Annotated in this window: 58 protein-coding genes (2 of these 58 cut by a window edge); 32 read left to right on the forward strand and 26 right to left on the reverse strand. The window is 64.3% G+C overall.

Features of this window, described 5'->3' with window-relative positions; translation table 11 throughout:
• The 4 genes from BN972_RS06120 to BN972_RS06135 all read left to right on the forward strand — a co-directional run.
• Positions 1-678, forward strand: partial view of an acyl-CoA dehydrogenase family protein gene (locus BN972_RS06120; protein WP_036354057.1) — the 3' portion only. 516 nt of this gene lie to the left of the window's left edge; 678 of the gene's 1,194 nt are visible here — the last part of the coding sequence; the start codon falls outside the window, past its left edge; it ends in the stop codon at positions 676-678.
• Complete coding sequence (locus tag BN972_RS06125; protein WP_235192376.1) at positions 635-1,747, forward strand: acyl-CoA dehydrogenase family protein; 1,113 nt, start codon at positions 635-637, stop codon at positions 1,745-1,747. The genes BN972_RS06120 and BN972_RS06125 overlap by 44 nt, the downstream gene beginning before the upstream one ends.
• An 8-nt stretch (positions 1,748-1,755) precedes the next feature.
• Positions 1,756-3,822, forward strand: coding sequence for a CoA transferase (locus BN972_RS06130; RefSeq protein WP_235192377.1), 2,067 nt, complete (start codon positions 1,756-1,758; stop codon positions 3,820-3,822).
• Positions 3,823-4,050: 228 nt separating this feature from the next.
• Positions 4,051-5,169, forward strand: a complete 1,119-nt coding sequence (locus BN972_RS06135; protein WP_036354062.1) for a thiolase family protein — start codon at positions 4,051-4,053, stop codon at positions 5,167-5,169.
• A 6-nt stretch (positions 5,170-5,175) separates the two neighbouring features.
• Here BN972_RS06135 and BN972_RS06140 read toward each other — a convergent pair whose 3' ends face one another.
• Positions 5,176-6,396 (reverse strand): CaiB/BaiF CoA transferase family protein, encoded by a 1,221-nt coding sequence (locus BN972_RS06140; protein ID WP_080696711.1) that lies wholly within the window; start codon positions 6,394-6,396, stop codon positions 5,176-5,178.
• 10 nt (positions 6,397-6,406) lie between these two features.
• Positions 6,407-7,612: a cytochrome P450 gene (locus tag BN972_RS06145; RefSeq protein WP_036354067.1), complete on the reverse strand. Its 1,206-nt coding sequence runs from the start codon at positions 7,610-7,612 to the stop codon at positions 6,407-6,409.
• Positions 7,613-7,802: 190 nt separating this feature from the next.
• Between BN972_RS06145 and BN972_RS06150 the strand changes: the two genes are divergently transcribed.
• The 6 genes from BN972_RS06150 to BN972_RS06175 are packed head-to-tail and all read left to right on the forward strand — an operon-like array spanning position 7,803 to position 14,148.
• On the forward strand, positions 7,803-9,026 hold the full coding sequence (locus BN972_RS06150) for a CaiB/BaiF CoA transferase family protein (protein WP_036354070.1): 1,224 nt from the start codon (positions 7,803-7,805) through the stop codon (positions 9,024-9,026).
• Positions 9,023-10,234 carry a CoA transferase gene (locus BN972_RS06155; RefSeq protein ID WP_036356714.1) on the forward strand — a complete coding sequence of 404 codons (1,212 nt, stop codon included), beginning with the start codon at positions 9,023-9,025 and terminating at the stop codon, positions 10,232-10,234. The genes BN972_RS06150 and BN972_RS06155 overlap by 4 nt, the downstream gene beginning before the upstream one ends.
• Positions 10,231-10,686, forward strand: coding sequence for a VOC family protein (locus BN972_RS06160; protein ID WP_036354073.1), 456 nt, complete (start codon positions 10,231-10,233; stop codon positions 10,684-10,686). Before BN972_RS06155 ends, BN972_RS06160 begins: the two co-directional genes overlap by 4 nt.
• A 43-nt stretch (positions 10,687-10,729) precedes the next feature.
• On the forward strand, positions 10,730-11,923 hold the full coding sequence (locus BN972_RS06165) for a cytochrome P450 (protein WP_036354076.1): 1,194 nt from the start codon (positions 10,730-10,732) through the stop codon (positions 11,921-11,923).
• 33 nt (positions 11,924-11,956) lie between these two features.
• Complete coding sequence (locus BN972_RS06170) at positions 11,957-13,006, forward strand: acyl-CoA dehydrogenase family protein (protein WP_036354078.1); 1,050 nt, start codon at positions 11,957-11,959, stop codon at positions 13,004-13,006.
• Positions 13,007-13,008: 2 nt separating this feature from the next.
• On the forward strand, positions 13,009-14,148 hold the full coding sequence (locus tag BN972_RS06175) for an acyl-CoA dehydrogenase family protein (RefSeq protein ID WP_036356717.1): 1,140 nt from the start codon (positions 13,009-13,011) through the stop codon (positions 14,146-14,148).
• A 13-nt stretch (positions 14,149-14,161) separates the two neighbouring features.
• Here the strand turns inward: BN972_RS06175 and BN972_RS06180 are convergent, their stop codons facing one another.
• Positions 14,162-14,380 carry a hypothetical protein gene (locus BN972_RS06180; RefSeq protein WP_036354082.1) on the reverse strand — a complete coding sequence of 73 codons (219 nt, stop codon included), beginning with the start codon at positions 14,378-14,380 and terminating at the stop codon, positions 14,162-14,164.
• A 101-nt stretch (positions 14,381-14,481) separates the two neighbouring features.
• Here BN972_RS06180 and BN972_RS06185 point away from each other — a divergent pair, with 101 nt between their 5' ends.
• Positions 14,482-15,789 carry an amidohydrolase family protein gene (locus BN972_RS06185; protein ID WP_036354086.1) on the forward strand — a complete coding sequence of 436 codons (1,308 nt, stop codon included), beginning with the start codon at positions 14,482-14,484 and terminating at the stop codon, positions 15,787-15,789.
• Here the strand turns inward: BN972_RS06185 and BN972_RS06190 are convergent.
• Positions 15,786-16,742: an SMP-30/gluconolactonase/LRE family protein gene (locus BN972_RS06190; RefSeq protein WP_235192379.1), complete on the reverse strand. Its 957-nt coding sequence runs from the start codon at positions 16,740-16,742 to the stop codon at positions 15,786-15,788. The genes BN972_RS06185 and BN972_RS06190 overlap by 4 nt on opposite strands.
• Positions 16,718-17,260 (reverse strand): nuclear transport factor 2 family protein, encoded by a 543-nt coding sequence (locus tag BN972_RS06195; RefSeq protein WP_235192419.1) that lies wholly within the window; start codon positions 17,258-17,260, stop codon positions 16,718-16,720. Before BN972_RS06195 ends, BN972_RS06190 begins: the two co-directional genes overlap by 25 nt.
• 106 nt (positions 17,261-17,366) lie before the next feature.
• Between BN972_RS06195 and BN972_RS06200 the strand changes: the two genes are divergently transcribed.
• On the forward strand, positions 17,367-18,224 hold the full coding sequence (locus tag BN972_RS06200) for a mycofactocin-coupled SDR family oxidoreductase (protein WP_036354087.1): 858 nt from the start codon (positions 17,367-17,369) through the stop codon (positions 18,222-18,224).
• A gap of 10 nt (positions 18,225-18,234) precedes the next feature.
• On the opposite strand, the gene BN972_RS06205 is transcribed toward BN972_RS06200, so the two are convergent.
• The gene (locus tag BN972_RS06205) at positions 18,235-19,038 is read right to left on the reverse strand and encodes an enoyl-CoA hydratase/isomerase family protein (protein ID WP_036354090.1); all 804 of its coding nucleotides are present in this window, start codon (positions 19,036-19,038) and stop codon (positions 18,235-18,237) included.
• A complete protein-coding gene (locus tag BN972_RS06210) occupies positions 19,035-20,231 on the reverse strand; it encodes a cytochrome P450 (RefSeq protein ID WP_036354093.1) in 1,197 nt (398 codons plus the stop codon). The genes BN972_RS06205 and BN972_RS06210 overlap by 4 nt, the downstream gene beginning before the upstream one ends.
• Positions 20,232-20,335: 104 nt before the next feature.
• Between BN972_RS06210 and BN972_RS06215 the strand changes: the two genes are divergently transcribed.
• Together BN972_RS06215 and BN972_RS06220 are read left to right on the forward strand one after the other, a co-directional pair.
• Positions 20,336-21,148 carry an enoyl-CoA hydratase-related protein gene (locus BN972_RS06215; protein ID WP_036354096.1) on the forward strand — a complete coding sequence of 271 codons (813 nt, stop codon included), beginning with the start codon at positions 20,336-20,338 and terminating at the stop codon, positions 21,146-21,148.
• 2 nt (positions 21,149-21,150) lie between these two features.
• The gene (locus tag BN972_RS06220; protein ID WP_036354099.1) at positions 21,151-22,353 is read left to right on the forward strand and encodes an acyl-CoA dehydrogenase family protein; all 1,203 of its coding nucleotides are present in this window, start codon (positions 21,151-21,153) and stop codon (positions 22,351-22,353) included.
• A gap of 6 nt (positions 22,354-22,359) precedes the next feature.
• Here the strand turns inward: BN972_RS06220 and BN972_RS06225 are convergent, their stop codons facing one another.
• A complete protein-coding gene (locus BN972_RS06225) occupies positions 22,360-23,124 on the reverse strand; it encodes an enoyl-CoA hydratase/isomerase family protein (RefSeq protein ID WP_036354101.1) in 765 nt (254 codons plus the stop codon).
• Positions 23,125-23,922 carry an enoyl-CoA hydratase/isomerase family protein gene (locus BN972_RS06230; RefSeq protein WP_051545296.1) on the reverse strand — a complete coding sequence of 266 codons (798 nt, stop codon included), beginning with the start codon at positions 23,920-23,922 and terminating at the stop codon, positions 23,125-23,127. It abuts the gene before it with no gap.
• 94 nt (positions 23,923-24,016) lie between these two features.
• Here BN972_RS06230 and BN972_RS06235 point away from each other — a divergent pair, with 94 nt between their 5' ends.
• Positions 24,017-24,658, forward strand: coding sequence for a TetR/AcrR family transcriptional regulator (locus tag BN972_RS06235; RefSeq protein WP_065154207.1), 642 nt, complete (start codon positions 24,017-24,019; stop codon positions 24,656-24,658).
• 1 nt (position 24,659) lies between these two features.
• Here BN972_RS06235 and BN972_RS06240 read toward each other — a convergent pair whose 3' ends face one another.
• The 8 genes from BN972_RS06240 to BN972_RS06275 all read right to left on the reverse strand — a co-directional run bounded on the left by BN972_RS06240 (position 24,660) and on the right by BN972_RS06275 (position 32,359).
• Positions 24,660-25,505: an enoyl-CoA hydratase/isomerase family protein gene (locus tag BN972_RS06240; protein ID WP_036354103.1), complete on the reverse strand. Its 846-nt coding sequence runs from the start codon at positions 25,503-25,505 to the stop codon at positions 24,660-24,662.
• Positions 25,502-25,735: a biotin/lipoyl-containing protein gene (locus tag BN972_RS06245; RefSeq protein ID WP_036354106.1), complete on the reverse strand. Its 234-nt coding sequence runs from the start codon at positions 25,733-25,735 to the stop codon at positions 25,502-25,504. The genes BN972_RS06240 and BN972_RS06245 overlap by 4 nt, the downstream gene beginning before the upstream one ends.
• Positions 25,732-27,750, reverse strand: coding sequence for an alpha-ketoacid dehydrogenase subunit alpha/beta (locus BN972_RS30935; protein ID WP_051545299.1), 2,019 nt, complete (start codon positions 27,748-27,750; stop codon positions 25,732-25,734). Before BN972_RS30935 ends, BN972_RS06245 begins: the two co-directional genes overlap by 4 nt.
• A gap of 137 nt (positions 27,751-27,887) precedes the next feature.
• Complete coding sequence (locus BN972_RS27595; RefSeq protein WP_235192380.1) at positions 27,888-28,217, reverse strand: nuclear transport factor 2 family protein; 330 nt, start codon at positions 28,215-28,217, stop codon at positions 27,888-27,890.
• The gene (locus BN972_RS06260; protein ID WP_036354108.1) at positions 28,214-28,621 is read right to left on the reverse strand and encodes a Zn-ribbon domain-containing OB-fold protein; all 408 of its coding nucleotides are present in this window, start codon (positions 28,619-28,621) and stop codon (positions 28,214-28,216) included. Before BN972_RS06260 ends, BN972_RS27595 begins: the two co-directional genes overlap by 4 nt.
• Complete coding sequence (locus BN972_RS06265; protein WP_036354110.1) at positions 28,618-29,790, reverse strand: acetyl-CoA acetyltransferase; 1,173 nt, start codon at positions 29,788-29,790, stop codon at positions 28,618-28,620. The genes BN972_RS06260 and BN972_RS06265 overlap by 4 nt, the downstream gene beginning before the upstream one ends.
• Entirely contained in the window at positions 29,787-31,289 is a 1,503-nt protein-coding gene (locus BN972_RS06270; protein ID WP_036354113.1) for a class I adenylate-forming enzyme family protein, read from the reverse strand. The genes BN972_RS06265 and BN972_RS06270 overlap by 4 nt, the downstream gene beginning before the upstream one ends.
• Positions 31,286-32,359, reverse strand: a complete 1,074-nt coding sequence (locus BN972_RS06275) for an LLM class flavin-dependent oxidoreductase (protein ID WP_036354116.1) — start codon at positions 32,357-32,359, stop codon at positions 31,286-31,288. Before BN972_RS06275 ends, BN972_RS06270 begins: the two co-directional genes overlap by 4 nt.
• Before the next feature lie 110 nt (positions 32,360-32,469).
• On the opposite strand from BN972_RS06275, the gene BN972_RS06280 reads away from it, so the two are divergent.
• From BN972_RS06280 to BN972_RS06310, 7 genes are all read left to right on the forward strand, one after another.
• Positions 32,470-33,297: a MaoC/PaaZ C-terminal domain-containing protein gene (locus tag BN972_RS06280; protein WP_051545083.1), complete on the forward strand. Its 828-nt coding sequence runs from the start codon at positions 32,470-32,472 to the stop codon at positions 33,295-33,297.
• Positions 33,298-33,299: 2 nt separating this feature from the next.
• Positions 33,300-33,932, forward strand: a complete 633-nt coding sequence (locus tag BN972_RS06285) for a TetR/AcrR family transcriptional regulator (RefSeq protein WP_036354119.1) — start codon at positions 33,300-33,302, stop codon at positions 33,930-33,932.
• The gene (locus BN972_RS06290) at positions 33,922-34,671 is read left to right on the forward strand and encodes an SDR family NAD(P)-dependent oxidoreductase (RefSeq protein ID WP_036354122.1); all 750 of its coding nucleotides are present in this window, start codon (positions 33,922-33,924) and stop codon (positions 34,669-34,671) included. The genes BN972_RS06285 and BN972_RS06290 overlap by 11 nt, the downstream gene beginning before the upstream one ends.
• Positions 34,672-34,724: 53 nt before the next feature.
• On the forward strand, positions 34,725-35,498 hold the full coding sequence (locus BN972_RS06295) for an enoyl-CoA hydratase-related protein (RefSeq protein WP_036354124.1): 774 nt from the start codon (positions 34,725-34,727) through the stop codon (positions 35,496-35,498).
• 106 nt (positions 35,499-35,604) lie between these two features.
• Positions 35,605-37,143 (forward strand): class I adenylate-forming enzyme family protein, encoded by a 1,539-nt coding sequence (locus BN972_RS06300; RefSeq protein ID WP_235192381.1) that lies wholly within the window; start codon positions 35,605-35,607, stop codon positions 37,141-37,143.
• The gene (locus BN972_RS06305; protein ID WP_036354130.1) at positions 37,140-37,790 is read left to right on the forward strand and encodes a nuclear transport factor 2 family protein; all 651 of its coding nucleotides are present in this window, start codon (positions 37,140-37,142) and stop codon (positions 37,788-37,790) included. Before BN972_RS06300 ends, BN972_RS06305 begins: the two co-directional genes overlap by 4 nt.
• A gap of 1 nt (position 37,791) precedes the next feature.
• Positions 37,792-38,919, forward strand: a complete 1,128-nt coding sequence (locus BN972_RS06310; protein WP_036354132.1) for an acyl-CoA dehydrogenase family protein — start codon at positions 37,792-37,794, stop codon at positions 38,917-38,919.
• A gap of 5 nt (positions 38,920-38,924) precedes the next feature.
• Here the strand turns inward: BN972_RS06310 and BN972_RS06315 are convergent, their stop codons facing one another.
• Entirely contained in the window at positions 38,925-39,734 is an 810-nt protein-coding gene (locus BN972_RS06315; RefSeq protein WP_051545086.1) for an SDR family NAD(P)-dependent oxidoreductase, read from the reverse strand.
• Between the two features lie 64 nt (positions 39,735-39,798).
• On the opposite strand from BN972_RS06315, the gene BN972_RS06320 reads away from it, so the two are divergent.
• The 3 genes from BN972_RS06320 to BN972_RS30190 are packed head-to-tail and all read left to right on the forward strand — an operon-like array spanning position 39,799 to position 41,922.
• On the forward strand, positions 39,799-40,611 hold the full coding sequence (locus BN972_RS06320; protein WP_235192382.1) for an SDR family oxidoreductase: 813 nt from the start codon (positions 39,799-39,801) through the stop codon (positions 40,609-40,611).
• A gap of 28 nt (positions 40,612-40,639) precedes the next feature.
• Entirely contained in the window at positions 40,640-41,476 is an 837-nt protein-coding gene (locus tag BN972_RS31125; RefSeq protein ID WP_390176182.1) for a DUF427 domain-containing protein, read from the forward strand.
• Positions 41,473-41,922: an acyl-CoA thioesterase gene (locus BN972_RS30190; RefSeq protein ID WP_390176183.1), complete on the forward strand. Its 450-nt coding sequence runs from the start codon at positions 41,473-41,475 to the stop codon at positions 41,920-41,922. The genes BN972_RS31125 and BN972_RS30190 overlap by 4 nt, the downstream gene beginning before the upstream one ends.
• A 149-nt stretch (positions 41,923-42,071) precedes the next feature.
• Here the strand turns inward: BN972_RS30190 and BN972_RS06330 are convergent, their stop codons facing one another.
• Together BN972_RS06330 and BN972_RS06335 are read right to left on the reverse strand one after the other, a co-directional pair.
• Entirely contained in the window at positions 42,072-42,683 is a 612-nt protein-coding gene (locus BN972_RS06330) for a TetR/AcrR family transcriptional regulator (RefSeq protein ID WP_036354135.1), read from the reverse strand.
• An 82-nt stretch (positions 42,684-42,765) separates the two neighbouring features.
• Positions 42,766-44,220, reverse strand: coding sequence for an aldehyde dehydrogenase family protein (locus BN972_RS06335; RefSeq protein ID WP_036354138.1), 1,455 nt, complete (start codon positions 44,218-44,220; stop codon positions 42,766-42,768).
• A gap of 140 nt (positions 44,221-44,360) precedes the next feature.
• Here BN972_RS06335 and BN972_RS06340 point away from each other — a divergent pair, with 140 nt between their 5' ends.
• The 4 genes from BN972_RS06340 (at position 44,361) to BN972_RS06355 (ending at position 47,661) form a co-directional block, all read left to right on the forward strand.
• On the forward strand, positions 44,361-45,140 hold the full coding sequence (locus BN972_RS06340; protein ID WP_036354140.1) for an SDR family NAD(P)-dependent oxidoreductase: 780 nt from the start codon (positions 44,361-44,363) through the stop codon (positions 45,138-45,140).
• A gap of 108 nt (positions 45,141-45,248) precedes the next feature.
• A complete protein-coding gene (locus tag BN972_RS06345) occupies positions 45,249-46,040 on the forward strand; it encodes an SDR family NAD(P)-dependent oxidoreductase (RefSeq protein WP_390176184.1) in 792 nt (263 codons plus the stop codon).
• A gap of 182 nt (positions 46,041-46,222) precedes the next feature.
• Positions 46,223-46,483, forward strand: a complete 261-nt coding sequence (locus BN972_RS30195) for a Zn-ribbon domain-containing OB-fold protein (RefSeq protein ID WP_235192384.1) — start codon at positions 46,223-46,225, stop codon at positions 46,481-46,483.
• Positions 46,483-47,661 (forward strand): thiolase family protein, encoded by a 1,179-nt coding sequence (locus BN972_RS06355; RefSeq protein ID WP_036354149.1) that lies wholly within the window; start codon positions 46,483-46,485, stop codon positions 47,659-47,661. The genes BN972_RS30195 and BN972_RS06355 overlap by 1 nt, the downstream gene beginning before the upstream one ends.
• Positions 47,662-47,706: 45 nt before the next feature.
• Here the strand turns inward: BN972_RS06355 and BN972_RS27600 are convergent, their stop codons facing one another.
• The 4 genes from BN972_RS27600 to BN972_RS06375 all read right to left on the reverse strand — a co-directional run bounded on the left by BN972_RS27600 (position 47,707) and on the right by BN972_RS06375 (position 51,014).
• Complete coding sequence (locus BN972_RS27600) at positions 47,707-48,186, reverse strand: hypothetical protein (RefSeq protein ID WP_142277023.1); 480 nt, start codon at positions 48,184-48,186, stop codon at positions 47,707-47,709.
• 122 nt (positions 48,187-48,308) lie between these two features.
• Entirely contained in the window at positions 48,309-49,310 is a 1,002-nt protein-coding gene (locus tag BN972_RS06365) for a glycoside hydrolase family 6 protein (protein ID WP_036354152.1), read from the reverse strand.
• 53 nt (positions 49,311-49,363) lie between these two features.
• The gene (locus tag BN972_RS06370) at positions 49,364-50,038 is read right to left on the reverse strand and encodes a TetR/AcrR family transcriptional regulator (protein ID WP_036354155.1); all 675 of its coding nucleotides are present in this window, start codon (positions 50,036-50,038) and stop codon (positions 49,364-49,366) included.
• A 55-nt stretch (positions 50,039-50,093) separates the two neighbouring features.
• Positions 50,094-51,014 carry a metal-dependent hydrolase gene (locus BN972_RS06375; RefSeq protein WP_036354157.1) on the reverse strand — a complete coding sequence of 307 codons (921 nt, stop codon included), beginning with the start codon at positions 51,012-51,014 and terminating at the stop codon, positions 50,094-50,096.
• Positions 51,015-51,139: 125 nt separating this feature from the next.
• On the opposite strand from BN972_RS06375, the gene BN972_RS06380 reads away from it, so the two are divergent.
• On the forward strand, positions 51,140-53,125 hold the full coding sequence (locus tag BN972_RS06380; protein ID WP_036354160.1) for a flavin-containing monooxygenase: 1,986 nt from the start codon (positions 51,140-51,142) through the stop codon (positions 53,123-53,125).
• Here BN972_RS06380 and BN972_RS06385 read toward each other — a convergent pair.
• Positions 53,112-53,303 (reverse strand): alpha/beta hydrolase, encoded by a 192-nt coding sequence (locus BN972_RS06385; RefSeq protein ID WP_036354164.1) that lies wholly within the window; start codon positions 53,301-53,303, stop codon positions 53,112-53,114. The genes BN972_RS06380 and BN972_RS06385 overlap by 14 nt on opposite strands.
• 255 nt (positions 53,304-53,558) lie before the next feature.
• On the opposite strand from BN972_RS06385, the gene BN972_RS06395 reads away from it, so the two are divergent.
• Positions 53,559-54,689 (forward strand): aromatic ring-hydroxylating oxygenase subunit alpha, encoded by a 1,131-nt coding sequence (locus BN972_RS06395; protein WP_051545089.1) that lies wholly within the window; start codon positions 53,559-53,561, stop codon positions 54,687-54,689.
• Positions 54,690-54,695: 6 nt separating this feature from the next.
• On the opposite strand, the gene BN972_RS06400 is transcribed toward BN972_RS06395, so the two are convergent.
• Positions 54,696-55,247 carry a TetR/AcrR family transcriptional regulator gene (locus BN972_RS06400; protein ID WP_036354170.1) on the reverse strand — a complete coding sequence of 184 codons (552 nt, stop codon included), beginning with the start codon at positions 55,245-55,247 and terminating at the stop codon, positions 54,696-54,698.
• 193 nt (positions 55,248-55,440) lie between these two features.
• On the opposite strand from BN972_RS06400, the gene BN972_RS06405 reads away from it, so the two are divergent.
• On the forward strand, positions 55,441-56,546 hold the 5' portion of the coding sequence (locus BN972_RS06405) for a cytochrome P450 (RefSeq protein WP_036354173.1). 109 nt of this gene lie beyond the right edge of the window; 1,106 of the gene's 1,215 nt are visible here — the first part of the coding sequence; its start codon is at positions 55,441-55,443; its stop codon lies off the right edge, out of view.

A 56,546-nucleotide genomic window follows, 5' to 3' on the forward strand; every position in this document is an offset into this window, starting at 1 on the left:
TGGATCTACATCCTGGCGCGTACCGATCCTGCCGCGGACAAGCATGCCGGAATCAGCTACATCCTGGTGCCCCTGGACGCACCGGGTATCGAGGTGCGCCCGATCCGGCAAATCACCGGTGTCTCCGAGTTCAACGAAGTCTTTTTCGATGCGGTACGGGTACCGCGCGGCAATGTGCTGGGGCCGCTGCACGGGGGCTGGAAGGTTGCTAAATCCACCCTGGGCTATGAGCGGGTCGGGCAGAGCCGAACCGACCGCATCGAGCGCCGCCTGGGGATTCTGGTGAAGATGGCAGACGAAGCAAACGCGTTGTCCGACAGCGGGTTGACCGACAGTTTCACCGCCGACCGGATCGTCGGTTTCGCCGCACGAGTCGAGGCGCTGCGGCAGATTGCCGCGCAGGCCACCGCCGCGGGTGTTCGCGGGGTGAGTCCTGGCCCGGAGGCATCGGTGGCGAAACTGCTCACCTCTGAGGTGGACCAGGAGATGGCCGGCTTCGGGCTCGAGTTGGCCGGGGCTATCGGGACGCTGGAGCGAGGGTCGCCGGGAGCGGCCAAGAAGGGCAACGTGGCGCAAAGTTATCTGCTGATGCGGGCCGCGACGTTCGGTGCTGGGACTTCGGAGATTCAGCGCAATGTCATTGCTGAGAAGCTGCTGGGGCTACCGCGTGACCCCTGACGCGCTGGCCTCACTGGATGAGATAGCCGATACCGCAGCAGAATTGGCACAACTTCGGCGATCGGCCGACGAAATCCTGCAGGACGCTTGGTCTGTGGAGCACGCCAGGGCCCTGCTGGATGGTCCGGAACCAGCCTTCGCGGCGCGACTGTGGGACACCGTTGCCGAACTAGGCTGGCCGGACGTCCTGGTCCGCAGCGACGTGGGCGGAGGCGGTGGCGGACTGCGTGAGCTGTGCGTGCTGGCCGAGGCAGCCGGCGCCGCGGCAGCGCCCATTCCGCTGGCGGTGGCTGCTGCCGCCGGGTGGTGTACCGACCGGTGCGCCGACGGTGTGAGCCTGTTATTGCCAGGACACGGCGAGTTGGGGGCCGATGGGGTCTCGGGGGTGTGGCCGGTAGTGGCATACGGTGCAGCGGCCACCGGTTTACTGGTCTGTGCCGGTAGGGGCGACGCAACCGTGCTCGGGATCGTCGACCCGACGGGTCCCGGTGTGCGGCGTACTGCTCTGATCCCGCTGGACCGCAATCCCGCGGCGCGAATTGAACTGCAAGACAGCGGTATCAAAGTGGTCGAGCGCGGCGAGCGAGCCGCCCGTCGTCATCATCGAGCGGTAGTGCGGGCGCAGGTCGCCCAGGTCGCGGAGTTGGTCGGCATCGCGTCGGCGGCTAACGAGGCAGCGACCGCATACGCCAAGTTGCGGGTCGCATTCGGGCGCCCGATCGGGACATTCCAGGCCATCAAACACCGGCTGGTCGACCAGCGTTGCGCGATCGAGGTCGGACGGGCACTGGTGAACCGCGCCGCCGACGCGGTCGAGCAGGACAGCTCCGAGGCCACGGCCCTGGTCGCGCTCGCCGCCTTCTGGTCCGTGGACTCATTGCGCTCGGTGCCCGAGGGTGCCATGCAGGTCTTCGGTGGTATCGCCTACACGTGGGAGCACCAAGCGCACGTCCACCTGCGCCGCGCAGCCTGCGTCGCCGCGGCGTTGGGATCGCGCGCGCAGCACCGCAAGGTGGTTGCCGAGTGGCTCAGTGCACGGCATCCGGCGAACGGGAGTCGAACAGAGTGACCAGCGATATGCGAACGGATTTCCTCCGCGGGATTCGCGTACTGCAACTCGGCAACGGGATCGCAGGATCGGCGGCGGTGGCGCTGTTGGCCGATCTCGGCGCCGACGTCACCAAGGCATCCAGCGGCCCGGCGCCGGTGCGACACGGACCGGTGATCATGGCGACTCCGGATGCCGTTGCCGCAGTGGACTTTACGCTCGACAGGGACAAGCGTGTCACTGCGGCAGACCATGCCACCACGCTGATCGACGAACATGACATCGTGGTCATCGATCACGACGCCGCCGTAGTTCCGCCGCAAGCCGAGAACGCCGTGGTCGTCATGGTCAGCCCATTCGGTTTGGACGGCCCCCGAGCCGCTCAGCCCGGCGGCGAACTCGTCGCGCAAGCCGCCGGCGGACTCCTGTCCACCATCGAGGGTTCGGACGGCGCACCGGTACCCGCGCCGGGATACGTCGCGCTGAAGGCGGCTGGCGCCGTGACCGCCCTGGCCGCCCTGCACGGGCTGGATCGACGAAACAGTGTTAATAACGCTGTATACGTTGATGTTTCGGTGCAAGAGGCGGTGGTGTCCACGGCTCTGCTTCCGGAGTGCGCTCACCTACTGTACGCATGTCCCGGTAGGGCAGGTAGCGGACGTTACCTCGCGCCATCGGGACTGTTCGGTTGCCGCGACGGGCTGGTGCGCATCACCGCCGTGGAAAACCATCAGTGGCGAGGCCTAGTGGCGGCGCTGGAAAATCCGGCGTGGGCGACTGGTCTGGACGAGCGATCCGCACGTATCGAGCATGCGGATCTGATCAACCGGCACGTCGCCGACTGGGCCGCGAGCCGTGACAAGGCGGGCTGCGCTGCGCTGCTGCAGGCCAACGGAGTTCCCTCGACGCCGGTCAATACGGCCGGGGAGATCCTGCGCTCGCCCCAGTTCGTGTTTCGGGGCGCGATTTCGGTCACGAAGCTGACCGACGTGGACGTCTCTGTTCTCGGCCCGCCATGGCTGACCCATCCGGGTGGGCCAGCCGCCACGCAGCGTACCGGTCGGCTCAACGACCTGCGCATCGCAGAACTCACTCATGTGCTGGCCGGGCCGATTATCGGGGCACTGCTCGGTGCGATGGGGGCTCGGGTGGTACGGCTGGAAGACCCCGATCGGTTGGACATCTACCGGCGCACCGGCCCCTTCGCCGCGGGTAAGCCCGGTGTGGAACGTGGCGCCTACTTCGCAGTGGCGAATCACTCCAAGGCCAGTCTGCTGATCGAGCCCACCCGTGCGGTTGAAGAAGTGGCTGGCGCGCTGGCCGACTGTGACGTCGTCATCGAGAACGTCGGCGCGTCCCGACTCGCCCGGCTGGGCGTGGAGCCGAATGCCGTCGCCGCATCCGGGCGGCTCGCGCTGCGGGTCTCGGGCTTCGGCTCGACCGGTCCCTTGGCCGGATACCGGGTGTACGCCAACAATGTCCAATCTTACGGAGGTTTGGCCGGGTTGAGCGTCGACGCGACCGGTGCGCCCGCCCGGCTCAGCACCGTTATTGCCGACCCGTTGTCGTCGGTGGTGGGCGCTGTGATCATCGGCGCCTGGGCACTCGGGCCCGGTCGGGACACCGGTGCGGTGATCGATCTGTCCATGGCCGAAGTGGTGGCCGCTACGGTGGCCGAATTCGTCGCCGCCGCTTCGGTCAGCGAACCGCTGGTCTCCGAGGGTGTTTCGCACCGCGGCGTCTATCTCGCCGCCGACCAACGTTGGGTAGCAGTCGAAGTCGAGCCAGGTGTGCTCTCGGCAGACATGCTGCGGCAGTTGGTCGAAGCCGCACCGGCGGACGAGGCCGCAGACCGATTGAACGCGCTGGGTGCGCGCGCCGCACCGGTGCAGCGTGCCGAGGATCTGGTCACCGACCCGCATCTGGCGGCCCGCGGATTCTTCCCCGAAGTAACTCACCCCGATTCCGAGATCGGGACCGCCCGTCTGGTCGGGTTACCTTGGCGGTTCGTCGGCCATGGCCCCGTGCCGCTCGCCCCGCCGCCGGCATTGGGCAGTGCCAACGATTTTCAGGAGAGGATGGCAAGTGCCCGCTGAATCAGGTGCTGATTCCCCGGCGACCGTTTGGGCCGCGACGTTCGTGCCCGCGAAGTCACCCATCGCCGGTTACGGACAGGACGGCTACAGCGTCGCCTGGGTTGACACCCCGAACGGGCGGCTTCAGGTCTTGGTGTGCGGGCCGCGCCCGGAGCCGGGGACGGTCGGTCGGTTGCGCCGACATACCTTTGGCGATACGGAAGTGGATCTCTTCGAAGCAGGTCCGGCATGACCCGGGCCTGGGTCGCCGGTACCGGCGTCACTGCGTTCGGCCGGCATGGCGATACTGCGCTGGCCGCCCTTGGGGTAGCCGCCGCGCAGCAAGCGCTTGCCGACGCGGGACTGGACTATGACGCCGTCGGTGAGGTCTTCGCATCGTCGTCGATGGCGCCGCCTCAAACGGCGCTGAAGGTAGCGCATCAATTGGGACGCACCGGGATTCCGGTCACCGCTATCGAGAGTGCCTCAGCGGGCGGCATGGTCGCCCTGCGGCACGCCGTATGGGCGGTGGTGTCCGGCCGCTGTCGGACCGCGCTGGCGATCGGTTACGAGAAGACCACCGCCCTCGAGCCTGGCGGAGTAGTGCCGGCGGCCGTCGGATTCTGGGACAGTTTCCCACCCCAGGTGCATTACGCAATCGAGGCCAGCCGCTGGCTGTACGAATCCCACAGCGCACCGGAGGCTATCGCCGCAGTCGCAGCGAAGGCCTACAACCAGGCGCGCTCGAATCCACGGGCGGCTCGGCGCAACGACGAAGAGGTCACGGTTGAACAGGTGCTGGCGTCGAGGATGGTTGCCCAGCCGCTGACCAAGATGATGTGCCACGCGTCGGTCGACGGTGGTGCGGCCATTGTGGTCACTGACGAGCCTCGGCCGCGGTCGGTGCGGGTCAACTCGATCGAGCAGACCAGTTGGCCGCGGGATTCGTCCTGGCCGGTGCTGGGGCCGTGCGTGGGGCCGCCCTCACAGATTGCGATGACCGCCCAACGGGCCTTCGCCGCCGCACAGACCAGTCCGGCGGACATCGGGATCGTCTCGCTGCACGACATGTGCGCCAGCGAAGAGATCACGGCGTTGATCGCACTGGGTCTGGCGGACGTCACGACTTCGGCGGAGCTGGCGACCTCCGGAGAACTGGGGACGAAGGGGCGGTTGCCGACGAACACCGACGGCGGATGTCTGGCGCGTGGCCACGCGTTCGGTGCGACCGGGCTGGCTCAGGTGGCTGAAGTCGTGACTCAGCTTCGAGGAGAAGCCGACGCGCGCCAGGTCGCCGAGCCGCGCGTGGGACTGGCGCAGGCCATGGGCGGAGGCGGGTCCTGCGTCGTCGCCGTGCTGGGACGGTGAGGCCGGTCAGCCGATCGCGCCGCTCGCCTTGAGGGCTGCGATCTGGTCCCAGTCGCGACCAAGTTCCAAGATCAGCGTCTCGGTATGCTCGGCGAATTCTGGTGCCGGACCGAGAGTCAGCGGATTTTCGTCGAAGAGCACCGGACTCGCCACAAGCTCGTAGGGTTCGCCGTCCGGCGTCACCGGCACGATCCCGCCGTTGGCCCGCACCTGCGGGTCGTTCGCCACCTCGGCGGTGTTGCGCACCGGCGCCCACTGACCGTCGAAGTCGGCAAGCACCCCGCACCAGTGGTCGAGCGGCCGCGACGCGATCACCTGGCGCAGTTCATCGGCGGCGGCGCCGGCGTTTTTGGCCAGTGACTCGTGGCTGGTGAACCGTTCGTCGCTGGCAAGGTGGGGTACCCCGACCCGGGAGCAGAAGTCGGCGAAGTATCGGAAACCCTGCAACATCGACAATCCCAGGAACCGGTCGTCGCTCGTGCGGTAGAAACCGGTGAGCGGATTGTGGGGTGCCACATTGGCGCCGGTCGGATTGGCGACCCAAGGTTGCCCGCTGACGAGCGCGGCATTGATCGCCACACCCATCGCCCATACCCCCACGCCGAGCAGCGAGATGTCCACCGTGCGGGCCTGTCCCGTGCGATCCCGCTCGAACAACGCGGCGGCGATGCCGCCGGCGATCGCCATTCCGCCGATTGAATCCCCGTATGCTGGACCAGGTTGTGCCACAACGCCATTCATATCGGAGGGGGTGGTGCTGGCGGCGCCACCGGCGCGGCTCCAGAACCCCGTCATGTCATAACCGCCCCTGCGGCTGTCCGCACCGAGGGGGCCATAGGCGCTGCCCCGTGCGTAGACGATATCGGGGTTCACCGCACGTATGTCGTCGATGTCGATCTTCAGCTTCTTACGGGCGTCGGGCAGGAAGTTGGTGAGGAACACGTCGCTTGTCCGCGCGATGTCCATCAGCAGCTGGTGACCTTCGGGTAGCGAGATATCAACGGCGATCGATCGTTTGCCCCGGTTAGCGTGCTCCATTACCGGGTTGCGCCCGTCCCCAATGGCGATGTTGCCCAACTGACGCAGCCCGCGCTGTGAGTCCCCGGTGCGTGGATGTTCGATCTTGAGCACGTCGGCGCCCCAGTCAGCCAGCACCGCCCCCGCCGCCGGAACGAACGTCCATTGCGCGACCTCCAACACCCGCACGCCCGACATGGGTCCGCTCATTGACCAGTCCTCAGCGGTATTCCAGCGTAACCGGCAGTCGGTCATGGGTATGCACCAGTGCCGAGGGACGTGGAATCCGCTCACCGGTGACATGAATGCCTTTGGCGCGTCGCACGATTTCCTCCACGAGCAGGCGGGCTTCGCGCCGGGCGAGGGCCGCGCCCATGCAAAAGTGTTCGCCCACACCAAATCCCAAGTGACCAGATGCGTCGTCGCGGGTGATGTCAAAATCGTCGGCGGTGGGGCCCCAGTGGTCGGGATCCCGGTTGGCCGAGGCGTAGGCCAGCAGTACCCCATCACCCTCTTTGACGGTGACCCCGCGCAGTTCGACGTCGTGCGCGGCCTGGCGCGCCATACTCATCACCGGTGTCCAATGGCGCAACACTTCCTCGACGGCATTGCCGGCCAGGCTCGGGTCCGTGAACAGCCTGTCGGCCTGGTCCGGATACGTGTCAAGGCAGTCCGCCACGCCGGCGATCAAGCTTTGCGTTGTCTCGCTGCCCGCCGCCAGCAGGGTGAGTGCATAGATCATCACTTGTGCGTCGTTGAACGGCTCGCCGTCGATCCGGACCGTGGACAGCATGGTGAGCAGATCGTCGCGGGGGTGGTCTTTGCGTTCCGCGACCAGGGCGAGCAGGTACGGACCGATCTGGTCGAAGATCAGCGCCATGTCCTCGTCGTTGGCCAGTCCGCTACCCACGTTGGCGATCGTGGTGGCCCAGCCGGCAACTTTGGACCAATCCGCCTCGGGTACGCCGAGCAGATAGGCGAACACGTAAACGGGAATCGGCTCGGCGATCCGTTCGATCCAGTCGAATTCGCCGTCGGGCAAGTCGTCCAGTGCGTCGTTGACGACCTGCCGGACCCGGGCCTCCATCTTGGCCACCGCGGACGGTGTGAAGCGGATCCCGATGGCTTTACGGTGCGTGCGGTGCTCGGGAGGATCCATGAACATGATCCCGCGACTCTGATATCCCTGGGGGTCCCGACCTTCACGGTGGGCGATCAAATCCATCATGATGCCGATGCGTTCGGACCTAAATTTCTCCGGGCGTGCCGAAATACCCTTGATGTCGTCGTATTTCGTGACGACCCAGAACTTGCCTTCCTCGTACCAGTGCACCGGGTCGTGGTCACGAAGGTGTGCGAACATGGCGTTCGGGTCGCCGAGGTAGAAGTCCGGCTCGTCGAACCGGGCGGTTACGGTGATCGCCATAGGGCTAAACAGTAGAACATTTATTGTCAATCTGCGAGTGCCGTCGACCCGAACGGCAGGCAACCCCGTCGCGTCCGGGACGCATCGGCAGATGCCCTGCAAGGTGAGCTCATTGGCTGGTCCACCACGCGGCGCCGACGACAACGCAGCTGTGTTGGCAGCAGAACAAAATATGTCATAGTGTTGCACTATGCCTGGTGCCCTCTCCCATCTGCGGGTGTGTGACCTGGGTGGTCAGCTCGCCGGGGCGGGTGCAACCAAGATTCTCGCGGCGTTCGGAGCGCAGGTGATACGCGTCGAAGACCCCGTCAGCCGCGGTATGTGGGATGCGTTGCGCGGCGTGGGGCCCTTCGTCGATGATCGCCGCGGGGTGAACCTCGGGGCCGGATTCAACAACCACAACGTGGGCAAACTGGGCGTGACCATCAATTTGCGACTGGATGCGGGCAAGCGGTTGCTGCGCGAACTCGTCGCGGTCGCAGACATCGTCTGCGAGAACTTTGCGGCCGGAGTGATGGCCAAGATGGGCTTCGGTTACGAGCAATTGCAGCAAGTCAAGCCCGACATCATCTACGTCTCCAATTGTGGGTTCGGCCATACGGGCCCCTACCGAAATTTCAAGACGTGGGGTCCAATCGTGCAAGCCCTCAGCGGTCTGACCTTTACGGCAGGACTACCGGACGACGAACCGGCGGGGTGGGGTTTCTCGTACATGGACCACGTCGCCGCCTACTACATGACCACCGCGATCCTGGCTGCGGTACATCAGCGGGAGCGCACGGGTGAGGGTCAGCACATCGATCTGGCGACCGTTCCGGCCGGCATCGCCATGTTGCCCACCGAGGTGCTCGACTGGACCGTCAATAACCGGCCCGGACGGCCGCACGGTAATCAGGCCGACTTCGGCGAGATGGCGCCACACGGCATTTATCCGTGCGCGGGCACGGACAGGTGGATTGCCATAGCTTGTCGCGACGACCGAGAGGTCGCGCTGCTGTCGAAGGTTTTGGACGAACCCGAACTGACGGCTGACCGGTTCGCGGCCCTGGAGCAACGGCTGCGGGCCGCCGACGAACTCGACGAGCTTGTCGGTGCCTGCACCCGGGGGCGCGAAGCGGTCGCGCTGGCAGGTGAACTCGTCGCCGCCGGTGTTCCGGCCAGCGTTGTGAAGTCGCCTCGGGAACGCATCGACGAGGATCCCGACGTCGCGGAGTGGGGGTTGTTCCCGACGGTGGCGCACCCAGAGATCGGCACCGTTCGCGTCGAGGGTCTTCCACTGCGCATGTCGGCGACACCATGGACCATCGACCGGGCCGCGCCATGTCTGGGCGAACACAACCGCGAGGTGCTCGGCGGACTCCTCGGGCGCAGCGACACGGAGTTGAGCGAACTGACGAAACAGGGTGTGATCTGAACGCGCTAGCCGGACTCCGCGTCGTCGAGATCAGCGACCAGTTCACCGCCGTGGGCGGCAGGATGCTGGCCGAACTCGGTGCTGACGTCGTGGTCGTCGAGCCGTTCGGCGGATCACCGCTTCGGCAGCGGCCGCCGTTCGCCCACGACGAGCCCGGCCCCGACACCAGCTTGCGGTGGTGGAGCGGCAACGTCGGGAAACGTTCGGTTGCAATCGACTTCGAGACCGCGGCGGGGGTTGCCGTGCTGGGGCACCTGATCGCAGGCGCCGACATCGTGATCTCGGGTGGCGGCTTCGTAGCGCACGGGGAGCTGACCTACCGCGATGTGGCCGCCGGGCAACCGTCTCTGATCTGGTTGACTGTCAGCCCATTCGGGCTCAACAGCACCCGCGGAGATCATCCCGTCACCGATCTCACCATGCTGGCCGGTGGCGGTCCGGTCTGGAATTGCGGATACGACGACCACTCACTGCCACCGATCCGGGGTGCGGGGGAGCAGTCGGTGAACATCGCCGGGTTGTACTGCGCCATCGGTGCGCTGGTGGCGCTGGCTCACCGGGACCAGACCGGCCAGGGTCAACTTGTGGACGTCAACGTCAACGCGGCCTGCAATGTCAGCTCAGAACAGACCACCTACCACTGGCTGGTCAACAACGAGACATGCGTTCGCCAGACCAGTCGGCATGCCTACTTCACCCCCAGTCAGAAGACGCAGGTGCGGTGCGCGGATGGCTCTTACGCCACCACCGGAGTGCTGCCCCGCAAACCACGCGAATACCAGGAGTTGTTGAACTGGCTCGACGATCTCGGATTGCGTGATGCGCTACCCGAATCGGTGTTCCTGGAAATGGCTGCCGCTCGCGCCGCCCCGGTGGATATCGCCCTGATCGGTGCCGACGATGAAACGACCGCGATCCTGACTGCGGCCCGTGAGGCATTCACGTTGATCGCCTCTCGCTTGCCTGCCAAGCAATATTTTCTTGACAGCCAGCGCCGTGGTTTCCCGGCGGGCGCGGTCCTGTCTCCGAAAGAGGCGTTCGAGGACGAACATGTCGCCGCGCGCGGCTTCAAGGTACCGGTGTACCACCCGGAATGTGGTGAAACGTTCGACTACCCGGGCACGCCGTATCTTTTCGGCGCCGGCTCCACCGCAATCCGACGACGCCCGCCGCTGCTCGGTGAGCACAACGGACTACTGGACGAATGACCGCCGGCCACCGTCTCACGCACGTCGGGTTGTGCGTTCGCGATCTGACGCGATCTGTTGAATTCTATTGTGGGGGATTGGGTTTCGCTGAGGTCGGCCGCATGCGCATCGATGGGGCCGACACGGCGCAGCTGCTCGGCGTGCCGGATCTGGTGCTCGACCTGGTCTACCTACAACGCGACGGGTTCCGGCTGGAACTGCTTAGCTACCCGTCGCCGGGGGTAACCGGCGACGGTCTGCCGCGGCAGATGAACGCCCTGGGATTCACGCATCTGTCGTTTCGGGTCGACGACGCCGGGGAATTGATCGCCCGACTCGAGCGGATAGGCGGGCGGGTTTGGCCCGAGCGCACGGTGAGGTTCGGCGGCGGCAACCGCGGCTTGATGGTCACCGATCCTGACGGCAATTGGCTGGAACTGATCGAACGGCAGACATCGCAGGTAATCAATTAGGCACTGAGCGTACATCTGTTTAGTCCGATGCTAGAATCCGAACGTGGCAGCCACCACCGAGCTCATGTATTCACCCTTCTCCAAGGCGGTCTTTGACGACCCGTACCCCGTCTACCGCCGCCTGCGGGACGAAGCGCCGGTGTATCGCGATCCGCAGGAGCGCTGGTGGGTGTTGTCAAGATTCGAGGATGTAGCGCCGGCCCTGCGGGACTGGGAAACGTTCTCCTCCAAGCTGGGTCCGGCACCGGAGAATCCGGACAACGACGGGCGCAAGTATTCGGTAATCTCGATGGACCCGCCACGTCATGACCGAATTCGCGGCGTGCTGAAGGGCTTTTTCACACCGCGGGCTGTGGCGACCATGGATTCGGCGCTACGGGCGGTGGTGAATACGCACCTGGACCGGTTACGTGCCGGGACGACGGTGGATGCGATGGAGGCTTTTGCCTTCTCGGTGCCGACCGATGTGATCGGTGACCTGCTCGGAGTGCCGCAGGCTGACCGAGAGCAGCTGCGCGTCTGGTGGGAAGCCTTCCTCACCCGTGAGGAAGGTGAGGTGTCGATGCCGGCCAAGGCAATCGAAGCCAACCGAATGATCAGTCAGTACATCGGCGGCCTCATCGAACGCCGCCGCACCGACCCGGGTGACGACCTGATCAGCGTTGTGCTGCAAGCCAGCTTCGACGATCCCGAGGCGGGTGGTAAGCGATGCCTGACCCCGCACGAGGTGTTGATGTTCTGCAACCTGTTGTCTGCTGCCGGATCGGAGACCACACAGAAGCTCATCTCGAACGGATTGGTAGCGCTGGCCGAACATCCGGACCAGTGGCGGCGAATAGTCAACGATCGCAGCGTCATACCGGTCGCCGTCAACGAGGCGTTGCGATATGACACGCCGAGTCACTGGGTAGCCCGCACGTTGACCCGGCCTATCGAACGACATGGCATCACCATGAGCGCCGGTGACTGGGTGCTGCTGCTGCTGGGCAGTGCCAATCGGGACGAGCGCCGCTACGTGGATCCCGACCGGTTCATCATCGGAAGGCCTCGTGGTACCGACGTGTATTTCGGGTGGGGCATCCACATCTGCCTGGGCCAGTGGTTGGCTCGGCGCGAGGCGCAACTGGTCTTCGAGTACATCGCCGACAGATTCCCGGACTATTCGATCGGGGCGTGCGAACGGGTGCTGACCGCCACCGTGCGCGGCTACACGAGTGTGGAGATGACGTTGCGTTGACGCATGATCTGAAGCTGACGTAGGGGTGGGGTCATGGACATCGCCTTGAGCGACGAGCAGAAGTTGTTGCAAGACACCGCCGCCCAGCTTGGTGAAAGCGTCGCGGTCAATAGCCCGGAAAGCGTTCCCAGCGCTGCGACGCTGGACAGGCAATGGCAGCGGCTGGTCGAACTCGGCGTCCCGACATTGCGTTCGCCCGAACTGTGCGGCCTAGACGCCAGCGGCGTAGAAACGGCCATCGTCATCGAGCAATTGGGGCGAACGCTCAGCGCTGTGCCCGTCGTGGGCCAAGCGGTGCTGGCCGCCGAACTGCTGCAGGCCGCCGGTTGCGCCAAAGACCTTGAGCGGTTGGCGGAAGGCAACCTCCGGGTGGCGCCGCTGTTGAACGCAAGCTTGAGCGGATTTGCGGCCGCCAACGAGCCCGGCGTGGCGTTCGACGCGGCGGGCGCCACGCATGCGCTGGCGGTGGCGTGCGCTGACGGTCAACGCAGATTGATCTGCGGCCCGACCGGCGGTATTGACGGCGACGGTGCGGCGCTCGATTTGACTCGCCAATTTCGTTATCTGTCAGCGGATTTTTACAACGCTGCGTCGATCGTCGGAGAGCCCATCGACGACCTGCGCTGGCAACGGGTCGAGTCGCTGGCCATCACCGCGATTGCGGCCGATCTGCTCGGGGTGATGCAGGGAGCGCTCGACGATGCGGTGCGTTACGCGTGCGAGCGGACGCAGTTCTCCGCGAAAATCGGCACCTTTCAGGCTATTCAGCACCTGCTGGCCGATGCCCTGGTTCGGGTAGAGGGTGCCCGCAGCTGCCTGTGGCACGCGGCGTGGGCGATCGACAACCTGCCAGTCGACGAGGCGAAATTAGCGGCGATGACCGCGAAGGCTTACGCGTCTGAAGCCGGGCGCGAAGTCGTCGAAACAAGCGTGCAAGTGTTCGGCGGGATAGCGATCACCTGGGAACATGTATCACATCTGCGGCTGCGCCGGATGCTGGTAGATCGTCGGCTATTCGGTGACGAGGCCATCCTCTACGAGGCCGTTGCGACCCTGCGGTTGGCTGACCGAAAGTTGGCGTGACGGTGGACTTCGACGACAGTCAACCCGAGGCACAGTTCCGCGCCGAACTGCGTCGCTGGCTCAGCATTCATGCGGCAGAAGCGGTGATTCCCGAGGACCCGGCGGCGCGAGCGGACGCCCAGAACGCCTGGCACCAAAAGCTGTACGAAGCCGGTTACATCGGCCTGTCGTTTCCTGTCGAATGCGGCGGGCACGGCAAAGAGCCGATCTATGAAGCCATCCTCAACGACGAACTCGGTCGTGCCGGGGCGCCACCGATCGAAGGGGTTGGTCACCTCAGCAACGCATTGCGTTTGTTCGGCACCGAGAAGCAGCGCGATGAATTGTTACCCGGATTGCTGTCCGGACAGGTGCGCTGGTGTCAGGGATTCTCCGAACCCGAGGCCGGGTCGGACCTCGCCGCGCTCAAAACGCGAGCTGAGCTGGTCGACACCGGCGCTCAGCGGGCGTTTCGGATCAACGGACGCAAGATCTGGACCAGCTTCGGGGCGGTTGCCGACTGGTGTTTCTTGTTGTGTCGCACTGAGATCGACGCGGCCAAGCACGCAGGAATCTCGGTGCTGCTGGTGCCCATGTCGACACCGGGAATCGAGGTGCGACCGATTGTCAACGCCGCGCGCAACCGCGAGTTCACCGAGATCACCTTCGATGACGTGGACGTGCCCGAGGGCAACTTGCTCGGTAAGCGCGGGCAGGGGTGGTCCATCGCCAACCAGTTGCTCGCCTATGAGCGCGGACCCAGCGACATCAACTGGATCAGTCGACTCGCCGCCCAACTTCGCCAGCTCGAAGACGACGTCCGCACCGGCTGGTTGGACGACTCACCGACGACGCGGGCGCGGCTGGGTCAGGCCTACGTCGAACTGCGCGCCCTGCAAATCAAAGTGCAGCGGTCACTGTCGGAGCGTCAACGCGGCAGGCTTCCCGGACCCGAGGGGTCGGTCGACAAGCTGCTTATGGCTCGTGCCGATCAGTTCTTCGGCCATACCATGATGGATCTGCGCGCCAGTGAACCCCTGCTCAGCGAGGGCCTGGAATGGGACATCTACGTGTGGTCGCGAGCCGCCGGCATCTACGGCGGAACGTCGCAGATCCAACGCAATATCGTGGCGCAACGGGTGCTGGGATTGCCCCGCGGCTAGGAAGCCGATTGGGTCAACCCGGTGCTCCTTCCGTCAGATGCCTGACCGCCTCGCGGAGCCCGCTGAGTCGGCGTTCCAGCAATTCCCGGTGGGCGCCGACCGGGCCGTCGGGCCGCTCCAGGCTGGCACTGACCTCCACGATTTCGGCAGTGAGCCGTTCAGCGGCTTCACTTTTGGTGAGCAGATCCTGATCGGCCCAGTCGTCGTGCGGGATTCGCTCACGGGGGTCCATCGGTCACTCCTCGGCCGTGACATCGGCTACTATAGTCAATAGATCACGAAATGTTTATTTGTACAATACCGTATCAGGCCCGCGAGAGTTGAGGACCGGCCATGCCCCTGCAGCCATCGATGAAGCTCCTGTCCGTGGACGACCACCTCATCGAGCCGCCTCATGTCTGGATTGACCGTCTGCCCAAGAAATACGTCGAGCACGGGCCCCGCATCGTGGATTTCCCCCGGGACGGCGCGCCGCCGATGCAACAGTGGGTCTACGAGGGCCGCCCCTATCCCAACATCGGCCTCAATGCGGTGGCGGGCAAGTCCCCCGAGGAGTTCGGGGTGGACCCGATCCGTTATGCGGACATGATCCCCGGCTGCTATGACCCCAAAGCGCGACTCGCTGACATGGACATCGACGGCGTGCACGCGATGCTGTGTTTTCCGTCGTTTCCGCGCTTCTGCGGAACGGTATTCCTCGAAGGAGAAGACAAAGAGCTGGCATTGCTGGGTGTCAAGGCGTGGAATGACTTCTCGCTCGACGAGTGGTGCGCCACCGACCCAGCTCGATTCATTCCGATGGCGATAACGCCGCTGTGGGATCCGGCGCTGATCGTCGCGGAGATCGAACGGGTAGCGGCCAAAGGGGCTCGCGCCGTGGGCCTGCCCGACAACCCCACCAACTTGAAGCTGCCCAGCTACCACACCGCCTACTGGGAGCCGGTGTGGTCGGCGCTGGAAGAAACGAACCTGACCGCGGTGATGCACTTCGGCAGTGGCGGTTTCCCTCCGCAGACCGCACCGGAAGCGCCCTTCGCGGTGATGATCACCCTGATGGGCACCACCTCGATGGCGGCCGCCACCGAGCTCATCTTCTCTCCGGTGTTCCACAAGCACCCCAACCTCAAAGTCGCATTCTCCGAGGGAGGCGTCGGCTGGATGCCATATCTGGTGGAGCGCGCCGACTATGTCTGGCGCAAGCACAAGTACTATCAGAACATCCACCCCACGGTGGCGCCGTCAGAGTTGTTCCGGCGCAACATCTCCGGATGCTTCATTGAGGACGAGGTGGGAATGGCAATGCGCCACGCCATCGGCATCGACAACATCACCTGGGAATGCGACTACCCGCACTCGGATTCCTTTTGGCCGAAAAGTAGGGCGCGAGCGGAGGAAATGCTGGCCGACGTGCCCGACGACGAGGCAGCCAAGATCGTCGAACTCAACACCCGACGCTGGTACGCCTTTCCGGAGGAAGGCTTCAAGTCGTGCACCGCGGACTCTGGGTGGCGGCCGAACAACGGTCAACCGCCTGAGTATGACTACGACGAGGTGATGGCCGGTCACGGTGGGATCGGCTTAGACACCTTCCTGAACAAGCTTGAGGAGCAGAAGGCACAGAAACTGGGGGAACCGACCTAAATCCCCGCGGCGCTCAGCCAGTTGTCGACAGCAACCAGTCGGCCGGTCGAGGCCAGGGTCAAGTAGAGGGTGAGCCCGTCGGGGCTGACCGTCACGTTGGTCGTCATCGGGTCCTCGGCGGGGATGGCACCGAGTAATTCCCCGTCCGGAGAGAAAATGGTCACTCCGCCGGTGCCGAGCGTAGCGACCAATACCCGGCCGTCGGGATCGGTTGAAACGCCGTCGGCGCCACCAATATTGAGCGCGCCGCCACTGGGTACCGTGGCCAACCCACGCGCCCGGCGTATCTCACCTGGCCCGGTGAGTTCGAATTCCCAGACCCGGCGCGTCCGTGTCTCGGCCAGATACAGTCTTGTGCCGTCGGGGGAGAGCGCAATCCCGTTGGGCATCTCCAAGGGGTAGACGATTTCCCGTAAGTCGCCGTCGGGTGTGCCGTACAGGAGTCCGGTCATGATGCGTTCGCGACCCCGCGTGGTTCCGCCGTCTGTCACGTAGAAACCACCGTGCTTGTCCACACAGACATCGCTGGGCCGCACCAGGGGTCGGTTGGTTCCCGATCGGGTGCGAAAGGTGGTGGTCAGCTCTGTGACGGTCCCGTCCCGTGCGACAATCTGCAGACCCGGGCTCACTGCGTGGTCGGGAGGGCCGACAGGTCGGAAAACCTCTACGCTCCCGTCGAATTCGTACGGCCAGGCCCCTAGGCCGAAGCGGGAGCCGCCATTCTGACAGACCACCAAGCCGCCGTCGGGTAAGCGGCCCAACCCGTTGGGGCCGCCACCGGTCAAGGCAAAGGTTTCAGTGCTTCCGTCGGGGCAAACCCGGGTGATTCGGCCGGCCGCCATCTCAGAGACCAGAACCGAACCATCGTCGGAGACGACCGGGCCTTCGGGAAAGGCCAGTCCGTCGGCCAGAACTCGGACCGTGTTCATCAGATCGTCTGCCTGTTCCGCCACCAGGCCGCGAATGTCGGGTCCGCCAGCGGCAGATCACCGACCCCGACCTGGCGGAGCGGCCACTCAGCCGCCTGCTGAGTCATCGGCGACACGCCCCGGGCAATCCCATAGTGCAGTCGGTGGCGTCTATGTAGAAAGCGCCATCGTCCTTCATCGCGCTGGTAGCGGTCTTCGTACTTGATGACTTGCTCGACGAATCCGTCACCGTGAGTCTGCGCGAAGCACTGGGCCCAGACCTGACCGCGGGCGTTGGATTCGTCGTCGAGCTGGATCAGATGGTTGGCCACCAGGATTACCGCGAACACGCCGGACTCCAGGCTTTCTGACATCAGGCGCTGCATGCCGTCGCGGCCACTACCGTATTGGCCGAACCGCGCGTGCGGGACGTACAGGGCAGCCATGGCATCCGGATCACGTGCTTCGATGGCCGCCGCGTAGCGGTAGGGCAGGTCCCGGATCTCCTCCCGCGCCAGCATATTGCGGACGGCAGCCTGCTGAGCTGCCGTATCCGACTCCATCACGGCTCGACCTTCCGTCGGGTAGTGCACCACGCCTCTACAACAGTACAACTCGTGTAATACTGTTAATCTGGTTACGCGATCGTGTCAACCGCGAGGAGGGCAGATGCAACGTCTGAGCGGCAAGGTCGCCGTCGTCACTGGTGCCGCACGCGGACAGGGCCGCAGCCACGCGGTTCACCTCGCCGATGAGGGAGCCGACATCATTGCGCTGGACATTTGCGCCGACATTGAGACCAACCATTACCCGTTGGCAACGCGGGATGATCTCGACGAAACCGTGAAGCTGGTCGAAAAATCCGGTCGGCGTGCGGTTTCGGCGACGGTGGATGTGCGCGACCGGGTCTCACTCAAGAAGACGATCGACGATGCCGTGGCCGAACTGGGCGGCCTGCACGTGGTCGTTGCCAACGCGGGAATCTGCCCATTGGGCAATCAGGTTCCCTCACGCGGGTTCATCGATGCTTTCGATGTCGACTTCGTCGGGGTGGCCAACACCGTCGGTGCGAGTTTCGATCATCTGCAACCGGGGGCCTCGATCATCGTCACTGGCTCGATCGCGGGTTTGGTTCCGCAGAAGGACCTCGCCACCGGCGGGGGGCCGCAAGGCCCCGGGGGTGCCGGCTACGGGTTGGCCAAAAAGATGCTGGTGGAATACACCAAAGGGTTGGCCTTGACGCTGGCGCCCGAGCAGATCCGGATCAACACGATCCACCCGAGCAACGTCAACACCGGGATGCTGCACAACCTGGCTATGTACCGGACCTTCCGCCCGGACTTAACGGAGCCAAGCAGGGAGGACGCCGAAATCGTCTTTCCCTTGTTACAGGCGATGCCGGTTCCGTGGATAGAACCCGAGGACGTCTCACACCTGGTGGTGTACCTGGCGTCAGACGAATCCCGCTACGTAACCGGGCAACAGATGTTCGTCGACGCCGGCGCAGGTTTGAAACTCGGCCTCTGAGTACGCAAAATCAGCGTCCGCGGAAGTTGGGGTCCCGCCGTTGGGCGAAGGCCGAAATTCCTTCGGCAGCGTCGTCGGTTGCGGCCACCTGCTCCACCAGTAGCGACTCCACACGAAATGCGGTGTCACGGTTGACGTCGAGCGCTTCGTTGAGCATGGCCTTCGCGGCCGCGAGTGCACGCGTCGGACCCTGCGCCAGACGGTTCGCCCACTCGGTAACCTCCCGCGTGAGCTCGCTGCCAGCGACGACCTTATTGATCAAACCGATGCGGTGCGCGTCGGCCGCCGACAGTTCCTCGCCGAACAACAGCAACTGCTTGGCGATGTTGAACGGTACCTTCCGGGTCAGCAGGTAGGCCGCACCGCCATCGGGCGCCAGCCCGCGGCGCGCGAAAAGCTCTATCAGCCGCGCACTTTCAGCAGCCACGATGAGGTCGCAGGCCAGCACCATGCTTGCCCCCACCCCGGCCGCCACACCGTTGAGGGCACACAAGACCGGCTTCTCGCAGTCAAGCAACGCTGAAACCACCGCCTGCGAGCCCGTGCGTAGGGTGCGCGCCGCGTCGCCGGCGATCCGGTCCCTCCTGGGCTGCATGTCGGGGTCACGCAAATTCGGACCAGTGCAGAAATGCCTATCGCCAGACGCGGTGAATACAACCACCCGCACCTCGGGATCGCTCGACGCGCGCTGCAAATGTTCGACGAGTGCTCGCTGCATCGCACGGGTAACGGAGTTGCCGACGTCGGGCCGATCCAGAATCAACCACCGCACCGCGTCTTTGGTGCGCACCACCACGTCTGGGGTGGTGTTCATAGTCGGATCGGCACGCTGGCCGGTCCACGGACCGTATTGGTGTGCACAAAATCGACGTCGTTTTCGTCCACCTCCCATTCCGGAAACCGGGCAAGTGTCTCCTCGAGGGCAACACGGGCCTCCAGCCTGGCAAGGGCTGCACCAAGGCAGAAGTGTGATCCGTGGCCGAAGCTGATGTGACGGATGCCTTTGCGCTCGACATCGAAGGTGTCGGGATCTTCGTACTGGCGTTCGTCGCGACCCGCCGAGCCGGTCAGCAGCGCGACCCGGGATCCGGCCGGAATAAGTGTGTTGTGGTAGGTGACGTCGCGGTAGGTGTACCGGCCCTGGACGGGAGAGGGGGCGTCGTAGCGCAGCAATTCCTCGACAGCACCTGGAATCAACTGCGGATCAGCCACAAGCTTGGCCCGCTGATCGGGGTTGCGTGCCAGCGTGAGGGCCGCCCACCCGAGTAGCCGCGCCACCGTCTCGTTGCCGGCGACGTTGATCGTCGCGACGAACATGAGCATCTCGTTATCGTCGAGACGCCGGGATTCTTTGCCGGCCTGGACCAGATCGGTGTTCATCAGGTTGCCGACGATGTCATCGGTGGCAGAGATCCGGCGCTGTCTGATCTGCTCGGCGTAGTAGCCGAGGAGCTTGACGTTGGCGTCTTGACCTTCCTGGCTCAATTGGGCGGTGCCATCCTCGCGGTGCAGTTGCGCGTCTGACCACTCCCGCAAGTTGTCGTGATCCTCTTCGGGAAAACCGAGCAGCGAACTGATCACCATCACCGGCAATTTCATGGAGAAGTCGCGAACATAATCGAAGCCGTCGGTGCCGACGAATCTGTCCAGATAGGTCCGGCAGAGCATCCGGACCCGGTCTTCGAGGGTGGCGATCTGGGTCCGAAAAAATGTCCGGTTGACCATCTTGCGCAGCGCGGTGTGATCAGGCGGGTCCATCATGATGATCGGTCTTGGGGGCGGCCATGGGTCCTGACCGATGCCGTCAAGGGTGACCCCGTGCTCTGAAGAAAACGTCTCGGTATCCAGCGATGCCTCCAGGACATCCGTGAACCGACTCAGCGCGTAGAAGTCGTACTCCTCGTTTCGATACACGGGCGCCTCGTCGCGGAGCCGTCTCCAGACCTCGTACGGTTCCTTGTGCAGCGCACGATCGAACGGGTCCCAGCGCAGATCCACCGCCGTCATTCGTTACCGCCCTTTCGTTGTAGGACAATATTACATTCTCTGTATAGTTGCACTACGACGTTGTCGACGGACGGCACCGCTCGTGTGGAGGAGGACGGAACGCAGTGGAAACCCGGGAGTTCGAGCACGTCGTCTACGAAAAGGACGGCCCGATCGCACGGATCATATTGAACAATCCGGCAGCGGCGAACGCACAGTCCGCGCAGATGGTGCACGGTGTCAACGAGGCTCTGGATGATGCCCAGTATGACTATGACATCAAGGTGGTAATCCTCAAGGCGAACGGCAAAGGCTTTTGCTCCGGCCACATCCCCACGGGTGACTATCCGGAATTCAAGGCCGAGATCAACGCGGCGGGCAAGGTTTGGCGGTCTGCGGCTCAGCTGTTCCTGTGGCCGGTGCTCAAGCTGTGGGAGTTCCCCAAGCCCCTGATAGCACAGGTGCACGGCTACGCGATCGGTGGCGGCACCACCTGGGCGCTCATCCCCGAGATCACGGTTTGCTCCGACGACACATGGTTCCAGATGCCGTTGGTGCCCGGGTTTGGGCTGCCCGGCTCGGAAACCATGTTCGAGCCTTGGGTATTCATGAACTACAAGCGTGCTGCCGAATACCTCTATACCGCACAGCGTCTGACGGCCGCGCAGGCGCTGGAGTTCGGCTTGGTCAACAGGGTGGTGCCGGGCGACGAGTTGGAGGCGACGGTTGAGGAACTGGCCGCGAAGATTTCCAAGGCGCCGCTGATCACCTTGCAAGCAACGAAATCCGGCATCATCCGGGCATGGGAAACGATGGGGTTCCGCACCCATCAGCAAGCCAGCAACGACCTGCAGGCGGTCGTGACCGGCAGTGAGGAATTCCGACAGTATATGGCGGAGCTGATGAAGAAGAGTGCCAAACCCAGCGAACGAACCTGAGCATGCCGCTCAAACCGATCGTCCGCTTCGGTGACGACCCAAGTATCGAGGAACTTCGATCCGCGATCCGACATTGGTTGGCAGACAATCTGACCGACGAGTTCCGACGGACCGCGGCTAACCCCGACTACCTCCCACGTGATGCCCACGAGCGGGCAGTTGCCTTTTGCAAGAAGTTGCATGCACAGGGTTGGTTCGTGCCGCACTGGCCCGCGCTTTATGGCGGCGGCGGCCGCGATGTTGTCGAGCAGGTGGTGATCCGCGAGGAACTGGCCTATGGCGGCGCTCCCCTGGTCAACACCAACGGGGTGAACATGTTAGCGCCGGTGTTGTTCAAGTATGGGACGCCCGAACAGAAAGAAGAACACCTCCCGGCAATCGCGCGGTCCGAACGCATGTGGGCCCAGGGCTATTCGGAGCCGGAAGCCGGGTCGGACCTCGCCGCGCTGCGCATGACCGCCCATCGCGACGGCGACTACTACGTGCTCGACGGCCAGAAGACCTGGACCAGCAACGGCGTGCTAGCCGATTGGATCTTCGTGCTGGCCCGCACAGCGCCCGTGACGGGCAAGCGGCAGGAGGGAATTTCCTTCTTCCTCGTCGATCTTGATTCGCCGGGGATCACCCGTCGGCCGATCCGGTCGATGACCGGCTATCCCACTTTTGCGGAGGAATTCTTCGACGGTGTACGGGTTCCGGCCGCCAATATGGTCGGGGCAGAAGGCGACGGGTGGCGGGTTGGCAAGGCGCTGCTGGATGCCGAGCGATCGAATATCACCAGGGCCGCGCAGGCCCAGCGTTACCTCGACGAATTGATCGACTGGTGCCGCTCCCAGCGGGGCGCGGCGTCCGATCCGCTAGCCGATCCGGCTCATCGCATTGCATTGGCGCGCGTCGTCGAACGCGTCGAGGTGGGCCGTGCTTTGTCCTACCGGGTGGCCCACCAGCAGGCCGCCGGAGCCTTGGACCCCGCGCTGCCGTCGCTGTCCAAGCTGTACCACTCCGAGCTGACAGCCGAATTGCGGGCGTTGGGTGCCCAAATTCTAGGCCCCGCAGGGGAACTGTTGCCAGCCGATCCCGAAGCAGTTCTTGACGGCCACTTTTCCGAGGGATTGCTCTTGTCCTTATTGCATTCGATCGGGGGCGGTACCAGCGAGATTCAGCGCGATCTGATATCCACGACCGGTCTCGGCATGCCGCGCTGACCAATATCAGGAGAACGCCGCTCGACCCTCAACCGCTGCCGAGCGCTGCTGGGCCACTGTCGCCATTGTCAGCTCGAGCGGGTGGAAGGCGGCGAGTTGGACGCTTTCTGCCGAATTGATCAGTCGTTTGGTCATTTCCACAGCACCCGGATCGGCTTGGGCCAACTCGACGGCGATAGCGAGCGCCCGGTCTACCGTCGTGCCAGGCTTCGCCACTTCGCTGACTAAGCCCATCCGTTCGGCGTCCACGGCCGAGAGGCGAGATCCACGCAACAGCAACGACGACGCACGTTGGCGACCCAGCTGTTGCGTCAACCGCCACGCCAGCCCGCCATCGGGCACGACCGCGCGCGCCACAAAGGGCGCTGCGAAGAATGCATCTTCGGCAGCAATGACCAGATCGCAGGACAGCGCCAGACTCCAACCGAGGCCGATGGCGCCACCCTCGACCGCAGCGATCGAAGCCACCGGCAAGGCCCTGAGTTGCTCGAGCACTCGCTGGGCGTGCTCGACCCGGCCCGCCGGCGCCAGGGGACCGGTGCCGTGCGCCGGTCCGGTTTTCAAATCTCCGCCGGCGCTGAAGAATTCGCTTGCACCGGTCAGTACCAGACCACGGGCACCGGTAGCGATGACTTCGTCAAGCGTCGCCGACAGTTCAGTCCAAGACTCGTAGCGCAACGCGTTGCGTTGCCGGGGTCGGTTCAGTAGGACCACCGCGATACCGTCACGGTCGTCGCGCCGGATCAGTGGCTCAGATTGGTCGTTTGGCATCTACCGGCCAAGGAACTTGTCGATCGCTGCCCGGTGCTCTGGGGTGGTGAAACACTCGGTCTCGGCTGAAATCCCGTATTCGAGAATGCCGATCAACGCGCGATGGGCGTGCAGGTTCAGCGTCCGTTTGGTGTCCTGCACGGCGCGCGGAGGGAGCGCGGCGAGGCGATGGGCCAGAGCCAGCCCCTCCTGTTTGACCTGAGCATGCGGCACCACCCGGTTGGCCAGGCCGAGCTCGACGGCTTTGTCGGCCTTGATGCGTTCGCCGAGCAACAGGTATTCCTTCGCCTTGAGCAAGCTCATCAGCAGCGGCCAGAGTACGGATCCGCCGTCGCCGGCGACAAGTCCGCTTGCGACGTGGGTGTCAGCGAAGAACGAGCGATCCGACATCAATACGATGTCGCACAGTACCGCGATGCTGCAGCCGAAACCCACGGCCGGGCCGTTGACGGCCGCCACTACCGGCAGCGGAAAGTCAACCATGTCGCGCACGATGCGCCGGGCATCACGCATCCCGGCTCGACGGGTCACGGGATTGTTGACGTGCGTCTCGAGCCATTCGACCAGGTTTCCGCCGGCGGAGAAGTAGTCGCCTGCGCCGGTGATCAGCACCGCGCGGGCTTCCGCGTCCTCGGCCAGGGCATCCCATAGTCGGGTGAAGGCGGTGTGCATGCGATTGTTGACCGCGTTGGCGTCATCTGGGTTGTTGAGGGTGACGATTCGTACCGGACCGTCTGCGGCCACCAGGATCTCGTCGCATCCGGTCAGATCCGGTGTGCCCTGCGGCAGCTCGTTCATTGACATAGATAATAGAACACAGAGTGTATATGTGTCATACATCGAGTGGCCTCGCCTCGTCGCGACGGAGGGCCGCCGCATATTGTCGTGAGTTATGACACCCGCACGATCAAAACCGGCCGGTCGGGAGGCGCAGCGGCTGGAAACCCGCGAGCGCATCTTTGAAGCCGCCATCGCGGAGTTCAAGCGTAATGGAATGACCGGCTCGGATATCAATTCGATTGCCGCCGCAGTAGGCGTGGCGCGAGGCACCTTCTACTTCCACTTCCCCACCAAAGAGCATGTCGCTTTCGAGTTGATGAGGCGTGAAGAGCAGAGCATCGTAGACGACGTGCGAATTGCGCTGACGAATGTGTCGGACATCCAGGCGCTACTAAGGGTTGTGGTGCGTCGGGTCGTCGAAGCGGAAGATCAACTGGGCAGCTTGCTGTTTCGTGACCTACTGAGTATCTACTTCACGGCGAACCAGCTGGAACTCGGCAATGTGTCGGAGCACCCTGTCGCTGTCTTGGTCATTGACGAACTAGAGAAGGCGCGCCGGCGCGGCGAAGTCGACCGTGACCTGAACGCCGCCAATACCGCTAAGTTCTTCCTGCTCGGCGTATACGGGCTGCTGATCACGAGCCGGGACTCACCTGACGTTCGCAACGTCGTGCTCGACGATTACCTGACGTTCTTCTGCCGAGGTCTGGAGTCCGGATCGACCAAGCCTGGGCACAGTCAACAGCCCCAGTGAGTCAGGTCTGATCGGGCAACCAGTCAGGGCGGCGGGTCTCGACAAACGCGTCGCGGTCATGGCTCACCCGCCATTGCGGGGCTCGCTTCTGCAGAAACGCGGTGAAGGCTTCAATCTGCTCGGCGGTACCGATCGACGACCAGTAGCCGGAGACGTCGACGGCTGGCAGCGCACGGGCCATCTCCCGCTTGACCGCGGCGCGTGCTGCTGGGCCCGTCTTGCGGACCCGATCCAGCAATGCGTCAACCTCGTCTCGTAGGTTGTCGTGCGCCACCACCTTGCCGACCAGGCCTAGCCGCTCAGCCTCGGCTGCATCGATCCAATCGTTGCCGTAGATCAGGTGATTGGCCCGCAGTGTGCCCAGGCGTTGCGGCAGTCGGGCGGCGACAAACGCTTCGTATACGCCGCGAGTCAGGTCGGGAACCCGGAACCGCGCGCGGTCGGAGGCAATGACCAGATCCGCGAACAGCGTCATGACGAGACCACCGCCCAGTGCAATGCCGTTGACCGCGCAGACAACCAATTTCGGTATCCTGCCTAAGGTTTCGAACGGCGTCCCGTCGTAGGACTCGGTAAAGGCATCCCAACGCCGATCCGGATTGCCGACGGCATTCATGTCACCGCCAGCGCAAAACGACTCGCCGGTGCCGGTAATCAGCAGAAAGTCCAGTCCGGGTTCGTCAGCTACGATCATCGCGGCGCGCTTGATGCCGTGGTATCCGTCCGCGGTTACGGCGTTCTTCTTCTCCGGCCGGTTGATGGTGACAGTCAGGGTGTCGCCCTCGATTTTTCCGGACAATTCGGCTGTGCCCAGGTCGATCTCGACCGATTTCGGTAGTGCGGTCACTGCTCGTCAATCACCGCGAGCAATTTGCCAACGTCATAAGTGTTGCCTGCCTCCACTTTCCAGGCGACCACTCCGGTGGCGGGTGCTTCAATGTCCATTTCGACCTTGTCGGTGGCGATCTGGTAGAGCGGATCCCCTTCGGCAACCCGTGCGCCGTCAGCCACGTGCAGCTGAATCAGCTCTGCTTCGGTGATCGCGTCACCCGGTTTGGGCATCCGTATCTCGATCAAAGTACCCTCCTGACGGCGTCAACGATTCGGGCGGCGTCCGGACGGCAGGCAGCCTCCAGCGTCGCCGCGCGTGGGACGGGGGTGTACGTGCCGGCGACGCGCTGAATGGGGCTGGTCAGCACACCGAACAATTCGGTGCCGACCGCAGCCGCGATTTCCGCTCCGGGGCCGCAGAATCCCACCGACTCGTGCGCCACGATCAACCGGCGGGTCTTCCGCGCCGAATCTACGACGGTAGCCAGGTCGAGCGGAACCAGCGTCCTTAGATCGACGACCTCAACGGAAACGCCCTCGCTTTCAAGCTGGTTGGCGGCTCCGAGTGCGGCGTGCACGGTGCTGCCGTAGCTGCAGATCGTGACGTCGGTACCGAGCCGCTTGACGTCGGCCTGCCCAAGCGGGATCAGGTAGTCGGCCGTCGGCACCGGTCCCTTGCCGCCTCCGTAGAACAGCTTCATCGACTCGATGAACAGACACGGGTCATCCTCTGCCAGGCACGCATTGAGCAGACCCACCGCGTCGGCGGCGGTACTGGGCCACACCACTTTGATACCGGGGGTGTGCATCGCCCAAGCCTCGAACGCCTGCGAGTGCTGGGGCCCGGCGGCAGTGCCAACCATGGCTCGGATGATCATGGGCGCACCTTTTCGGCCGCCCGACATGTAGCGGATCTTCGCCGCATGGTTCGCGATCTGGTCCATCGCCACCCCAAGGAAATCGACGAACATCAACTCGGCCACTGGCCGCATTCCGGCCAGCGAGGCGCCGAGGGCCGCGCCGATGATCGACGATTCGGCGATCGGCGTGTCGCGAACTCGTTCAGCCCCGTATTTGGTGGAGAGTCCCGCGGTGATCTTGAACATTCCGCCGGCCGGATCGGCGATGTCCTCGCCGAGCAGGATGATCGAATCGTCGGCGGCCATGGCGCGGTCCAGCGTACGGTGAATCGCTTGCACCAGGCCGAGGTTCTCGGTCTCGCCGCTGGGTATGGCGGCGCGCTCGGTCACCGCCGACGCTAGCTCGATCCCGTTGTGGGCGAATACGTCTCGGGTGAGTTCGTCGAGTGACGGCGGCTCGGCCTCGCGGGCCGCGGTGAAGGCCGTATCAATCTCGGAGATGAGTTCGGCGTCGAGTCGGTCGAGTTCGGCTTCGGAGGTCACGCCGTGTTCGATGAGTCGGCGACGGTAGTTGTCGAATGGCGGGTTTGCGCGTCTGGCGGCAAGTTCGTCCGGATCGGCGTAGGGCATCTGGTCACCGAAATAATGGCCCTGCAACCGGTAGCCGACGGCTTCGACGAACGAGGGGCCGCCCCCGGATCGGGCGCGCTCCACTGCGCTCGTTACTGCGCTGTAGACGAGCTCGGGGTCGGTCCCGTCGACGCTCGCGCCGGGCATCCCGTAGCCGGCGGCGCGGTCGGACAGGCGTTCGGTGCGGGTGTAGCCGGCAATCGGCGTACATTCTGCCCAGGCGTTGTTCTGGCAGAAGAACACCACCGGCAGCCGCCAGAGCGAGGCCATGTTCATGGCCTCGTGCACGTAACCGATGCTGGTGGCGCCGTCCCCGAAGCTCACCAACACCACCTGGTCGCTGCGCCTCATCGACGCGGCAAGGGCAATCCCGTTCGCGATGAGTGGCCCCGCGCCGACAATGCCGGTGGTCCAAGCGATGCCGTGGTCGGGGTCGTATATGCCCATAGCCCCGGCCTTGCCTTTCGACAGGCCGGTGCTTCTGCCCAGTATCTCCCCGAAATAGCCAGCCAGATCAATGCCTTTGGCCACCACATCGCCCAAACCGCGGTAGGTGGTCACGATCTGGTCGTCGTCGGCCAGCGCGAGCGCCGCCCCTGCCGACATCGCCTCCTGGCCGTCGACAGGCCAGTAACTCATCGCGATTTCACCGGACGACAGCCCCTTGCGGACACGCTGATCGGCGTGGTGCACCTTGCTCATCAGCCGGTACAGCTCAACGGCACGGTCGCTGCTGAGCGTTTGATACCCGACATCCACCGGCGTCGCCATCGGCGCTCCTTCCATCTGACGGCGAGTCTACAATATGACGAATTATGTTCAGTCGTATCGTGAGGTGCCCATTTCCGCGACCGCGTTGTCGAGCTGCGCCGTGACCAGCATCCGATCGAAGTAGCAGCGCTCCAGGATCAGGTTGGGCCGTCAAAGCCGAACAAATTCATGCTGAGCATGTCGATCGACGTGCCCGGCGAGGTGGTTCGGGTTTCCACGACCAACCCCCGGTCGCCGTGGAAGATGGCTTCGGCGGTGAACTGAAGCCTCGGCGGCTGCGCCCACTGGTTCAGCAACATCGCGCGTACCGCGTCTTCACCATCGAAAACCATTCCGGTAGGGATGATTTCGTACCGTGGGTGGGTGAAGGTGGCCATTGCTGCATCGATGTCGCAGGCGTTCTCGGCGGCGACATGGCGAAGTACCAATTCCTCGCGAACTCGCCGCAACCCGGCGTCGCTGCTCACTGCGGCTCCGACGGCGGCTGGAAGACTGGGAGTTGGCGGCCGTCGCCGAGTGGGACCCAGCTGACCTCGACCCGGTCCCCAACGACGGGTATCGCACCAAAGACGTTGGACATCATTCGGGCGCCTTCGTCCAGATCCACCAGCACTACCGAATACGGAACCTTATCGGCCAGAGCGGGAAACGCGGGCCGGTGGTGCACGCTGACGGCGTAAACGACTCCCTTGCCGCTGAGCTTCTCCCACCCCAGCGATGTTTCACCGCAATATGGGCACACGTACCGCGGATACCACACCAGTCGGTCACAAGGGCCGCAGCGTTGCATGGTCAGTTCGCGGCGCCGGGTTGCGTCCCAGAATGCCGCTGACACTGGGCTGGGATCGGGCACTGGCAGGGTCTCGCTCATAGCGTGGCCTCCGTTCCGAGGATCACGGTGGAGGTCGCCGACAGCACTCCGCCGGTGCCGTGCGCGACCGCCGTGTGCGCGTCCGGCACCTGCCGTTCGCCGCAGTCACCGCGCAGTTGGCGGGTGGCCTCCACGAGCAGGAACGCGCCGAACGCACCGGGATGGGTGTACGCCAGACCACCGCCCGAAGTCTGGCCTGGCAGCGCACCGCCCGGGGCCAGCGCGCCGCTGCCGACGAAAGGTCCGCCTTCTCCCTTGGCGCAGAAGCCGAGATCTTCCAACGCGAGCAGGACGGTGATGGTGAACGAGTCGTACAGCTCGACCACGTCGATCTCGCCCGGGGTCAGCCCCGCGGCCCGGAACGCAGCGGGGCCCGACACGGCGCCTGGCGTCACGGTGAGATCGGGCATTTGCGAGATCATCGCGTGCGATGCCGCCGAGGCCGCCCCGAGGACCATTGCCGGCGGCCGGCGTAGCTCGCGGGCGCGATCGGCGCTGGTCATCACGATGGCCGCGGCACCGTCGGTGACCAGGCAGCATTCCAATTTGTGCACCGGTTCGGCAATGAAACCGGACTCGAGTACGTCCTCTACCGTGATCGGATCACGCAGGTAGGCAAGCGGATTCCGCTGCGCCCAACGCCTGGTGTCGACGGCGATCTGAGCGAGCTGCTCAGCGGTGGTTCCGTAAGTGGCCATGTGGCGGTTGGCGGCCAACGCATACGCGCTGATCGGCAGCATGACGCCATAGGGGGTTTCCCACTCCAGCCGCTCGGGTGTGGCGAAGACGCCGAGTCCCTTCTCGCCGCGCTTGCGGGCCGCGCGCGGGGTGGAGGCGTAGACGATCACGACGGTCTCGGCGACGCCGGCGGCGATCGCCGCGGCGGCATGCTCGACATAGAGCCCGTAGCTGGCACCGCCGGTCTGGGTGGCATCGGTGAACCTTGGTGCGATCCCGAGATATTCGGCCAGTTCGACCGAATGCATCAGGGTGCCGCCGGTGCAGGTACACAGCCCGTCGACGTCGCGCAGCGACAGGCCGGCGTCGGCCAGAGCCGCCGTGATCACGCGGGCCTCCAGCTCGCGCACCGGAACATCGATCACCCCGGACGGCGAAACCTCCTCGGCCACACCGACGATGGCAGCGGCACCCCGGATCTCGGCCGTCACGCTTGCGCCTCCTCGAAGAGTTTGCGTAGTCCTGGTTGGCTGACCTTCAGCGAAGGCGTCCGGGGCAACTCGTCGACCACGATCAACCGCGCCGGGACTTGGTAGCGGCTCAGTCGATCGCGCAGGAATTCCAGCAGTTGGTCAGGTGTCGCAGTGGCGCCGGAGGCCAATTCGACCGCGGCGACCGGGACCTGACCGAGACGCTCGTCGGGCAATCCCGTCGAGCCTGCGTCGCGCACCGCGGGATGGCTCCGCAACGCCTTGACGATGTCGTTGGGGGACACCTTGAAGCCTCCGCGGATGATTGCGTCGTCGGTGCGGCCGTCGATGAACAAAAAGCCATCGCGATCGATGCGACCGAGATCGGTTGTGGCCACCCAGTGGCCGCCGGTGGTCCGTACTTCGATGCGTCCCTGCTGCCCAGCTGCCATTTCGGTGCCATCCGTGACGGATACGATACGAACTTCGCGCCCTTTCTGCGGCCGGCCCACGCTGCCTCGCTTCCGCTCCGCCCACTCGCGGTGCAGCGCGAGGTTCCAACCGGCGACCCCACCGGCGAACTCGGTGGCGCCGTAGGACGGCAGCACGGCCACGCCGTAGCGCTTTTCGAAGGCGATCTGCACCTCCGCCGGCAGGGGCGCCGTCCCGGAGGTCACTACCTCGACGCTCAAGAACGCTTCGGGGGGCACGTCGGCATCAAGGACCATTGCCAACGCTGACGGAACCAAACTGACGGCACGGGGGCGATGACGGGTGACCAGATCGACGAACTCCGGCACCCGAAACCGCTCGAGCAACGCGATCTTTCGCCCCTCAGAGATGTTGAGCAACGTGCGGAACAGCCCAGACATGTGCACCAACGGTGAGGAGACGATCGCCACTCCTGACCGGAGCCTGACCTGTGGCTCGCCGGACGAGCTGTAATGTGCACTCGCGGCCGCAATAGTGTGCTCAAAAGATCGATACGACAGTGGAATCCGCTTGGGCGGACCGGTAGTGCCGCTGGTCAGCATCTCGACGGCAATGGGGTCGGGATCCAGGTGCGCCGCGCGGAACGGTCCCGGGCCCAGTCGGTCCAGGCCGGAGACGGATCGGCAGGCGGTCGGATTGATGTCGACCTGCAGCCCGAGCGCGCCGCCGGCGGCCAGGGGGACGTCAAGGCGGCGCCAGTCCGCCGGCAGTGCAATCAAAGCAGGTACCCGCACGCCGGCGATGTCGGCGTTCAAGCCGGTGTCACCGTGCGACGGGTTGATCGTCACCACACAACCACCCGCGAGCAGCACGCCGAGCAATGCCCCAACCATCGCCGGATGATTGCGCAGGATTAAGCCGACCGCCGGACGTTGGCTCAAACCTACTGCGGTCAGTCGTTTCTCGACTTCGCCCGCGATGGTCGCCAATGTCTGCCAATCAGTCCAACTGTCTCGGTACTCAATGGCGGGTGCGGCTGGGTCGAGTGCCAGAACCGCGCGCAGGCGGGCGGCCAGCGGCTGGCTCAAACTGCGGCGGCCGCGAGTTCGGTGGCGGCCGGAATCACCTCTTGGGCAAACAATTTCATCGACTCATAGACCTTCTTGCGGTCCATCGCCCCGCCGCGCGACATGCGCAACATGATGTTGCGCCAACCCATGTCGATCACGGTCCGCATCTTGGTAAGAATCCGGTCGGGGTCGCCCATGAGAGTGAGGTGGGAATTCAGCACTTGTTCGTAACTCTGCTTGTCGTGCTTTTCGAACCAGTCCGAGTACGCCTTGTAATCGGCCGGTATCTCCCCGCCCCGCTCGAAGGGGTTGGAGTACTTGCGGTGGGTCTGAATGGACAACTCGACGCTGTCCCGTGGATAGCTGCGGGCGAATCCGTCGTCCTGGTGGCAGAAGGCGTTGAGGAGCGCCCAGACATTGCCGGTAGCGGCATCGAGACCCTTCTTGGATTGCACGTCGAGGTAAATATCGAGTGCGCCCTGCAGATCCGGATCTACTTGATATGGATTGCCGATGATCGCACCGAATCCTTTGTCGGCCAACCACTCGAAGCTCGATGGTGTTTTCATCACGGTGCCCCAGATCGGCACCGGACGCTGTACCGGCCGCGGATAGATCGTGACGTCGTCGATGTGAAAGTACCTGCCGTGGAAAGTGACGTTCTCCTCGCTGAGCAAGCGATGAACAATCTCCACGCATTCCTGATAACGTCCCGTCGCCTCGTCCATCGATACACCGAAGCCCTTGAACTCGTGCGACTGGTAACCGCGACCGAAGCCGGCATCGAACCGCCCGCCGGAAAGCGTATCGACCAAAGCGATGCGCTCGGCCAGTTGGATCGGACTGTGAAACGGCGCGACCATGCAGGCGGTACCGATCCGGATACGGTCGGTCTGTGCGGCAATGGCCGTGGCAATCTGCGGCAGGTCGGCCAGCATCCCGTAGGGGGAGAAGTGGTGCTCGGCCAACCAGACTTCGTCGTAGCCGAGTTCTTCGGCCCAACGCGCTTCCTGCAGTACGTTGGCCAGCACTTCCCGGTCGCTGAGGTGGTTCGGCTTGTCGCCGAGGATGAATACGCCGAATCGCATGCCGTCCTCCCGTCCCGGGCCTCGCCGGGGTTTCGAACAAGTAGTTGCAGTAACTGCCACTATATTGCACGATTAAACAGATGACGTCAATCCGTATAGCAGGAGGATGAGTGGGCCTCACCGCATCCGTGATCGGGAAAACCTTGAGCCCAAGCACATTCCGCTGGGACGCTACTGACGCGATCCTGTATGCGCTGGGCGTCGGGGCCCGCCCGCCGGCAGAACTACCGCTCCTCAACGAGGCGAACGGACCGGAGGTGCTGCCCACTTTCGCCCTGATAGCCAACTGGTGGGCGGTCAAGGACCTGCGCAGCGCGCTCGACCTCGGGACGTACCCGATCGTGCACTCGGCGCAGTCGCTCGTACTCCATCGCCCGATCGGTCCCAGCGGCGAACTGTCGGTGCAGGCCGAGGTTTCGGCGTTGTGGGATAAGGGCAAGCACGCCGCGGTGGAGGTGGTCGGTCGTGGATGCGATGCCCAGGGCACCGTGTTCGTCGCCCGTTCGCAGACCATGGTCCTGGGCGCGGGCGGGTTCGGCGGTCCCCGTGGTCCCAGCGCTGAGCCCGATCCCGACGCTGCGCCGGATGCGGTGTACGACGACGTGATCCGGCCCGAACAGGCCGCGATCTACCGACTGTCCGGAGACCGTAATCAGTTGCACATTGACCCCGCAGCGGCCCGCAAATTCGGCTTTGACGACGTCTTCCTGCACGGTTTGTGTACCTTGGGCTTCGCCGCGCGGGCGGTGATCAATGCGATCGGCGGTGGAGCTCCGCAACGGTTGACATCGTTGAGTTGTCGATTCGCCAAACCCGTGCAACTCGACGCTGAGTTGCGTACCCAGATGTGGCGAAGCGGGCAGGAGGTCCGGTTCCGAACGTTGCAAGGCGACGCGGTGGCGCTCAGTTCCGGAAGTGCCACCCTGGCAGGAGGTTGATCATGGATCAACGACGAGCCCGCGGGTTACGCAACCGTCAAGCGCTGATCCAAGCGGCCGTCGAGTTGTTCACCGCGCACGGCTATGAGTCGGTCACCATCGAGCAGATCTCGGCCGTCGCCGGCGTGGCACCGCGGACCTTCTTCCACCACTTCGCCGCTAAAGAGGACATCTTGTTCGACGGGTACGCCGAGCGCTTGGAGGAGGCCACGCGCCGATTCCGGGCCGCCGCGTGCCAATCGTCGAACTCACTGTGGGACGCCCTGGCGGATGCGTCCTCGGCGGTGGCCCGGGCAATAGCGGAGTCACCCGAGATCTTCCTGGCGCGCGCACGGATGTACCACAGCATGCCCGCGTTGCGCGCAACGATGCTGCGGATCAACGAGGACTGGATTGATCAACTCACTGCCGAAGTAGCCCGATGGTTGAATAGCGACTCCGCAGCCGATTTGCGGCCGCGGCTGGCTGCGACGCTGATCAACAGTGCCAACCGGGCCGCCATCGACGTATGGGTCGCCGGTGGCGGTAAGGCTGACCTACGGCGGTTGATGGCCGATTCGGTCGAACTACTACGGCCCTCCGTTGCTGCGATCGAACAAGCCGCAACCGGCGCGGGAAGTCAACGTGTCGGATGAGGCGCTGCCGCTGGCGATCGTCACCGGGGGAGCGCGGGGCATCGGTGAGGCCATTGTGGCGGAGCTGATCGCCACCGGCCATCGGGTGGCCGCGCTGGATGTCAATGCCAAAGCCATTGCTGTGGCCAAGGATTCGAATGCAGCCCGGGCGGGGCTGCTGATGCCGGTCGAGTTGTCTATTACCGACCGGGATGCGGTAGAACGCGCGCTTGGTGAGCTGGCCGAGCGCCACGGACCCGCCCATGCGTTGGTCAACAATGCCGGCATGACCCTACCTGCAACCTTTTTGGATCAAACCGATGAGGACTGGGATCGGATCGTCGATGTCAACCTCAAGGGTACGTTCGTGGTGGGTCAGGTCGCGGCCCGGCAGATGGTGGCCGAAGGCCGCGGCTCGATTGTCAACGTCAGCTCGGTCTCGGCTCATGGTGTGCGCACTGGTCCGCCCGCGTACGCGGCTGCCAAGGCCGGAGTGGAAGGACTCAGTCGGTTGATGGCCGTCCAGCTGGGTCCGCTCGGAGTTCGCGTCAATACCGTGGTGGTCGGTACCACGGCCACGCCGTGGTTACTGTCGCGCAAGAGTGAAGACGAGCTGGCGCGGATGCGCCGAACGACGCTGACCGGCCAGATCGGGGATCCTGGCGACGTAGCCAGCATGGTCGCATTCCTGTGTTCTCCTGCGGCCAAACACATCACCGGCCAGCTCATCTCGATTTCCGGTGGGCAATGGATGCCGTAGCGGTTGCGCGGTACAGTAAGACACTTAGTGCTTGAGTGTTTAGCTATGTGAGGATGGCCGTGGATCTGAAGCGGATTTTGTTCGATGTCAGCCAACACGTCGCGACAATCACGATCAACCGCCCGGAGCGGCTCAACGCGACCGACGACCTCACCCGCACCGAATTGGGCATGGCATGGGCTCGAGTGCGCGAGGACCCCGGTATTCGGGTCGCCATTATCACCGGCGCCGGCGACCGGGCTTTCTCTGCGGGACAGGACATCCGGGCCACCGCCGAGGGTGGCATCCGCAACAAGATCCCCGGCTCGCGCCTGCATCACAACGTCTGGAAGCCGGTCATCTGTGCGCTGAACGGCATGGCGGTGGGCGGCGGTCTGCACCAAGTGGCCGACTCGGATCTGATCATCGCGGCCGAACACGCCGAGCTGATCGACACGCATCTTGCGGTCGGCAATGTCTTCGCCCTTGAGGCCGCGGTGTTGTTGCGCAGAATGCCGTTGTCCATGGTCATGCAGCTGGCGTTGATGACCAAGGAGGGTCGCATCAGTGCTCAGCGCGGCTACGAGATCGGGCTGATCAACGAAGTGGTGCCCGCCGACCAACTGCAGGCCCGGGCGCGCGAAATCGCTCTGGGCATCGCGAAATTGTCACCGGCGACCGTGCAGGCATCCATCAAAGCGATGTGGACCAGCCTGGATGTCGGACTGCACGCGGCGAACGACGTCGCCTATCGCTATGTGCTGCAGCATCAGCTGACCCATCCCGATTATCGAGAGGGGATGGTCGCGTTCGCCGAGAAACGTGAGCCTCGTTGGGTCGTGCAATGACGGCGGATACCCAGTGAAGCGGACCTTCCACTACGAGCCGTTACCGTACCCGGCGGTGGCTCCAGCGATGCTGAGCGCGTTGGCTTCTGCCTATGGTCACAACGATATGGTCGTTTCCTCGATTGGCGATGGCCGCGTCGAGCGAATCACCTATGGGCAGGCCGACGCGCGTTCGGCCGAACTGGCCCGCCGTCTGCTGGCCGCAGGGGTTACCAAAGCTGTCCGGGTCGGGGTCATGGCAGCCAACGGGCCGGATTTCGTCGTCGCCTTCTTGGCGGTTACGCGCATCGGGGCGGTCGCGGTGCCGATCAACACCTTCTTCCGGGCGGCGGAATTACGGTGGCTGTTGCGTGACGCCGACATCCACACGCTGCTGGCGGTCGACACATTGCTCGGCAAAGACCTGCTGGTTCGGATAAGTGAGGCAATCGGGGATGTCCCCGCCGGGGGTGGGCAGCTGGCGCTGGAGCGGCTTCCTCAGCTGCGCAATGTGTTTGCCCTCGGCGAGACTGGCCGCAGCTGGCCCACCGCATGGCCACAACCGATGCCCGAGGCATTCCTGCGTGCGGCCGAAGCGACAGTGCGGCCAGCGGACGATCTCGTGGTCATCTACACATCGGGCAGCACATCGGATCCAAAAGGGATCATCCACACTCACGCCGCCGCCATTACGCACTCCCGATTCATCGCCACCCAACACGAATGGAAGCCGCACGACCGGGTTTATGTCCCGATGGCATTCTTTTGGGTGGGGGGTCTGGTGTTCGGGTTGCTGGGCCCGATGCAAACCGGAGCGACGATTCTGACCGAGCACAAGTTCGAGCCGGGAGATGTATTGCGGCTGCTCTCCTCCGAACGTGCGACGTACACAACGGGTTTCCCGCACATCGGACCGGCGCTGGCCAACCACCCCGACTTCGCCCGCACCGATTTGTCGACGCTGCGCGACGGGTACCAGCAGGTACTGCTGGCGCCGGAGCTGAGGGTGGCTGATCCGACGCTGCGGGTGGCCCAGCTCGGCATGACCGAAACCTGTAGCTCACACACGTGGTGGCCGCCGCACGAGCCGGTGCCCGAGAGCAAGCGCGGCTCGCTCGGTGTCTCCGCACCCGGATACGAACACAAGATCGTCGACGGTTCCGGCGTCGAAGTACCCACCGGCACGGTAGGTGAAATCTGCGTGCGGGGAACGGCGATGATGCGCGGGATGGTTGGCCGCGAGCGCACCGACCTGTTCGATACCGACGGCTGGTACCACACCAAGGACGCCGGCTATCTCGACGATGACGGGCACCTGTATTTCACCGGCCGGATCGACGACATGATCAAGACGTCGGGCGCCAACGTCGCGCCGGTTGAAGTCGAGGCCGTGATCAGCCAGATCGACGCGGTCCGGATCGCCTACGTCATAGGCATACCCGACGCCGAGAAGGGGGCTGTGGTGTGCGCGGTGGTGGTGCTCAACGAGGGCGAAGGTGCGGGCAGCGACGAGTTGATCGCGACCTGCCGAGAACAGCTGGCCGCCTACAAGGTTCCGAAGCGTTGGGTGATCCTGTCCAGTGCCGACAAGCTGCCGTACACCACAACCGACAAGATCGACAAGGCACGACTGGCCCAGCTGGTGGCCGCCGCGGAGCTGACATGACGGACCTGGCGGCACTCGAGGCGCGGATTGAACGTCTGGAAGCACTGGACGAGATCAGGCAACTGGCCGCCAAATATGCTGTGGCCTTGGACATGCGCGACTTTGACACCTTGGCGAACCTTTTTGTGCCCGATGTGGGTGTACCGGGAAGGCGGCGCGGTCGCGAAGCATTGAGGCAATGGTACGACACGGAGATCCGGCGCTCGCTGCTGGGCAGCGCCCACGGCGTGCTGGGTCATGTCATCGACATCCATGACGGATGTCGGGCCACGGGATTGGTCTACTCCCGCAACGATCTGGAGACGGAGTCGGCATGGGTTATCGAGTTGCTGGCATATCTGGACAGCTACGAAAAGCGAAATGGAAGTTGGTATTTCGCTCGAAGGACGCCCTTGTTCTGGTATCAGAGCGACATCACTGATCCGCCCGTAGGCCCGCACAAGATGCGTTGGCCGGGCACCACCGCGCACGATGGCGCCTTTCATGAGGCGTTTCCATCCTGGGATGCATTTCAGCACGCCGACCCCGGACGTTTCGACCAGCCCGTACCGGCTCCTGCGGCAGTGGGGTGCTGGTTGCAGACGCTGCGTCGCGGGCGGGACACCCCGCGGGTCGATCCAACGGGCCGGAGCGGTGGCGAGTGCTGACATGGCGAACGGCACTAGGCATTTCGCGCTCAGCGATGACCAGAACGAGCTACGTCGCACCGTCCGTGCGTTTCTGGAGAACAAGGCCGATGAAGCCGCCGTACGCCGGCAGCTGGAATCTCCCATCGGCTACGACGCCGCGGTCTGGCGTCAGATGTCCGCTCAGCTCGGCCTGACGGGACTGGTGATCCCAGAGGATTTGGGTGGCCAGGGCTTCACGTTCGTCGAACTCGGCATTGTCGCCGAGGAACTGGGTAGATGTCTGCTGCCTACACCATTTTTCGCCTCGGCCGTTCTTGCCGCGGGCCTCCTCCTCAATGCTGGTGATCCGGGCGCGCAGACCCGGTACCTCCCAGGTATCGGCACGGGTTCCACGATCGCAACCGTGGCAGTCACCGAGAGTTCAGGGCACTGGCAGCCCGAAAGTATCCAGGCAGGCGCCCGCACTGAAGGGGACCGATGGGTGCTGGACGGGACCAAGACCTACGTTCTGGACGGCTGTAGCGCCGACGTGATGCTCGTGGCCGCACGAACCGCAGGCGGGATATCTCTGTTCGCCGTCGAGGACTTCGACACGGTGGCGCGCCGCCCGTTGTCGACCCTCGACCCAACGCGCAAGCAGGCCCGCGTCGAGTTCAGCGCCACCCCTGCACGACTCATCGGACACGAGGGACAGGGCTGGCCAGTCCTGGCGCGAACCCTTGCATTGGGCGCCTCGGTGTTGGCGGCCGAACAAGTCGGCGGCGCCCAACGATGCCTGGAGATGGCCGTTGACTACGCCAAGGTTCGCAAGCAGTTCGGCAAGCCGATTGGATCGTTCCAAGCGATCCGGCATAAGTGCGCCGACATCTACCTCGACGTCGAATGTGCCCGTGGGGCGGCCTATTACGCCCTGCAATCGGCTGCGGCATTGGCCGACGAACTGCCGGCCGCAGCGTCGTTGGCCAAGGCCTGCAGTTCAGAAGCCTATGCACATGCCGCCGCGGCCAACATCCAGATCCACGGCGGCATCGGTTTCACCTGGGAACATCCTGCCCACCTGTATTTCAAGCGCGCCAAATCCTCCGGACATCTGCTGGGGAACGCGACTTTTCACCGGGCGTTGCTCGCCGACCTGGTCGGTATCTGAGGCACTCAGAAGTCGGTCCCGCCGTCGATATTTATCGCCGCGCCGGTGAGGTAGGCGGCGCGGTCGCCCAGCAGGAATGCGATCAACTCTCCGGCTTCCGTCGGTTGACCACCCCGACCAAGCGCCACCCGCATGTTCCAGTCCGGATTGCTGGCCAGGTGGGTGTATATCGCGTCCTGCGCCGGCACGCCGTACTCGGCGGCGCGCTGCGCCCGGATGAAGTCGTTGACCTCGGTATCGAAGAGCCCCGGGCATACCGTGTTGACCCGGATTCCGTCGGACCCATGCGTTTTCGCCAGGATCTTCGATAGCGTCAGCACGGCTGCCTTGAGGGCGTTGTAGGGCGGAATCAGTACCTTCGGTGCCCGGACGGAATAGGCGGCGGTGGTCACGATCGTTCCGCCGCCGTTGCGCTGCAGGTGCGGTATGACCGCCCGGCACGAACGCACCGTCGCCATCAGGATCATTTGGTAGTACCAATCCCAGGACTCGTCTGAATGCTCAAGAAACGGCCCCTGTTGGTTCATCGGTCCCGCGGTGACGGCGAGGCCGCGCAGCGGGCCGAGGCTGGAAGCGGCCTGCTTGATGGCGCGTTCGACGCCGTCACCGGGGGCCGCGGCGTCGACCGCAATGCCGACCGCGCGGATCCCATGCTGTTCGGCCAACTGTGCTGCGCGGGCGTCGGCGCGCTGCTCGTCGCGCGCCAACAGAGCAACATTCGCGCCATCGGCAGCGAGCCGCTCGGCGGCGGCGAATCCGATGCCGGTAGTGCCGCCCACCAGGACGAAGTTGCCTCCTGAGATGCCGAGGTCCACGGTGTCTCCCCTGGGTCGATTTGGTGCGTTGCGCTAGTAGTTCAACTAAACATAGTGTGTACTATTGTTCTTTATTGTCGTGTTGGGGGCGGCGGTGGGTATCCCCGGAGAGGGCGCCATGGCTGAACGGACGCTGGCCGGCAAGCGCGTTGTGGTCGTCGGTGCCTCGGCGGGCATCGGGCGGGCCTTCGCGGTACGCGCCGGAAAGGAAGGAGCGGTTCTGCTCGCCGCGGCCCGTCGGCCGGATCGGCTGGCCGAAGCCGTTGCCGAGGCCGGTTGCGGCACGCCGGTTGTCGCGGACGCACGCAACGCCGAGGACTGCGCACGCATCGCTGACACCGCTCGGGACTGCCTTGGCGCCATCGACCTGCTGTTCGTCTCCATCGGTTATGCCCCGCTTCGCATGTTCGTCGACACCTCGTCGGACGAGTGGTTCGACGTGCTGCAAACCAATGTGGTAGCTGTCCATCGCGTGGTGAAGGCGTGCCTGCCTGTGCTGGAGCCGGCGGCGGTGGTGGCGACCATGACCTCGGAAACCGTCGGGCAACCACGCTCAGCGCTTGGTGCCTATTCAAGCAGCAAGGCGGCGCTCGCTGAGAGCATGAACGCTTGGCGCACCGAACATCCCGAGTTCCGGTTCTGCAATGTCATGGTAGGTGGAACGGTGCCCACCGAGTTCACGGCGGCGTTTGATGCCGAGCTGTTGGGGGTTGCCGTGCAGCAGTGGATCGCTCGAGGTCTGCTGCAGCAGACGATGATGACGCCGGACGATGTCGCCGACGTGCTGGCGGGAATGTTTGCCAGCGTGCTGGACTTCCCGGGCGTCGGGCCCGAAAGCCTCGTCCTGCGGCCGGCCTCGCCGTTGGTGAGCCCGTGACCGTGGCTACCGATGGGAAGAACTGCAGATGACGACGACTCAAGTCCGATCGGCCTGGCCGGATCACCCCGACTACCAGATCGACACCGTCCCCTGTTCGCGGCCCGCCCAGGTCTGGTTCGGCGACGTCTTACTTGCCGAGAGCGATCGTTGCCTGGTGGTCACGGAGACCGATCACGACGATCGGCTCTATTTCCCGGAATCCGCTGTCCGCTGGGAACATTTCGCACCATCGGAGCACACGAGCGTATGCCCCTTCAAAGGACGAGCGAATTACTGGAATCTGACCGCGGCGGATCCAGCGATCGCCAACGTCGTCTGGACCTACCGCACGCCGTTGCCCGAGGTGGCGGCGATCGCCAACCATGTGTCGTTCTACCAGGACTCGCTGCGGGTGGTGCTGCTCGACGGCTGGCCGGACGGGTCGACGGTGGCCGCGTCCTTCCCGTTGTGGGGTGACGCCGAGGAGTTACGCAGGCTCATCGATGTGGTGCCCGACGGATCAGACCGGTTCCTCGGACCGGCTCATGGGCCGACTCGACGTAATGTTGTCGAGGGTGGTCAATTGTTAGCCGAATCCATCGTTGCCGTGGCCAAAACGTTTTCAGCGCAAAGGATAACGTCAGCTTCGATGATCTTCGCCAAGTCGGCTTCCTTCGACGCGCCAGTGGACGTCGCCGTCGAGACCCTTCGCCGGGGTCGGACATTTCGTCGGCGCACGTCAAGATCACCCAGAATGGGATATTGCGCAGCGCGGGTATCGTCCTGGCCGACGCCGGGGCCGGCGACGTCATGCGAGATGTCGAGCCGATGCCGGATCTGCCAGGACCAGAGGCGGCGATTCCGTACACCGGTTTCGGCATGACGGGTCGGGAGATTCGGGTCATCGATGCGGCATACGATCCCGACCCGGACCGGTTGGGACCCCCGGTCATCAATGCGTGGGTCCGCTTTCGCGACGACCCCGGTACGCCAGCTTTGCGAGCTGCTCTGCTTGCCCAGTCGACCACGCACTGGACCATCGCGGCGGCGATGCGACCGCACCGCGGATTCGGTGAAGCACGCGCACATATCACATTGTCAACTGGAATTATGAAGGCTGACATCGCCTTTCACGATGACGTCGACATCACGGACTGGCTGCTGTACATCAACCACGCCTTTTGGTCGGGCCGTGGGCTGGCGCAGGGCGACGGCCGGGTGTTCACCCAGGATGGGCGATTGGCGGCGTCGTACACCATCCAGGCGATGGTGCGTGAGTTCGCGCAAGATCCAGGGGCCATGGGCCATGACAGTCGCACGGCGATGTGAGCGAGAGCATATGACTTGTTCGGCACGGTGATGTCCGTAGTACGCCGATACCGATAGCTCGCTGCGCGGACCCCGGCGCTTGCCGGTACGGCGGACGCCGGGGTCTGATCTGTGCCCGAGGCGTATCGGACCGACGCGAGAACGTATGCTCAGCGCAGACCGTTGATCGCGAACTTCTCCACGTACTGCCGGACCGTCTCGGGCTTGGTCATGTCGAAGCTGAGGCCCTGATTGACCGTCGAGAACGAATACACGATCCGGGCCAGCCATTCACTGGCGGCCGTCACATCGACCCCGGCGCCGACCTCGCCGCGCTTCTGCGCGTCTCGGACATACGGTTCCAGAAACTTTGTCGTTCGGCGGACCGCGCTGTCGCCATCGGCAATCATGTGCCGCATGAGCTCGGCATCGTCGGCCATCAGTCGGTTGCGGGTGCGGTGGTCGAGAAGGATCGTCGCGTGCGTCTCGGCCATGGCACCGAGTTGTTCGGCCAGCGTGGCCTTGCCGGCCATTGCTGCGGCAACCTCGCGGTAAAACCGTTGAGCGCCATGCTCGATGGCTGCTTCGATAAGCACATCGCGGTCGACAAAATACCGGTAGATCGTGCCGCGCGAGACCTTGGCCATCCGGGCCACGTCCTGCACACTCGTGCGCTGAATGCCCAGTTGACTGAAACACTCGTTGGCGGCGTCCAAGATCTGCTCACGACGGTCGAACTCGTCGGCGACTTCGGCCTCGCCAGCGACTCGCTCGGTTGACATGACCTTCCTCCGGCTCTCAGACACTTTTCATAGCTGATGCTACGGGACAACCGATGTTCTAGTGTCACGGCGCACCAGTCGTTCAGCTGATGAAAGTTGTCTTCGTCTCCAGGTACTCCATGACTCCAGCCTGCCCATTTTCGCGTCCCAAACCTGACTGCTTCATCCCGCCGAACGGCGCGTGTGGTTGCAGTGACCATGAGTTCACGCCGACACTGCCGGCGCGCAATGCCCTACTGACTCGCAGCGCCCGGTTGACATCGCGGGTGTAGACGGCGGCACCCAAGCCGTACCTCGTGTCGTTGGCCAACCGGATCGCCTCGTCCTCGTCGGTGAAGCGAAGCACGCACAAGACCGGCCCGAAGATCTCGTCTTGTGCGACCGCCATCGAGTTGTCTGCGTCGACCAGAACCGTAGGGGCCACGAAATTGCCTGCGGTAGAAACGTTTTCGGCGCGTCCACCGCCGACGGCAAGCTGAGCGCCGTCGTCAACGGCACGCTCGATGTGTCCAAGGACGCGGCGCATATGCCGCGTGCTGATCATCGGGGCTGCCGAAACCTTCGGGTCGAAGGGGTCGCCGAACGCGGCGGCCGCCGCGAATCCGACCAGTTTTGCCACCACTTCGTCGTACACCGCGTCGTGTGCCAAAACTCGTGACTGGCAGACGCAGACCTGACCCGACAATCCCAGGAATGCGTTGCCTGCGGCGATCCCGACGGCCATTCCGAGATCGGCGTCGGCGAAGATCAGCGCCGGACTCTTGCCGCCCAATTCCAGCGAAACGCGGCCAATTCGGGCGCCAACCGTGGCCGCGATCGACCCGCCGACATCGCGACTCCCGGTAAATGACACCTTGTCGACGCGGGGATCTTCGACCAGAGCAGTGCCCACCGGATCGCCCGGGCCGGTCACGATGTTGAACACCCCGGCCGGCAGATCGGAGTGCGCTATCAGCTCAGCCATTCGAAGACTGACCAGCGGAGACAACTCCGACGGTTTTGCGACGACAGTACAACCCGCCGCTAGCGCTGGGGCAAGCTTCTGGGCGAACAAGCTCATCGGTGCATTCCACGGCGTGATGATCGCGGCGACACCGACGGGTTCGTGTGTCGTGAAGGTAAAGGGTTGGTTGGGTTCCCACTGCGGGTAAGTCTCGCCGGTGATCTTGTCGACCCAACCCGCACAGGTTTCGAAGAGATCAGCCGGGTATTCGGCGCCCATCTGGTAGAAACCCACGAACGAGCTGGGCGTCGCATTGTCCAGGGACAGCAACGCATTCAGGTTCGCCGCATCCGACCGAATCAGTTCAGCGATGGAACGCAGGAACCGCGCCCGATCGCGTCCGGGTAGCCGAGGCCAGGGGCCGTCGTCGAACGCGGTTCGCGCAGCAGTCACGGCGGCGTCGACCGCGGATCTGTCGGCGTTGGGTGCATGAAAGATCGCCTCGCCGCTTGCCGGGTGAATGTGCTGGATCGGTTCGGCCCGACCCTCGACCCACGAGCCGTCGATGAACATCTGCGGTCGCGGCAGCGTCACGCGTGACAAGTGTGGAAGCACCGAGATTGCGCTCACACGAGCAACACTAGTACAGTTTCTGTACTTGTGTAGAGCGTGCCGTCGGCGGAGCCAGTGCAGGCGCAGGGGCATAGATTTAATCGACGACAGCGGGTACAGCAATGGGGCTGAATGGACGCGTAGCGCTGATCACCGGTGCCAGTGGTGGCATCGGGCGGGTGCTTGCCCTGCGGCATGCGCGGGCCGGCGCATCGGTGGTCTTGGTCGCACGCCGCGCGGCGCAGTTGAAACAGACCGCGCAACTGGTCGCCGAAGCGGGTGCTGAATCCCTGGAACTCGTCGCGGATATCCGCGAAGAGGGTCAATGCCGAGAACTGGTCGCCAGCGCACTGAGGCATTTCGGCCGCCTGGACGTATTGGTGAACAACGCGGCTATCCCGGGCGTCGACCAAACGATCAGTCAAGCAACGGTTGCCAATTGGTGGGATGTGCTGGGGACGGATCTGGTGGCGCCGATGGTCCTATCCCGGGAGGCGTTGCAGCAGTTCATGATCGGCAATGGCGGTGGCAACATCCAGTTCATGTCCTCGGCTGCGTCCAGATCGGTGCGGACGGGCAAGGGGCACTATGCGGCCGCGAAATTGGCGCTGAGCGCCTTGTGTCAAACATTGGCATTGGAGACCGGCGGCATCGGGATCCGGGTGAACACCATCGTAGTCGGTGCCGTGCGGGGGGAGTTGCTGGACGGCTACATCGACAGGCTTGCAGCGCAGCAGCAGATCGAGCCGGAGCAAGCGCGTGCGCGGATCGCCGCGTCCAACGCATTAGGCCGACTTGTTTTACCCGAGGAGATCGCCGATGTGTCGGTGTGGTTGGCCTCCGAGGCCGCCTCGGCGATAACGGGGCAGGACGTCTTTGTCACCGGCGGGCAGCGTTCATGACCGGCCGCGGTCCGCTGGGCGACGTACGCTTGTGATTGAATACTTGAACGCAATGTGTTCAAGTGTTATATCGGTGCGTCGCGCAGAAGGGGAGTCATTGTGGCCGGTTTGACGGACAGGCAGGCCTTGGTGACCGGCGGGGCGCAGGGTCTTGGTCGCGCGATAGCACACCGACTCGCCGAATTAGGCGCTCACGTCACCATCGTCGACTTGAACGAAGACAAAGCGGCCGAATGTGTCGAACAGATCCGAATGAAGGATGGTCATGCATCGTGGGTCCGAGCGAATGTTGCCCGTCGTGAAGACATCGAGGCGGCGGTGCACCAAGTCGCGGCAGACGGTGACGGTCGAATCGACATCATGGTCAACGCTGCCCAATTCTTCGCCATGCCCAAGGCTTTGGAGCTGATCACCGAAAAGGACTGGGAGCTTTCGGAGGCCACTGGGCCGAAGGCCACGTTTCGCTTCATGCAGATCGGCTTTCCATTTTTGCGGGCTTCCGGTCGGGCATCGGTGATCAACTTCGTATCGGGCTCAGCCTTAGCCGGGATTGCCTACACTGCGCCGTATTCAGCGGCCAAGGGGGCGGTGGCCGCACTGACAAAAGTCGCCGCCAACGAATGGGCACGCCACCACATTCGCGTCAATGCCGTCTGCCCGTTCGCTCTGACGGAGGTTCAGCAGAGGATGATCGGGACCGAGTGGGACAACTACACCCGAACCGCTGAGGCGTCACCGATGAAGCGCGGTGCGGATCCCGATACCGAAATCGCCCCGGCGGTCGCGTTTCTGGCCGGTGACGACGCAGCCTTCGTTACGGGAACGGTGCTGCACGTCGATGGCGGGATGACCGAATTGTCTACGGTCGACTATTCGCAATCGCCCGGCGTCTTCGGGTAGCGCCGGCGCGACTGCCTGAGGAAAGAATGTCAGACATCCGACGACCGATGCCCGACGTAACCGACCTGTGCAGACCGTTCTGGACTTGCGGGGCGCAAGGGGTACTCCGACTCCAGCGGTGCACAAGTTGCCGGCGACTGTGTCACCCACCGGCGTTGCGGTGCCCGCATGAGCACGCCACTTTGGAGTGGGTTGAACTGAGCGGCCGCGGGCGGCTCGAGTCGTGGACACTCAACCGGCATCAGTGGTTCCCGGGCTATCGGCCGCCTTACGTCATCGCGTTCGTCAACCCCATCGAGGACACGGGTGCCCGACTGCTGACGAACCTGGTCAACACCGATCCAGGCGAGCTTGTCGTTGGAATGGCCCTGCGGGTGGTCTTCGAGCGACTCATCGACGGCCATGACGAGGTGTACGTACCACTGTTCGAACCGGCACGCTGATGACGAATTTGTTGACCGAGCGCGTCATCATCAGCGGCACCGGCCAGTCCGCGATTGGTCGCCGACTCGGCCGGGAGGGTCTTGACCTGACCGTGGAAGCCTGTGAGTCCGCCGTCGCAGACGCCGGTCTCACCCTGGCCGATATCGACGGCCTGACAACGTATCCCGGAGCCTCACAACCTGGGCTCGGTTTTTCCGGGGCCTCACTGCGCGACATTCACGACGCGCTGGGAATCAAGCCGAATTGGGTTGCCGGGGGCGTCGAGTCGCCAGGCCAGCTGGGGGCGGTCGTCGACGCAATGATGGCTGTGGCCAGCGGACTCGCCCACCATGTGTTGTGCTGGCGGAGCATCTGGGAAGGGACCGCCCAGGGTGTCGGCCGCCGGCGCCAGGGTTACGGCGCAGGCGCTAGCCGACCGAGCGGAATGTTGTCCTGGCAGTTGCCTTTTGGGGCAACAGCCGCCAACCTGGCCGCGCTGCAGATCCGGGCGAGGATGCACCGGTACGGGCTCACACGCGAGCAGTTGGGTTCTATTGCCATAGCGCAGCGAGCGCACGCCGCCCATAACCCGAGCGCGATCTACACCCAGCCGATGGACCTCGAGATGTACATGGGGGCTCGGATGATCTCGGACCCGCTCTGCATGTTCGACTGCGACATCGCATGTGACGGCGCCACCGCCTTCGTTATCTCGCGGGCCGAGCACTCGGCCGGGCTCGACCACCCGGGGGTGGTCGTCGAGGCGCTTGATTGCGCCCATCACGACCGCTTCACATGGGAAGCGGGACAAGACATCACCCGGATCAGCTCCCGATGGTCTTCGCTTTGGCAGCGGACCGATTTCAGCGTCGCCGACGTCGATGTGGCTTCCCTGTACGACGGGTTCAGCGTGTTCGTGTTGTGCTGGCTGGAGGATCTTGGTTTCTGCCGTGTTGGAGAGTCCGGCGAATGGGTCGCTGACAGGGCCCGCATCTCCTTAGGAGGCGACCTGCCGATCAACACCGCCGGAGGTCAATTGTCGGGCGGGCGTCTCCACGGTTTCGGCCACCTGCACGAAGCGTGTCTGCAAATTAGGGGTGAGGCGGGTACCCGGCAAGTCGAGGGGGCGGCGCTGGCTGCGGTTGGCGTCGGCGCGGCGAACAGTGGCACGACTGCAATGTTGTTGCGGCGTGCGTGAGCAGAGATATCGCATTCGTCCGCGTTCGAATCGTTCAATCTCGATTCAGTGCTGGACGCGGATACCGATGCTGCTAAGTGCACTGCTGAGATCATCGCAATACCGGACGGGCGGCGGCGCCGGTCTCGCAGTGCTGACCGCTCTGTCCCCAACGACCCACCGCTGACTACGGCTTCGTCGGGAAAAATCCAGATAGCCCGCCGCCCGCAGCGTGAGCAGAACGGTGGCAGCCAGCAGGGCACCGCCGAAAGCCATTACGGAGAAGGAGATGTCGCGCCGGGTAGCGACCACCGCGTCGCATTGAGCCGTGTAGTCACTGGCCTCATACGGTGCGCCGAAGTGGGTATGGAGGTCTCGGTTGACGACATCTTCGTGGGCCGCGACGGAACGGTCCGGATGGAATCCGGTGCCACACGCGATTGGCGTTCCCCCACGGTCGACGACTTGCAGTGACAGGGGCAGTGTCAACCCAAAAAGTGACCCGAGCACCGCTGCGGCGCCCAGCACGCCGAACACCCACCTCACTGTGCAGCCCTCCGGTTCTGCAAAGCGACTATTCGACGTATGTTTACCCCGCGCCCGGGTTTTTACGCCGATAGCTGGAGAAAAAGTTACGCCTTTCCGGAGGTCAGCGGAATGATTTCCGGTCAGCCCGCGCGGCGCGCCAGATCGATGGCGAACTGGTTCACGAAGGTGCCTGCCGGCGGGTCACCCTTGTCGCAGGTGCCGTCGGATTCGCCGGGACGCTTGATCCATAGGTAGGCGTCGGCGTGCGCGCCCGCTGTGGCCGCGGTCGGCGGAGTACCCAACGCCCGGCCGCTGGGGTTGCACCAGTTCAGCGCCGAGTCGGGCGCGGGCCCCACGCCGTTGCGCGAGGTGTCAATCACGTAGTGCGAACCATTCGTCAGCCCCGAGATCGCCTCGCCGTAACCGATCTCGTCTCCGGTGGTGAAGAAGTTGGCCGTGTTGAGGCTGAAACCCCGGGCGCGGGCGACTCCGGCCTGGTTGAGCCGGCCGGCCATGTCCTCGGCGCTGTGCCAGCGCAGGTGGCCGGCGTCGACGTACACGGCCGCGTTCGGGTCGCGCGTCAGCGCCTCGACGGCGTAGCGAATCAAGTCGTAGCGTTCCTGGCGCTGGTCGCCGGACAGGCAGTCGGCCATGGCCAGGGCATCTGGTTCGACGACGACCGCCGCCGGCGACGAGCCCAGGTCGTTGGCGATGCCGTCGATCCAGCCGCGGTATTCACCGGCCGAGCCGAACCCTCCGGCGGCGAAGCTGCCGCAGTCGCGGTGCGGGATTCCGTAGATGCTGAACACCGGCATCGCGCCGGCGGCCGCCGCGTCACCGGCGTACTTGGCGACCGTCGACGCCGAGGAGCCGGGGACGATCCAGTACGCCTGCGGGGTGTTGGCGACGGCGGTCAGTTCGGGGCTCGGCGGATCGGCGTGCTGGGCGGCGCGCATCGCCGCGGAGTTGGGGTTGACATAGAACGGCATGCCGGCCAGCGGGTTGCCGTCGGCGGCCAGACGCACCGCCGGAGTGCGTCCGACCTGCGCCGGGTCGGCAAGCAAACCAAGGCCGGCGACGGCAGCAACTGTCAGCAAGGGAGCGATCCACCGCGCGAGGGCACCAGCAGCTGAGAACATCACCCCAGGAAATTAGCGTTCCGGGGCAGCGATAGCCAATTCGCCCCCCGCACGGGTCAGGAAGCCGAACGGCGCCGGGACCGTTGCGGGGGCGCGGTCATCTCAGCCAGCGTCTCCATCGCGCCGGCAATTCGTGGGTAGACGACCGCGGGCCCGATCCAGCGCGCCAAGAAACGCCGCAGATCGTCTCCGCTTCGGTGCGCCTGACCGCGGTCGATCAGGAACGAGTACAGCACCCGAAGGCAGAATTCCGACAACTCGCTCAGCGCGTCCTCGTCGAAACCGGCTGCGGCCCAATCGACCTCGTACCGGTGCAGCATCGAACGGCTGAAGGCCAGCGCCGTGTCAGAGGTCAACGAGGTGGTCACCGAATCGCGCGATCGCCTGCTGAGGATCAGACCGAGCCGGTGATCGTCGGACAGATGCTCGATGGCGAAGGCCACCCCTTCCACCATCGCTGCGGCAGGGTCCGTCATGCCGCGCACGTGATCGGCCAGCTGCTCTAAGAACCCGTCACCGGAACGCATCGCGGTGGCGATCATCAACGCCTCGGTACCGGGGAAGTAGCGGTACACCGTCTGGCGGGTGACACCCAGTGAGCGCGCGACGTCGGCGATACGCATGGCCGAACCGCGCTCGGCGATCAACTCGTCGGCCGCGTCGAGAATCCGGGTGATGGCCTCCTCATCGGACCGCGGCGTGTTGCCGGACCAGCCGTGACTTCGGACCACTATCCGCCCACCTGCGCCGCGTGCATGGCGCGATCATATCGGTGCACAACCAGTGCTAACCGCTGGTCGCGCCGACGGAATACCAGTGTGCGGCGCACTTGGGTTCCTCGGCGTATCGGTCGAACCAGCGCCCGGCGAACGGGGGAAGCTTCTCGTAGGTGGGATCGTGGCGCGGACCCTGCGACCGGACCAGGCCGGACAGCATCGCGGCCATCTCCCGCTTGGGCACACCTGAGTAGGTGCCCTGCCCGGGACCGGTGAGCCGGCGGCTTGCGTTGATTGACGCGCGGATCGCCCGCGGTGACCATCCCGCCGGCAGCAGCTGCCCATACTCACCGCCGTCGGCGGCCGGGACATGCTCCTGAAAGCCTCTCGACACGATCGCGAGCACTTCACCAATGTGCTTGAGCACGCCGCCGATCGCTTGCACGCGGTACGGGAAGCTGCCGTGGACGGCGTCGTAAACCATCAGGGCCGAACTGCGATGCTCGATCTCTTCGACGAAGTGCCACAAAAACAGCGAGGCCACCCGCTCGTCGCCAGGCTCGAACAGTTTGTCCTCATGATCGAGGAAGACCTTGAAGTAGGGCGTGAAGGTGTTCTCGATGACCGCGGTATAAGCGAGTCGCCAGGCCAGCGGCTTGGTGGCGGACAAATGCTCAAAGGACGCGAGAACCTCGTCCATCGTGGTCTGCAGGCCGGGCCAGCGCCGAACGAGTGCACGGAAGTGGCTCATGTGCGCCGCGGAGTGTTGGGCTTCCTGCCGCAGGTACGCGGCTGCCTCGTCGGCCGTGCGGGGATCGCGGATCAGGGGAATCGCCTCGCGGGTGGCATCCACGATGAATTTCTCGAAACCCGGTGCGAAAAAGGTGATCAGGTTGCACTGGACGGCGAACGCCGGTCGCTGCGGATGCCACATGAAGGGGATGTCGTTCCCGGCGAAGTCGAATCGCACCCGGCGTACTTGAAGAGTCATCACATCCTGCCTCGGGGTGCCTTACGCCCGTTGGCTAGACACTTGTGGGACTTTCGTCTCGTCCCTAAATTAGCACCGGCCGGCGTTCTTGACCATACGCACCGCAACGAATGTATGGTGCTGTCATGAGTCACTCGACCGTCGGGGCCGCAACGGGGAGCGTGCTCAACGCAGACGCGTTGCTCGGACTGGCCTTCAACGATTCCGACGACGTCATACGTGCGGCCGTCGAGCAGGCCAGCGTGCCCGCGCTGCTGATGTCGATGGTGCACATGACGGGTGACATGGGTCTGCTCGACGAACTCCCGCGACCGTTGATGCTCATTGCCATGGATCTGCAGGGCGCCATGAGCGAACCCGACAAGCAACTGGTGCGGGAACGCGCTTTCGACGTGATCCGCGGCTATCGTGACCGCGGTTGCCCGCCCCCGTTCGTGCCCAACGCTGAGCAGATGCGGCTGATGTTCGACGCGATATCGGCCGGCACGGTGACCGAGCAGTTCATCGACTACGTGGCAGCGGACCTGAGATTCAGTGACGCCGACCAGTGCGGGCCGGTGCTGGCATCCACACCGGAGCAGCGGGCCGACTTCCCGGTCGTCGTCATCGGCTGCGGGGAGGCCGGCCTGCTGGCCGGTATCAAGCTGAAGGCGGCGGGCGTGCCGTTCACCATCGTCGAAAAGCAGTCCGGGGTCGGCGGAACATGGCTGGCGAACCGGTATCCGGGTTGCCGCGTGGATATAGCCAGCCAGTACTACACCTTCTCGTTCGAACCGACCGACCACTGGACGCACTACTACGCCGAGCAACCGGAGATCCTGCAATACCTGCAAGACGTCGCGGATCGCCACGACATCGGGCCGCATGTGCGCTTCGACACCGAGGTGATCGGCGCGGCCTGGAACGAGGAGTTGGCCGCTTGGCGGGTGACGATCCGGTCGGCCGACGGCGGCCAGGAGACGCTGTTCGCCCGGTGCCTTATCTGTGCCGTCGGGCAGTTCAGCAACTCCGTGATTCCAGACATCAAGGGCGCCAGAACTTTCCGCGGACCATCCTTCCACACCGCGGACTGGCGTGATGAGGTCGATCTGACCGGCAAGCGCGTGGCGGTGATCGGCGCGGGAGCCAGCGGATTCCAGCTCGTCCCGGCGATCGCGGACAGGACCGAACGGGTAGACGTCTACCAGCGAACCGCGCAGTGGATGGCGCCCAATCCGAGCTACCACGACGCGATCCCTGACGGTGCCAGATGGGCCATCCGCCACCTGCCCTACTACGCCAGATGGCTGCGGTTCGTGTCCTGGTGGCCGATCGCAGACGCACTCGACGAACAGGTGCTGATCGACCCGGAGTGGGATAACGGCGGACTGTCGTGCAACGAGTCCAACCATGCCATTCGGGAACTGTTCATCGCGTGGATGCGCGCATTCTGCACTGATGAGGAACTGTTGGAGAAGGTCACGCCGAAGTACCCGCCGATGGGCAAGCGGACCTTGCAGGACAACGGAACCTGGCTTTTGACGCTGCAACGCGACGACGTCGAGCTGATCACCGATGCGATCGCCGAGATCACCGCCACCGGAGTCACCACCGTCGACGGTAAGCACCGCTCGGCCGATGTCCTAATCTGGGCAACGGGATTCGACGTCAACCACCAACTCGGCCCCATCAACGTCCGCGGTCTCGACGGAGTCGAACTCAATGCCGTCTGGGGCGATTCCGCGTACGCCTACCTCGGCGTCACTGTGCCGGGTTTTCCCAACTTTTTCTGCATGTACGGACCCGGCACCAACGCGGTCAACGGCGCCAGCATCATCTACAACTCCGAGTGCCAGATGCGTTACATCATGGGATGTATCGACATGGTGCTCGCCCGCGATCTGGGATCGGTGATGCCACGCAAAGACACATGCGACGACTACAACCGGCGAAACCAGGAGCGGCTTAGGCGCATGGTCTACAGCCACCCGGCGATCTCCAGCAGCTACTACAAGAACACATCGGGCGGATTACCCACCTTGTATGGCTTCCGCATCTTCGACTACTGGCGGTGGACAAGCCGCGTCAACGAGGAAGACTACGAGTTGCGGCCCAAAGCTATTCGCCGTTGAGGTAGTCGAGGATGGCGGCGCGGGCCTCGGGCTGGTCTGCCTGGAGAAAGTGTGCGGCGCCCGGAATGATCTGGACCCGGCTACCTGGCGGGAGCGCGTCGATGACACCGTCGAGGTAGCCAATATGGGATGGCTCGAAATCCAGCGTCCGCGGTTCGGTCGCTTCTTGACCATACAAGGTCTACGAAGTGTATTGTGAGCGACGGTGCCACTGCGACGGAGGTGTAGCGATCGTTGACTACGACGCGATCGATCCGGAATTGCGAAGGATCGCCCGGCTGCGGCCCAAAGGCTATGGACTGCAGAGAGGTCCGCGGGTGCCGCGGGCACTGATGGGACTCACCGGGCGCATCGGCGCCGTGCGCGGGGTCGAGGTGGCCAGCGGCAATCCTGGTGTGACGGTACGGGTGCACCGCCAAAGCAAGGAGTAACCATGCCACGGCAGGAGTCGCTCGAACTCACCCGACGGGTGCTCAAGCACTTCGAGAACGACACCCTCGACACGGTCGAGGACGTATGGCACGAGCCGCGCGCGGCCTTTGTCGACCGCGACCGCTTCGATGCTGAAGTCGCGATGCTGCGGCACGTCCCGCACTTCATCGGTTGGGCGGGAGAAGTCGCGGCGCCCGGGCAGTACACCACCAAAGAGGTGCTGGGCATACCCGTTCTGGTGGTGCGCGGTAGGGACGGTGAACTCCGCGCGTTTGTCAACGGTTGTGCGCATCGCGGCGCGCAGGTGGCCGCCGGTTGCGGGACCGCGAGGATGTTCACCTGCCCGTACCACGGCTGGACCTACGGCACGGACGGACGCCTGACGGGCGCGCCCGCCCGCAAGATGTTTTCCGGTGCGCTGGACGGCAGGGGATTGACCCTATTGCCCGTGAGCGAGCGTGCCGGCCTCATCACCGTCGGCCTGGCGCCGGAAACCAACGTCGACGAAGCCCTGGGCGAGGCCGTTGAGCCGTTGTCCCAGTACGACTTCGGGACTCGCCACCACGCCGAGACGAGACGTTTCGAAATCGCGACCAACTGGAAGCTGGCCGTCGATGTCAACTTCGAGGGATACCACTTCCCGTACGTGCACGCCGATACCCTCGACCCGATCGCGTCGAACAACTCGGTGTATGACGTCTACGGCCGCCACAATCGGTGGGCCTTTCCGTTCCGCGACCTCGTCAACTTGCGTGATGTGCCCGAATCTGACTGGCCAGACCAATTTTTCGGCACCGTCGTCTACGGGCTGTTTCCGTCATGTGTGCTAATTGAGGCGCCTGCCTCCTACCAGATGCTTCGGGTGTACCCAGGCAGTAGTCCGGGGGAGTGCGTCGTCTATATCACCTACGGGTCACCGGATCCGATCACAACGGATCAACAGCGCGAGTGGTATCGGATGTCCATGGAGGCGGTGTGCAACGTGTTGTGCAATCAGGACTTTCCGATGGCGGAGGCGTGTCAGCGGGGGCTGGCAGGCGGGGTCGCCGAAGTGGTCTTCGGTCGTAACGAACCGATGCTGCATCACCTCGCATCGGAGTGGCAGCGGGCGCTCGTCGAAGCCGGACGCTGATCCCCGTCAGGTCCCCCGGAACGAGGCGGCAAAGAATCGCTGCAGCATCGCCAGTTCGGCTTTCGGGTCTTTCAGCGGCCATACCCACAGTGCGAGAAAGACGCGGATCAGCCATTGTGCGGCCAGCGGGTCGGCATCATCTGCCCCCAGCATCTCCGCGGCAAATCCGGTGACGGCAGGCGAATTGGTCAACCATTCGCTCCCGGAGTCCATGTCCATCGAGCGGAAGAGCTGAGTCAGCGGGTGCGACTGCACCCGCTCGAGGGCGGCGATGGTCGCGGCCACCACTCGGTCCGGACCGCGAAGATCCCTGATGGCCTCGCGCACGGACTCGACGATTTGGGTGGCGTGGATCTTCACCACCGCGTCACGGATCGCTGCCTTGCCGCCGGCGTGGCGATAGATGGTGGCTACCGAGCAGTGGATTCGGTTCGCCAGTGCCTCGACGGAGAACGCCTCATATCCGACATCAAAGATCAGTTCCGCTGCCGCTGCGTAGATCCGATCAGCCGCCTCGCTGTGGCGGTCTCTACCCACGAGCCAGTCAGTCTGTGGCATGTGATGATGTTCTATCCGGCTGGTCCGGCTTGCAAGGGTTTCGCAGAGTGAGACATTTCGGCAGAGATTTCTCACACGAGAGCGCAGGTCAAGCGGTGCAAGCGATTTCGCAGCCACGGCAGCGTGCGCAGCGCCATTATCAACTTCCCCCTGCAGTGTTGACGCGTCGGGAATCCGCGTCCAGCCTGGCTATGTGGCGGTACTGGACGACCCGGTGAACTTCTTCGGCGCCGAGGCGCTGCAGGATCCGTACCCGCTCTATGAGCGCATGCGCGCCGAGGCGCCCGTGCACCGCATCGGTGATTCGGCGTTCTTCGCGGTTTGCGGCTGGGATGCGCTGATCGACGCCGTGACCCGGGTTGACGACTTCTCCTCCAACCTCACCGCGACCATCGTCTACCGCGAGGACGGGACCGTCGCCCCTTTCGACATGATGGAGGCCGGTAGCCCGAGTCATGCGTTGGCGACCGCCGACGACCCGGTCCACGCGGCGCACCGCAAAATCCTGCTGCCACACTTGTCCGCCAAACGCGTCCGCATCATCGAAGAATTCGCCGGAGAGCTCGCGGAGCGGTTATGGACCGAGAATTTGCACGGGGGGCGCATCGAATGGATGAGCGCGCTGGCCAACCGCCTGCCGATGATGGTGGTCGCCAAGCTGCTGGGCCTGCCCCAGGCCGATGCCGACAAGTTGATCCAACTGGGCTTCGCCACCACCACACTGCTCGATGGGGTTGTGACACAGGCTCAGCTCGAGGCGGCCGGGCTGGCCGCGTTCGAGCTGTCCACCTACGTGTTAGAACACTTCGAAAAAGCCGACTCAGCAAGTGAATTCGGACTGATTCCCGATATGGCCGCCCGCTATGCGTCGGGTGAAGTCGACCAGACCGTCGCCATGGGCATCATGCTGACTCTGTTCAGCGCCGCCGGCGAATCAACGGCGTCGCTATTGGGCAGCGCCGCATGGATTCTCGCCGACCGCCCGAAGATCCAAGAGCAGCTGCGGCAGCATCCGGAACTGCTGAACGCCTTCATCGAAGAGGCATTGCGCTACGAGCCTCCATTTCGGGGGCACTATCGCCACGTGTGGCGCGACACGACTCTGGGCGGCGTGCCGGTTGAGGCGAATTCTCATCTGCTGCTGATGTGGGGAGCGGCCAATCGTGATCCCGCACAGTTCGACGCACCCGATGAATTCCGGCTCGACCGCTCCGGCGCCAAGGGGCACGTCACCTTCGGTCGGGGAGTGCACTTCTGCGTCGGTGCCGCCTTGGCGCGGCTAGAGGCGCAGATCGTGTT

It is taken from the genome of Mycobacterium asiaticum DSM 44297, assembly GCF_000613245.1.
In the GTDB taxonomy this organism is placed as follows: Bacteria; Actinomycetota; Actinomycetes; order Mycobacteriales; family Mycobacteriaceae; genus Mycobacterium; species Mycobacterium asiaticum.

Bases quoted from the DNA above. Each gene is read 5' to 3' on its own strand.
- BN972_RS06125 (WP_235192376.1), top strand. From the start codon at position 635: ATGTCATTGCTGAGAAGCTGCTGGGGCTACCGCGTGACCCCTGACGCG.
- BN972_RS06130 (WP_235192377.1), top strand. From the start codon at position 1,756: ATGCGAACGGATTTCCTCCGCGGGATTCGCGTACTGCAACTCGGCAAC.
- BN972_RS06135 (WP_036354062.1), top strand. From the start codon at position 4,051: ATGACCCGGGCCTGGGTCGCCGGTACCGGCGTCACTGCGTTCGGCCGG.
- BN972_RS06140 (WP_080696711.1), bottom strand. From the start codon at position 6,396: ATGAGCGGACCCATGTCGGGCGTGCGGGTGTTGGAGGTCGCGCAATGG.
- BN972_RS06145 (WP_036354067.1), bottom strand. From the start codon at position 7,612: ATGGCGATCACCGTAACCGCCCGGTTCGACGAGCCGGACTTCTACCTC.
- BN972_RS06150 (WP_036354070.1), top strand. From the start codon at position 7,803: ATGCCTGGTGCCCTCTCCCATCTGCGGGTGTGTGACCTGGGTGGTCAG.
- BN972_RS06160 (WP_036354073.1), top strand. From the start codon at position 10,231: ATGACCGCCGGCCACCGTCTCACGCACGTCGGGTTGTGCGTTCGCGAT.
- BN972_RS06170 (WP_036354078.1), top strand. From the start codon at position 11,957: ATGGACATCGCCTTGAGCGACGAGCAGAAGTTGTTGCAAGACACCGCC.
- BN972_RS06180 (WP_036354082.1), bottom strand. From the start codon at position 14,380: ATGGACCCCCGTGAGCGAATCCCGCACGACGACTGGGCCGATCAGGAT.
- BN972_RS06185 (WP_036354086.1), top strand. From the start codon at position 14,482: ATGCCCCTGCAGCCATCGATGAAGCTCCTGTCCGTGGACGACCACCTC.
- BN972_RS06195 (WP_235192419.1), bottom strand. From the start codon at position 17,260: ATGGAGTCGGATACGGCAGCTCAGCAGGCTGCCGTCCGCAATATGCTG.
- BN972_RS06200 (WP_036354087.1), top strand. From the start codon at position 17,367: ATGCAACGTCTGAGCGGCAAGGTCGCCGTCGTCACTGGTGCCGCACGC.
- BN972_RS06205 (WP_036354090.1), bottom strand. From the start codon at position 19,038: ATGAACACCACCCCAGACGTGGTGGTGCGCACCAAAGACGCGGTGCGG.
- BN972_RS06210 (WP_036354093.1), bottom strand. From the start codon at position 20,231: ATGACGGCGGTGGATCTGCGCTGGGACCCGTTCGATCGTGCGCTGCAC.
- BN972_RS06220 (WP_036354099.1), top strand. From the start codon at position 21,151: ATGCCGCTCAAACCGATCGTCCGCTTCGGTGACGACCCAAGTATCGAG.
- BN972_RS06225 (WP_036354101.1), bottom strand. From the start codon at position 23,124: ATGCCAAACGACCAATCTGAGCCACTGATCCGGCGCGACGACCGTGAC.
- BN972_RS06230 (WP_051545296.1), bottom strand. From the start codon at position 23,922: ATGAACGAGCTGCCGCAGGGCACACCGGATCTGACCGGATGCGACGAG.
- BN972_RS06235 (WP_065154207.1), top strand. From the start codon at position 24,017: ATGACACCCGCACGATCAAAACCGGCCGGTCGGGAGGCGCAGCGGCTG.
- BN972_RS30935 (WP_051545299.1), bottom strand. From the start codon at position 27,750: ATGGCGACGCCGGTGGATGTCGGGTATCAAACGCTCAGCAGCGACCGT.
- BN972_RS06260 (WP_036354108.1), bottom strand. From the start codon at position 28,621: ATGAGCGAGACCCTGCCAGTGCCCGATCCCAGCCCAGTGTCAGCGGCA.
- BN972_RS06275 (WP_036354116.1), bottom strand. From the start codon at position 32,359: ATGCGATTCGGCGTATTCATCCTCGGCGACAAGCCGAACCACCTCAGC.
- BN972_RS06285 (WP_036354119.1), top strand. From the start codon at position 33,300: ATGGATCAACGACGAGCCCGCGGGTTACGCAACCGTCAAGCGCTGATC.
- BN972_RS06295 (WP_036354124.1), top strand. From the start codon at position 34,725: ATGGCCGTGGATCTGAAGCGGATTTTGTTCGATGTCAGCCAACACGTC.
- BN972_RS06300 (WP_235192381.1), top strand. From the start codon at position 35,605: ATGGTCGTTTCCTCGATTGGCGATGGCCGCGTCGAGCGAATCACCTAT.
- BN972_RS06305 (WP_036354130.1), top strand. From the start codon at position 37,140: ATGACGGACCTGGCGGCACTCGAGGCGCGGATTGAACGTCTGGAAGCA.
- BN972_RS06310 (WP_036354132.1), top strand. From the start codon at position 37,792: ATGGCGAACGGCACTAGGCATTTCGCGCTCAGCGATGACCAGAACGAG.
- BN972_RS31125 (WP_390176182.1), top strand. From the start codon at position 40,640: ATGACGACGACTCAAGTCCGATCGGCCTGGCCGGATCACCCCGACTAC.
- BN972_RS30190 (WP_390176183.1), top strand. From the start codon at position 41,473: ATGACGGGTCGGGAGATTCGGGTCATCGATGCGGCATACGATCCCGAC.
- BN972_RS06330 (WP_036354135.1), bottom strand. From the start codon at position 42,683: ATGTCAACCGAGCGAGTCGCTGGCGAGGCCGAAGTCGCCGACGAGTTC.
- BN972_RS06340 (WP_036354140.1), top strand. From the start codon at position 44,361: ATGGGGCTGAATGGACGCGTAGCGCTGATCACCGGTGCCAGTGGTGGC.
- BN972_RS06355 (WP_036354149.1), top strand. From the start codon at position 46,483: ATGACGAATTTGTTGACCGAGCGCGTCATCATCAGCGGCACCGGCCAG.
- BN972_RS06375 (WP_036354157.1), bottom strand. From the start codon at position 51,014: ATGACTCTTCAAGTACGCCGGGTGCGATTCGACTTCGCCGGGAACGAC.
- BN972_RS06380 (WP_036354160.1), top strand. From the start codon at position 51,140: ATGAGTCACTCGACCGTCGGGGCCGCAACGGGGAGCGTGCTCAACGCA.
- BN972_RS06395 (WP_051545089.1), top strand. From the start codon at position 53,559: ATGCCACGGCAGGAGTCGCTCGAACTCACCCGACGGGTGCTCAAGCAC.
- BN972_RS06400 (WP_036354170.1), bottom strand. From the start codon at position 55,247: ATGCCACAGACTGACTGGCTCGTGGGTAGAGACCGCCACAGCGAGGCG.